This is a genomic window from Ottowia cancrivicina (assembly GCF_029813755.1).
Classification (GTDB): Bacteria; Pseudomonadota; Gammaproteobacteria; order Burkholderiales; family Burkholderiaceae_C; genus Ottowia; species Ottowia massiliensis.
Map to the genome: position 1 here is coordinate 57,452 of NZ_JARVII010000007.1, position 46,548 is coordinate 103,999.

The following is a 46,548-nucleotide window of genomic DNA, read 5'->3' on the forward strand; positions in this document are numbered from 1 at the left end:
AACCGATTCCGCCGTGCGCGTGGTCCACCTGCCCACGGGCCTGGTGGCCGAATGCCAGGACAGCCGCAGCCAGCACAGCAACAAGGCGCGCGCGCTGCAAGTGCTGCAAGCGCGCCTGCAGGAAAAAGAGCGCAGCGAGCGCGCCGCCAAAGAAGCGGCCACGCGCAAGGGCCTGATTGGCAGCGGCGACCGCAGCGACCGCATCCGCACCTACAACTTTCCGCAAGGCCGCGTGAGCGACCACCGCATCAACCTCACGCTCTACAAACTGGCCGCCGTGATGGAAGGCGACCTGGACGAAGTGCTGCACGCCCTGCAAGCGGCCCGCGAGGCCGAGCAGCTGGCAGCGCTCATGCCATGAGCGGCCAGCGCATTTATTTGCTCTTTCTTTGATAGTGGGCTGCGCAGGTTCCACTAGGACTCCACGGCTTTTCGGCCCCTTGAATTTGCTCCTGTTTCTGATGTGAAAGCGCCCGCTTGCCACGGCTTGCCGCCTGCTGCTGCGCCAAGGGTGCGGCGGCCTGCGCCCCGGATAATGGCCGGTTGCTTTTTTGCCGCCGATGACTCCGAAATCTCCTGCTTTTGCCGCCGCCGGTGACGGCCTGCCGCTGGCTGCCGCCTTGCGCCAGCGGGCCATGCACGTGCGCGGCGCGCGCACGCACAACCTGAAAAACATCGATCTGGACATTCCGCGCGATCAGCTCGTGGTCATCACGGGGCTGAGCGGCTCGGGCAAGTCCAGCCTGGCCTTTGACACGCTCTACGCCGAAGGGCAGCGGCGCTATGTGGAAAGCCTTTCGGCCTACGCGCGGCAGTTCTTGCAGCGCATGGACAAGCCGGATGTGGACTTGATCGAGGGCCTGGCGCCGGCCATTGCCATCGAGCAAAAGGCCACCAGCCACAACCCGCGCTCCACCGTGGGCACGGTGACGGAAATTCACGACTACCTGCGCCTGCTCTACGCCCGCGCGGGCGTGCCGCACTGCCCGCAGCACGGCACGCCCTTGCAGGCGCAAACCGTCAGCCAGATGGTGGATGCCGTGCTGGCCCTGCCCGAAGGCACGAAGCTGATGGTGCTGGCGCCCGTGGCGCGCGGCAAAAAAGGCGAGTTCGCCGATTTGCTGGCGCAGATGCAGGCGGCGGGCTACGTGCGCTTTCGCGTGGGCGGCCAGGTGCTGGAGGCGGCGGACGTGCCCGCGCTGAAAAAGACCGAAAAGCACGACATCGACGTGGTGATCGACCGCATCAAGGTGCGCGGCGCGGGTGATGACGAAGCGCTGGCCCAGCAGCGCCAGCGCCTGGCCGAGAGTTTCGAGGCCGCGCTGCGCCTGGCCGATGGCCGCGCCATTGCGCTGGAGATGGACGGCGGCCGCGAGCATCTGTTCAACACCCGCTTTGCCTGCCCGCGCTGCAACTGGGCGCTGGCGGAGCTGGAGCCGCGCCTGTTTTCCTTCAACTCGCCCACGGGCGCCTGCCCGGCGTGCGACGGGCTGGGCTGCACGGATTTTTTTGACCCGCAGCGCGTGGTGGCCTTTCCTTCGCTGAGCCTGGCCGGCGGCGCCATCAAGGGCTGGGACCGGCGCAACGCCTTTTACTTCGCCATGCTGGAGGGCCTGGCGCGGCATTACGGCTTCAGTGTGGACACGCCGTTTGAGGCGCTGCCTGCGCGCGTGCAGCAGGTGGTGCTGCACGGCTCGGGCGAAGAAGCCATCAACTTCAGCTACACCTTCGCTTCCGGAGAGCAGGCGCAGCGCACGGCGCGCAAAAAGCACCCGTTTGAAGGCGTGATTCCAAACATGGCCCGCCGCTGGCGCGAGACCGACTCTGCCGTGGTGCGCGAGGAGCTGGCCCGCTTGCGCAGCCGCCAGACGTGCCCCGAATGCGGCGGCGCGCGCCTGCGCGCCGAGGCGCGCTGCGTGACGGTGGGCGAGGGGGCGGACGCCCGCGCCATTCACGAAATCAGCCGCGCCACGCTGGCCGGCGCGCAGGCGTGGTTTGCCGCGCTGCGCCTGCAAGGCGCGCGCGCGGACATTGCAGACAAGGTGGTGCGGGAAATCGGCAGCCGCCTGAAATTTCTCAACGACGTAGGCCTGGGCTATCTGAGCCTGGAGCGCAGCGCCGAAACGCTCTCTGGCGGCGAAGCGCAGCGCATTCGCCTGGCTTCGCAAATCGGCAGTGGCCTGACGGGCGTGATGTATGTGCTCGATGAGCCTTCCATCGGACTGCACCAGCGCGACAACGACCGCCTCATCGCCACGCTCCAGCATTTGCGCGATCTGGGCAACAGCGTGCTGGTGGTCGAACACGACGAAGACATGATCCGCGCCGCCGATTGCGTGATTGACATGGGGCCGGGCGCGGGCGTGCACGGCGGCCGCGTGATGGCGCAAGGCACGGCGCAAGAAGTGGCGCGGCAGCCGCAGTCCGTGACCGGCCAGTTCTTGAGCGGCGCGCGCCGCATCGCCGTGCCCCGGCGGCGCGCCCTGCCGGCCTGCCTGCGCGACGAGGCGGGCGAAGAAGCAAGCCCGCAGGCGGACGGCCAGGCCGCAAAAGCTGCAAAAGCCGCAAAAGCCGACCGGGGCGCGCTGCGCATCGTCGGCGCGCGCGGCAACAACCTCAAAGGCGTGAACGTCAGCATTCCCATTGGGCTGCTCACTTGCGTGACCGGCGTTTCAGGCTCGGGCAAAAGCACTCTGGTCAATGAAACGCTGCTGGCCGTTGCCGCGCACCAGCTCAACCACGCGCAGACCGAAGCCGCCCCGCACGAGGCCATCGAGGGGCTGGAGCACTTTGACAAAGTGATTGCCGTGGACCAAAGCCCCATTGGCCGCACCCCGCGCAGCAACCCGGCCACCTACACCGGCCTGATGACGCCCATGCGCGAGCTGATGGCCGAAACGGCCACCGCCCGCGAGCGCGGCTACGGCCCCGGGCGCTTTTCCTTCAACGTGCCGCAAGCCAGCGGCGGCGGCCGCTGCGAAGCCTGCCAGGGCGACGGCGTGGTGAAAGTGGAAATGCACTTTCTGCCCGATGTGTATGTGCCTTGCGACATCTGCCACGGCCAGCGCTACAACCGCGAAACCCTGCAAGTGCAGTGGAAGGGCCGCCACATCGCGCAGATTCTGGACATGACCGTGGAAGAGGCGCACGCCTTTTTCAAGGACCAGCCCGCCATCGCCCGCAAGCTGCAAACCCTGCTGGAAGTGGGCCTGGGCTACATCACCCTGGGCCAAAGCGCCACCACGCTATCGGGCGGCGAGGCGCAGCGCGTCAAGCTCGCGCTGGAACTCTCGCGCCGGGGCACGGGCAAAACCCTGTATGTGCTGGACGAACCCACCACCGGCCTGCACTTTGCCGATATCGACATGCTGCTCAAAGTGCTCCAGCAGCTGTGCGACGCGGGCAATACCGTCGTCGTCATCGAGCACAACCTGGATGTGATCAAGACCGCCGACTGGCTCATTGACCTCGGCCCCGAAGGCGGCGCGCTCGGCGGCAGCCTGGTCATTCAGGGCAGGCCCGAAGCCGTGGCCGCCTGCTGCGCCAGCCACACGGGCCGCTATCTGGCGCGAACGCTGGCGGCGGCTGGAGCGCCCGCCCAGGCCAAAGCAAAAACAGGAGCAAATACAGAAGGCTGAAATGCCGCTTTGCGCCCGTTCTACTAGGACATCACGCTATTGATTCGGGAGCTAATTTGCGGCTTTGGCGGCCTGTTCTGCTTCTGCATTTCCGCTCCTGCGCTCCTACGCGCCTGCGGCCGGGCTTTGAGCGGCTTCATGGCGCGGCTTCGAGCGCCTTGAGGCCGGCCAGAATTTCATCGACGCCAATGACTTCGCTGAACACCTGGGGCGCACGGCCCTTGGCTTGCAGCACGTAGGTGGGCACGCCGCTGCGGCCCAGGCTTTGCAGGTGGGCGCTGATGACGGGGTCGCGCCGCGTCCAGTCGGCGCGGAAGGTGCGCACGCCAGCGGCGTCAAAGGCATCGAGCACCTGCTGGCTGGCGAGGGTGGTTTTCTTGTTGTATTGGCACGTCACGCACCAGGCGGCGGTGTAGTCGATGAAAACGGGGTGGCCTTCGCTGAGCGCGGCCTGCACGGCAGCGTCAGACCAGGGCTGCCAGCGGCTGCCCGCACTGGCCGCGTTGCCTGTTGCAGCGGCGCTTTCCTCAAGGTGGGTGACGTTGGGGCCAATGCCTGCCAGCAGCCCGATCAGGGCCGCCGCCGCAAAAGCGGCCAGGCCGATGCGCGCGCGCCCTTGCAGGCCCAGCGCCCACAGCAGCATGGCCAGCGCCACCAGAATCATCAGCAGTGCGGCTGCGCCGTTGATGCCGCTTTGCTGGCCCAGCACCCACAGCAGCCACGTGGCCGTGGCGAACATGGGAAAGGCCATGAATTTCTTGAACACCTCCATCCACGCGCCGGGGCGCGGCAGGCAGCGCGCCAGCGCGGGCAGCCAGCTGGCGGCCAGATACGGCAGCGCCATGCCCAGCCCCAGCGCGGCGAAGATGGCCAGCGCTTGCGCCGCAGGCAGGCCAATGGCCAGCCCCAGCGAGGCGCCCATGAAAGGCGCCGTGCAGGGCGAGGCCACCGCCACGGCCAGCACGCCGGAGAGAAAGCTGTCGATCACGGGGTTTTCGGCTTGCAAACTAGCCACGCGGCTGGGCAGAAACTGGCCGAACTCGAAAACGCCCGCCAGGTTCAGCCCCAGCACGGCAAACAGCGCCGCCAGCAGCGCGATGACCAGCGGCGACTGCAACTGAAAGCCCCAGCCCAGCTGCGCCCCGGCCGCGCGCAGCGCCAGCATCAGTCCGCCAAGCAGCACGAAAGAAAGCACCACGCCCGCCGTGTAGGCCAGCCCGCCGGCGCGCTGGGCGCGCAAGTTGTCGCCATGCCGGGCAAAGCCAATCACCTTGATGGCCAGCACGGGAAACACGCAGGGCATGAGATTGAGCACCATGCCCCCCAGCAGCGCGCCCAGCAGGGCAAAGAAAAACACGCTGGCCGGCACGGCGGCTGCGCCAGCAGGCGAAGGAGCGGGCGAAAGGGCGGACGCGGCCGCGCCTTCTTGCAGCGCGGCAGCCATTTGCGGCGACACGCCGTCCGGCGGCTGCACGGCGGGCCACTGGCCCTGCACTTCGGCATGGGCGCGCCAGCTTTGCCCATCGGCGGCGGCCAGCAGCAGCGGCAGCGCAGCCGGGCTTTCAAGGCGGGTGTCGGCCACGGGCAGGCTGGCCGTCCAGACATCGCCTTCCCACTTTTGCGACCAGGTGGCGGGCGTCAAAGCCGCGCCCTCGCGCGCGGGCGACACGGCCGCCGCGACGATGTCGCCCGTTTCAGGAAACCACTGCAAAGGCTGGCCCTGCACGCTGGCGGGCAGGCCGCTGATGCGCATTTGCAGGCGCTGGCCGTCGCTGCTGAGCGTGGCGGTTTGCCCGCCAGACGGCAAATCGGCCGGCAGGCGGCCCAGCGCCTGCTCGAACGCCGCGCCATTGAGCGCCGAAGAGCCGCGCAGCGGCAGGCGAATGGCGAAATCGCCCTCTTGCGGAATGCATTCTTGCTTGCACACCAGCCAGGAGGCATGCAGGCGCACTTCCATCGCCTCGGCGGCCGGGCCTGGCTCGAATTCAGGCGTGATGGTCAGCGGCACGGGCAGCAGCACCGTGCCCTCATAGCCATAGTTCACCAGCGGCCCCAGCGGAAGGCGCTGCGGCAGCGGCCACTGGATTTCGCCCGCGCGCACGCCGGGCGGCAGCGTCCACTCCAGCTTGGTGGGCAGGCCCGAATCGCCCGGGTTCTTCCAGTAGGTATGCCAATGCGGCTGATGCTCCAGCCGCAAGCCCAGCCACACGGGGCGGCGGGCGGCGTTCGCTGCTTCCGCCGCCTCCGCGCCCACGGGCACGCCCTGCGGCGCGTAAGCCAGCAGCTGCGCGCGCACCTGCGGCGTGGCCACCTCATCGCCAGGCGCGCCGCTGGCCAGCACATTCAGCCCCGCCACCTGCGCGGGCGCGGCCGCCGAAAAAGCCGCCGCCAGCAGGGCGGGCAGCAGATGGCGCATGAAACGAAGGCGAGACAAAAGCGGCGCAGCAAAAGACATGGCGAAAAAAGAAACAGTCGAATACAAAAAGCGGCGTTCTGAGCGAAAACCGGCGGGCAGGTTCCATCCGACAGGCCCATTTTGCAAGCAGCAGCCTGTGGCTTTGCTCCAGGTAAAGAACGCGGCAGGCTGGCGGCGCGGGCCTGATGCGAAACCGCCGCCTCGCCGCGCCATGCGGGCGGGCGGGCGGGTTGAATAGCATTCGCGCTTTCCCGCATCTGTTTTCCATACCGGCCTTTGCCATGCCCGCACTCTTTCGCCACGCCCTGATGGCCGCCGCCCTGGCGCTGCCTGCCGCCTCGTTCGTCGCCCCGTTTGCCGCCCAGCCTGCCGCCGCCCAATCACTCATGGCCCTGCACGATGCCGCGCGCCAGCACGATGCCGCCTTGCAGGCCGCCCAGGCGCAGCTGCAAGCGGCGCGCGCCCGGGCGGGGCAGGCGCGCGCGGGGCTGCTGCCGCAGGCGGGGCTGAGCGGCAACGTTACGCGCTCGCATCTGGATGTGCACCTGGGCTCCATCGACAACGCCCGCAGCATCACCCAGCGCAGCCTCAACCTCAATGCCAGCCAGCCGCTGTACCGCCCGGCCAACCGCATTACCGCCACGCAAGGCGAACGGCAAGTGGCGCTGGCCGAGATGCAATGGCAGGCCGCCGCCCAGGAGCTGATCACGCGCCTGGCGCAGGCGTATTTCGACGTGCTGGCCGCGCACGACAGCCTGGAGCTGGCGCGCGCCTTCAAGGCCGCCGTGGGCCAGCAGCTGGAATCGGCGCGCCAGAACTTTGAAGTGGGCAACGCCACCATCACCGACAGCCGCGAGGCGCAAGCCCGGTTCGACCTGGCCCACGCGCAGGAAATCGCCGCCGAGAACGAATGGCGCGTGGCCCGCCTGGCGCTGGAGCAAGTCACCGGCCTGCCCGCGCCCGCGCCGCGCCCGCTGGCGCAACCCGTGCAGCTGCCGGAGGGCCTGCTCAAAACCCCGCTCACCGGCGCCGAAAGCCATGAAAGCGCCGAAGCCTGGGCGCAACTGGCGCAAGAGCGCAGCCCTGCCATCGCCCAGGCCCGCCTGGCGCTGGAAATGGCCGAGCTGGAAACCCGCAAAGCCAAAACCGGCCACCTGCCCACCGTGGACCTGCAAGCGGCCTACGGCTGGCAGCAATACCCCAATGGCAACCCCAGCGTCTCCACCATGCCCTACGCCCCCTACCGCCACCGCGCCGCCAGCGTGGGCGTGGCCGTGAACGTGCCCCTGTTCGCCGGCTTTGCCGTGCAAGAGCGCGTGCGCGAAACCCTTTCCCTGCAAGACAAGGCCCGCGCCGAGCTGGAAGGCGCGCGCCGCAACGTCACCCAGGCCGTGCGCAGCGCCTTCTACGGCCTGCAATCGGGCCTGGCGCAAGTTGCGGCGCTGCAAGCGGCAGAAAAAAGCAGCCTCACCGCGCTGCAAGCCAGCCAGACGGGGCTGGAAGCGGGCGTGCGCATCAGCCTGGACGTGCTCAACGCCCAGACCCAGCTCTACCAAACCCGGCGCGACCTGGCCCGCGCCCGCTACGCCGTGCTCACCGGCGCCCTGCGGCTGCGGCAAGCCAGCGGCACGCTGCAAGAAGAAGACTTGCAGCCCATCAACGCCCTGCTGGAGCCGCAGCAAAAAGAAGAACCAGAAGAACCCGCTGCGCCTGGCCAGCCCTGAACCCTTTCAAAAGCGGCAGGCCCTTCAATGGCAGGACGCCGCGAAACATGGCCAGCCCCGATGCGAATCATGAAACCGTCGGCAAAGCGCCCAGCGGCCGCCCGCCCCATGCCAGCGCGGCCAGCGCCGCGAAAGCGCCATGCGGGCTTCATCGCTCCCCCGCGCCTTGCTTTCACGCTCTGCCTCCATGCCCCGCATGCAAAGCCTGAATCAGCTCCTGAATTCATAGCGTGATATCCTAGTGAAAATTGCGCTAAAGCCGTTTTGACACCCATCAAATTTGCTCCTGTTTTTGGTAATTCAACGCCCTTGCCTTTAAAAGGGCGGGCGCATCTCCAACCGGCTATCAGCAGAAAAAACGGGCGCAAAAACCTCCAGAAAAAGCAGACGCGCCGCAGGCGGCCTATGCAATGATGAAAAATTAGGTAACGCCGCCCCTGCTTGCGGCCGCCGGGCTGGCGCGGCTTTGCGCCGCTGCGGCGTTTTCGCAAAACCATTGCAGCGCGCGCATGGCGAAATCTCGCCCCACAGGTTTTTTCAAGGAGAGCAGTTCATGACCGACAAAACCATTTCGCTGGACCTGTACAAGGCCAACGCCGCGCTGCAATTGCGCCTGACCCGGCTGCTGCAAGAAAGCGGCCATCACTGGCTGCAATCCATGCAGCAAACCAGCGCCGAGGGCCTGGCGGAAACATCCGCCAAGATTGAAGGGCTGTTGCAGTCAGCCAGCTGGCAGACGCTGGCCACCCTGCCTACGGAGAGCTTCTGGCGGCTGCTCCGCGCCAGCGACGCCAAAACAGCGCAGCAAATCGCCTTGCAAAACCAGGCCGCCTTCACCCAGGGAGTTCAGCAGGCGCTGCAAGCGTGGCAGGAAGAAATCACCCGCATCATGGCGGCGGCGTCTGACTCATCGCGCGCAGGCCTGCCCGAGTCATGGGCCGCCTGGCTGCCCCGCCTTGCGCCCCACGCCAAAAACGGTGATGAAAAGTAAAGCGCCAAAGGCAGCGCGGCGCGCAGCCGGGTCTTGCGGCCGGGCAAGGATTCACAAGGCCGCTCCGCCTGCTGGATTGCATCAGAAAGAGGAGCGAATTCAAAGGGTAGAAAATGCCGCTCTGCGCAGTTTCCATTAGGACATCATGCTATGGATCAAGGAGCAAATAAGCCTGCTCCCTGATCTGCCCGCGATCCGCCGTGGCCACGCCTTCCGGCCAGGCGGCGAACACGCTCTCAGTGGTTCAGGATCTTGCCCAGAAACTCTTTGGTGCGCGGCTGGCGGCCTTCGGGGTTGCCGAAGAACTCGTCCTTCGAGCAGTCTTCCAGAATGCGCCCGCCCACGTCAATGAAGATGACGCGGCTGGCCACCTTGCGGGCAAAGCCCATTTCGTGGGTGACCACCATCATGGTCATGCCCTCGGCGGCCAGTTTCACCATCACGTCCAGCACTTCGCCCACCATTTCGGGGTCCAGCGCCGAGGTTGGTTCGTCAAACAGCATCACCACCGGGTCCATGCTCAGGGCGCGCGCGATGGCCACGCGCTGCTGCTGGCCGCCCGAGAGCTGGCCGGGGAACTTGTCCTTGTGCGCCATCAGGCCCACGCGGTCCAGCATCTTCAGGCCGCGCGCGCGCGCTTCGTCCTGGCTGCGGCCCAGCACTTTCACTTGCGCCAGGGTCAGGTTCTCCGTCACGTCCAGATGCGGAAACAGCTCGAAATGCTGAAACACCATGCCCACACGGCTGCGCAGCCGGGGCAGGTTGGTCATGGGGCTGGTCACTTCGGTGCCATCCACGGTGATGCGGCCTTTTTGCACCGGCTCCAGGCCATTGACGGTTTTGATCAGCGTGGACTTGCCTGATCCGGACGGCCCGCACACCACCGCCACGTCGCCTTTGTCGATATTCACCGAGCAGTCGCGCAGCACTTGCACCGGCCCATACCATTTGGAGACGTTTTCAATTTTGATCATGGGTTCGCTCATTGCATATTCCTCATCGAATGATGGTTATTTTCGCGTGCAGGCGCCTGACCAGCCATGACAGGCAAAAGCAAATCACGAAATAAACCGCCGCCGCCAGCAGGTAGGCCTCCACCGTGCGGCCATAGGTTTTGCCCGCCACATCCAGCCCCTTGAGCAGGTCATAGGCTCCGATGGCGTAAACCAGCGAAGTATCCTGAAAAAGAATAATGGTCTGCGTGAGCAGCACCGGCAGCATGTTGCGCAGGGCCTGCGGCAATATCACCAGCCGCATGTTCTGCAAATAAGTCATGCCCAGCGCTTCGGCCGCGAAAACCTGCCCGCGCGGAATGGACTGAATGCCCGCGCGCATGATTTCACTGAAATAGGCCGCCTCGAACGCCACGAAAGTCAGCGCCGCCGAATATTCCGCGCCAATCGGCCTGCCAATAATGAAGGGCGCCAGCAGGTAAAACCACAGAATCACCATCACCAGCGGAATGCTGCGCATGCCGCTGATATAGATGGCGGCGGGCCATTGCAGCCATTTCTGGCCCGAAAGGCGCATCAGCGCCAGCAGTGTGCCCAGCGCCAGGCCGCCCAGCGTAGCCACCAGCGTCAGCATCACGCTAAAGCGCAGGCCCTTCCACACGAAGCCTTGCAGCAAGGCCATGTCCACGAAGGAAAAATCCAGATTCATCATGGCTTTTTCCCTTTCAGCGGCCCGCGCCTGCGGCAATCAGCCCCGGCACGCGCGTCTTTTTCTCGATGAAAACCATGACCGCATTCACCGCCAGCGCCGAAATGACGTAAAGCGCCGTCACTGCCAGATAAACCTCCACGGGCCGGGCGGTTTCTTCGCCCGCCTGCATGGCGAACTGCGTCAGCTCCGGCACGGAAACCGCGAAAGCCACCGCCGAATTCTTGAAAATGTTCATTGATTCATTGGCCAGCGGCGGAATGATGATGCGGCCAGCCTGCGGCAGAAGAACCAGGCGGTAATACTGGGCGGTCGTCAGCCCCAGCGCCATGCCCGCCAGGCGCTGCCCGCGCGGCAGCGCCTGAAGGCCCGCCCGCACCTGCTCCGCAATGCGCGCCGAAGTAAACAGCCCCAGCGCCAATACCGCCAGCGCAAATGAAGGCGCGCCCTTGAGCGCCGGAAACAGCGCGGGAAATACGTAATACCAGATGAAAATCTGCACGAGCAGCGGAATATTGCGGAAAACCTCCACCCACGCATGCGCCAGCCGCACCAGCCAGGGGCTGTGCGGCAGCGTGCGCGCCATGCCGACGGCTGCGCCCGCCAGCAGCGCCAGCAGCAGCGCCGTCAGCGAGATGGACACCGTCCAGCCCCAGGCACTGAACATCCAGTCCAGATACGTGACATCGCCATTTTTGCCAAGGCAGCCCGGCACGGCCTCATTGGTGAGCGTGTCCTGGCAGAAAACCGACCATTCCATATTCATGGCCCTGATACCTTTTGTCTTGCTTTCCGGTTTCGCGCATGAAAAAGCCCGCCGCCATGGAGGGCGGCGGGCGCTCGCCAAAATGCGCGGGGGGATTATTTCTTCGCGTAATCTTCCATGGGCTTGCTATTGGGATGCGCCCAGGCTTGTTTGGTGCTTTCTGAAACAGGCATGTTCAGCGAAACATTCGTGGGCGGAATGGGCTGCATGAACCATTTGTCGTAGAGTTTTTGCAGCGAGCCGTCGTTAATTTGCCGCTTGATGGAAGCGTCGATGGCTGCGCGGAATTTGTCGTCGCCCTTGCGCAGCATGCAGGCGATGGGTTCTACCGACAGCACTTCGCCGACAATTTTGAAATCCTGCGGATTTTTGGACGTGGCGATATTCTTGGCCAAAATGGAGCCATCCATCACGAAGGCATCGGCGCGGCCTGATTCCAGCAGCAGAAAACTGTCGGCGTGGTCCTTGCCCATGATTTCCTTGAATTCAAGCTTGGAGCCGCGTTCATGGCGGCGCAAATGCTGCACGCTGGTGGTGCCCGTGGTCACGGCCACGGTCTTGCCATTGAGGTCGGCCACGCTCTGGATGCCGGAATCGGCCTTGACGGCAATGCGCACTTCTTCCACGTAGGTCGTCACGGCAAAATCCACGTCTTTTTGCCGCGCCTTGCTATTCGTGGTGGAGCCGCATTCAAAATCAATCGTGCCGTTTTGCATCAGCGGAATGCGGTTTTGCGAAGTGATGACCTGGTAATTGATTTTCAGCGGCTTGCCCACCTGTTTTGCCAGATCATCCACGATGCGTTCGGCCATTTCGGTGTGAAAGCCCACGTATTTGCCGTTGCCCAGCGTATAGCCCAGCCCGGAAGAATCGCGCACGCCTAGATTTACCGTGCCGCTGGATTTGATTTTTTCCAGCGTGTCAGCATTCTGCGCCAGGGCCGCGCCCGCCAGCATGGAAAAAGCCGCCAGGGCCAACAGTTTCTTTTTCATCATTCAATCCTTCGCTTGAAATCGGCAACGCTGGCCAGCTGGCCAGCACGTGAAAGAGATGCTATATGAAATTGGAGCGCGCTGCGACCGGGATTACCCTTGCGGCGGTTTTCCAATAATGCCGGTATTTTCCCTGAAGGGTTTTCCCTTGATTTTCCCTGGCGCGGGCCGCTTTGTCCGCGCCTGCGCCAGCGTGTTTCTGTGCATTTCTGGCAGGCCGTAATGGCAGGCTGGCGTTGAATTGCGACGGCTTTCCCGCTCAACCCGCCCGGGCGCAGTGTTTTGCCGCAGCAAGGTATGCTGCAAGGCTTTCAACCCCCAAGCCAAAGGAGGCTTTGCATGTCCAAAATCATCGTTGTCTATCACTCCGGCTATGGTCACACGCAGCGCATGGCCCAGGCCGTGGCCGATGGTGCGGGCGCCGAGCTGGTGGCCATTGATGCCGAGGGCAACCTGCCCGAAGGCGCGTGGGAGCGGCTCAATGCCGCTGGCGCCATCATTTTTGGCACGCCTACCTACATGGGCGGCCCCAGCTGGCAGTTCAAGAAGTTTGCCGATGCTTCGAGCAAAGCCTGGTTCACCCGCGCCTGGCAAGACAAGGTGTTTGGCGGTTTCACCAACAGCGCCAGCCTCAACGGCGACAAGCAGGTGACGGTGCAATACCTGCAAACGCTGGCCTCGCAGCACGGCGGCCTGTGGGTGAGCCTGGGGCTGCTGCCTTCCAACAAGAAAGACGCTTCCCGCGCCGATCTGAACGCCCTGGGCGGCTCCGTGGGCGCGCTGGCCGCCACGCCGGCTGACGTCAGCGCGCAAGAGATGCTGCAAGGCGATCTGGACACCGCCCGCGCCTACGGCGAGCGCGTTGCCAAGACGCTCGCGCGCCTCAAGTAAGCGCCGTTTCTCGGAGCCAGTGCCTGCAGGGCGGGCGCTGGCTTTTCTTTTGCCTTTCGCCCCGCTTTCCTTGCCGCCCATTTCGCGCTTCTCATGCTCCAGCATCCCCAGATTGATCCCGTGGCCCTGCATCTGGGGCCGCTTTCCGTGCACTGGTACGGCCTGACTTACCTGGCCGCTTTCGCCCTTTTTTATGTGCTGGCCAGGCTGCGGCTGAAACACCAGCCTTTCGCCAGCGTCACCCAGCCCGCGCCGTGGACGATGCGCGATGTGGAAGACCTGCTGTTTTGGGGCGTGCTGGGCGTCATCCTCGGCGGGCGGCTGGGCTACGTGCTGTTTTACAAGCCGGCCTGGTATGCCAGCCACCCGCTGGAAATCTTTGCCATCTGGCAAGGCGGCATGAGCTTTCACGGCGGCATGCTGGGCGTGATTCTTGCCATGATGCTGTGGGCCTGGAAAAAGCAGCGCCCGTGGCTGCAAGTCACTGATTTGGTGGCCCCTTGCGTGCCAACGGGCCTGGCGGCCGGGCGCATGGGCAACTTCATCAATGGCGAACTCTGGGGCCGCGTGGCCAGCCCCGATTTGCCCTGGGGCATGGTTTTTCGCGGCGCGGGCGATCTGCCCCGCCATCCTTCGCAGATTTATCAGGCGCTGCTGGAAGGCGTGCTGCTGTTCGTGCTGCTGTGGCTCTACGCCCGCCAGCCGCGCAAGACGGGGCAGGTCAGCGGCGCTTTTCTCGTGGGCTACGGCGTGATGCGCTTTGCCGTGGAGTTTTTCCGCGAGCCGGACGCCCATCTGGGCCTGCTGGGGCTGGGTCTGTCGATGGGCCAGTGGCTGTGCGTGCCCATGATCGCCATTGGCCTGGGAATGTGGGCCTGGGCCAGCCGCCGCTGAAGCCGCTATCGGAACCATAGCTGCCAATCCAGTCTGCACCAGGACCTGCGGCCGGTTTGATGCCTGAACCTGGCTTTTGAAATGCCTTCGCCTTCCTGCGCTTCGCTCATTTGCCACCCGGCCAGCCCTGTGCCGCCGGGCGTGCGCGTGGCGGCCTGCGCCTGGCGCGAAGCGGGCGGGCTGGGGCTGCGCCATGAAGTGCGCGCGCCCGCCGGCTGGCTGGACTGCCCGCCGCCTGCCCGCCATCTGGCCGCACGCGCTGATGGCCTGTGGCAGCGCACCTGTCTGGAAGCCTTCGTGGCCGCCGAACAACCGGGCAACGAGGGCGCAGATGAAGGCGAGGGCGGCGAAGGCGGCGGCGAATACTGCGAGTTCAACCTCTCGCCCGATGGCTGCTGGGCCGCCTACGCCTTTTGCACCGAACGCGTGCGCCACACGGCCAGCGCCTGGCAGACATGGGAAGCGCGCGCGCGCCCCGCGCGCTTTGCCTGCTCGCGGCAAGGCGATGCGGCCTGCCTGACGCTGGAAGCGTTTTGGCCCGATTTGCCGCTGCCCGCCGCTGCCGTCTGGCGCGTGGGCCTGTGCGCCGTGCTGCAAGCCGCTGGCGCCCTGAGCTACTGGGCGCTGCGCCACCCCATGCCGCGCCCCGACTTTCACCACTTTGCAGGCCGCTTGCTGCGCCTGCCGCCGCCATGAAATGGTTGTCTCTTTGTGCTTTCTGCCTTGCCTTGCGCCATGAAAACCGGCCTTGAACGCTTCATTGAATCTCCCGGACTGCGCCGCCCGCTGCACGGCGCGCGCGTGGCGCTGCTGGCGCATCCGGCCTCGGTCACGCGCGGCCTGGCGCACGCGCTGGACGCGCTGGCAGCGCTGCCTGACGTGCGGCTGAGCGCCGCCTTCGGCCCGCAGCACGGCCTGCGCGGCGACAAGCAGGACAACATGGTGGAGTCGGACGACTATGTTGATCCGCGCCTGGGCATTCCCGTCTTCAGCCTCTACGGCCCGGTGCGCCGCCCCACCGACGAAATGATGCAAAGCTTTGACGTGCTGCTGGTGGATTTGCAAGACCTGGGCTGCCGTATCTACACCTTCATCACCACCTTGCGCTACGTGCTGGAAGCCGCTGCGCGCCACGGCAAGGCCGTGTGGGTGCTGGACCGGCCCAACCCCGCCGGCCGCCCTGTGGAAGGCTTGCGCCTGCGCCCGGGCTGGGAGAGCTTTGTGGGCGCGGGGCCGCTGCCCATGCGCCACGGCCTCACGCTGGGCGAGCTGGGGCGCTGGTTTGTGGACTGGCTGGGCCTGCGCGTGGACTACCGCGTGATTGAAATGCAGGGCTGGCAGCCCGAAGCGGCCCCCGGCTTTGGCTGGCCCGAAGGGCCGTGGGTCAATCCCAGCCCCAACGCCGCCAGCCTGAACATGGCGCGCGCCTACGCGGGCACCGTCATGCTCGAAGGCTGCACGCTGTCTGAAGGCCGGGGCACCACCCGCCCGCTGGAGCTGCTGGGCGCGCCCGGCCTGGACGCCGCCCGCCTGCTGGCCGACATGCGCGAAATGGCCCCTGACTGGCTGGCCGGCTGCCTGCTGCGCCCGTGCTGGTTCGAGCCGACTTTTCACAAGCACCATGGGCAGCTGTGCGCGGGCCTGCAAATTCACACCGAAGACCCGGCCAGCTACCGCCACGCGGCCTTTCGCCCCTGGCGGCTGGTGGCCCTGGCCCTGAAAGCCCTGCGCCGCCAGTGGCCCGATGCGCCGCTGTGGCGCGACTTCGCCTACGAATACGAGCATGGCCGCCTGGCCATCGACCTCATCAACGGCAGCAGCCTGCTGCGCGAATGGGTGGACGACGCGCAAGCGCCCTGCGCCGATCTGGACGCGCTGGCCCGCGCCGACGAAACCGCCTGGCAGCAGGAGCGCGCGGCGTATCTGCTGTACTGAAGGCTGGCAGACGCCCCAGAAACAGGAGCAAATCTGGCGGGGTCAAAATGCCGCTTCGCGCAGATTCCACTAGGACGTCTTGCTATGGATAGAGGAGCGAAATAGCGCTCCGCAGCGAACGCCCCTCGGCGCGGCTTTCAGCGCTTTGTGCCTGCCTGGCGCAGGTTGTATTCCATGCCGCCAGCAGGGGCGGCGGGGTCGAGGATGCCCGGGGCCAGCTCCACCTGAACGGTTTGCCCGCCCACGGTCACGGGGCTGTCCGCGCCTTCCTGCGCGCGGGCCTGCCAGTATTCAACGCGCAGGCGGTCTGCGCCTTGCCAGCGGAGGTTGGCGCCCCAGGCCTGTTCGTTGCGGGTGGCGCCCATCAGGCGGGCGGCGGGCCGGCCCTGCGCGGCAGCGCCTTGGGGCAGCACGAACACTTCGTACTGAAAGGCGTCTGTCGCGCCCGTGTTGATTTCCACCAGCACGGCGTCCAGCCGCGCGCCGCCGGGGGCGGGCAGGCGCGCGACTTCATCGCGCGAGGCGGCCGCCGGTGCGGGGTTGCAGCCGCTCAGGGCCAGCCAGGCGGCGGCACAGGCGGCGCTTGCGCGGAGAACACGGCTCATGCGGCTTGCACAGGCAACGCGGCAGGCCACTCAATCGCTCCAGACGCGCCACAGGCCGGAGTTGTAGTACTCGTAGCCTTTTTTAATTTGCGCCTGGTCGGCAGGATCGTCGCCGTAGGGGCCGCCATTCAAATCCCAAGGGCCGCCCCATCCGTCCTGCGATGTGCCTGCCTTTGTCTGGGCATCGCCCGCGCCACGCAGAGCCACCTGCTCCGGGATGCCTGTAGCGGCGGCGGTCAGGCCAAAGTTGAAGTTGCCGAAGTCCTGGTACTGCGCGCCCTGCTGCTTGTAGTCCCACGGCCCCTTGTTCTGCACCTGGGATTTGAACCAGCCCGTCGTATCCAGAACGGAGTGGGCATGGGACTGCTGGATGTTCTGGTCCATTGAAACGCCGGGCGGCATGGTCTGCTTGTCCACGATGCCAGCGGCCTCGGCCTGCTCGCGCGTCAGGACTTTGCCCAGCGCCGTGCCCGTGCGCTGCGCGGCTTCGCCATTGGGGTCATTGGCCAGGCCCCGCGCGGCGGATTGCTGCATGCGGGCCAGCGGCTGGGCGCCCGCCTTGAACAGGCTCGTGCGGGTGGCAAGGTCTGAAGGCGGCAAAGCGGCCGCGCCCGCGAGAATGTCCTGCAACTGCTTGTCGTCAAATGAAGTCGTTGTCGTTGCGCCGCCGGGTTGCCCCGATGTGACGGTGGTGAGCCGCTCGCCTGAAGCGGCCTTCATCACGTCATCAAGCTTGCCCGCCTGCTCCAGGCCCTGCGCGGCGCTGGCGAACTGGGCGGGCGAGTCTTTCAGGCTGCCCAGCACCTGCGCGATGGCGCGGGCATTGTCATTGCCCGCCGTGGCGGTGGAGACGCCAAAGCCCGCTTCGATTTTTGCCGCGCCGTCGGCATCGCCTTGCAGGGCCTGGATGTACTCGGCCTTGCGGTCGGCGGGCGTGTGGCTGGCAACGGAAGCGGCCACGTCCGTTGCGCCGAAAGCCTTGGACACGCGGGCAAGCTGCGAGGCATCCAGGTCTTTGGCGAAAACGTTGAGCAGGTCGCGCCGGTCATCGGCGTTCAGCGGGCTGTTCAGCCCCTTGGTTTCAGCGGCCCAGTGCTTGAGTTCGTCATCAGAGAGCTTGCCAATGGCCTCGTTGCGCTCAGAAGGCGACAACTCCTTGAGCGCCTGCGTGCTGTCCTTGAGTTCGGACTGCGTAACGTCCCAGTCCAGCCAGTTTTCATTCAGATTGTTTCTGACGCGGTTCAGTGCGGCATCCACGCTCATGTGAGATCTCCTGTTATCGGTTGAACACGCCGCGATTGGAGCGCTCTGCCGCTGGCAACACAAGCCCGGGCGTTTGCCTGGGCCGCCAGCGCAGGCAGGGTTTGCCCCTAGGGAGATGCCCGCCCGGCGGCAAGCGTCTGCAACCGGCGCGAGCCATGCCCTAACAATGGCTTACAGCCTGCCTGCATCCGGTTTCAAGCACTTGGTTGCAATCAAGGCTTTCTTCTTTCAAAGCACAGGATTTCAAGCCGCCTCTGCGGGAACCCGTTCGCGGCCCGGGCACGAGCGAAGCAAGCGCCAGCTGGCGTTGGCGGCGCTGAAAGCACTGCACCAATTCAGCTCTTTTATTCATAGCATGAGGTCTTAGTAGAGATTGCGCGAATCAGTGTTTTGCCCCCTTTAATTCGCTCCTCTTTTTGAAACCATCTGGCGGGCGGGGCCAGCCCGATGGCAGCGCTTGCCTGCGCGAGCGCAGCAGAATGCGGCGCCCGCTCAAACGGAGCCTGCCGCTTTCGCTACGTGGGCCGCCCGCAGAACTTTCCCCAAGCGCCATGCAAGACGATCTTTTCCCCAACGCCTCGCCTGCTTCCCGCCCCTGCCGCGTGCTCATGGTCTGCACTGGCAACATCTGCCGCAGCCCTACGGCGCATGGCGTGCTGCGGAAAATGGCCGATGAGGCTGGGCTGGGCGCGCGCGTTCAGGTCGATTCGGCTGGCACGCATGGCTACCACACGGGTGAGCCGCCGGATGCGCGCTCGCAACGCCATGCCCTCTGGCGCGGCTATGACCTCAGCCAGCAGCGCGCCCGCCAGCTGACGGCGCAGGATTTTGAAAACTTCGATCTCATTTTGGTGATGGATGCCGCCAATGAGCGCGCCGCCCGCGCCCTGTGCCCGCCCGCGCTGCGCCACAAGCTGCGGCGCTTGACGGACTTTTGCACGCGCCACAGATCGGCGCAGGAGGTGCCCGACCCCTACTACGGCGGCGCCGCCGGCTTTGAGAAGGTGCTTGATCTGGCTGAAGACGCCTGCGCGGGCGTGCTTCGCAGCATTTGCCCCTGACTGAATTCACGGCCCGCCCGCGCCGCCTGCCTGCGGGGCGGCTGATGAAGGCGGCCAGCCCGGCGGCCCCTCACCTGTCAGGATGCACAAAAGAGGAGCAAATTTGAGGGCAGAAAATACCGCCTTGCGCAATATCCACTAGGACATCCTGCTATGGATAAATGAGCAAATTTCCACCATGCGGCAACTGCCCCCGCCCTTGCTCATGCCGGGCGGCCTTGGCTCTCTGGCAGAAGATTCAGTCTGGCCGCCAGAGGCCGCCGCTTGCGCCTGCCGGCAGGGCGCGGCGGCGGCGGGAAAAGGCAAGCGGGCGCGGCCTGCCTTACTTGGCGTAGCTGTAAACGCCCTGCCCCGTTTTGCGGCCCAGGCGGCCAGCGGCCACGTATTCGCGCAGCAGGGGGCTGGGGCGGTATTTGCCGTCGCCAAACTGCTGATGGAGAACTTCCATGATGGCCAGACACACATCCAGCCCGATCATGTCGGCCAGGGCCAGGGGGCCAATGGGGTGGTTGCAGCCCAGCTTCATGCCCGCATCGATGTCTTCCGCCGAAGCGACGCCCTCGGAGAGGACAAAGAAGGCTTCGTTGATCATGGGCAGCAGGATGCGATTGACGACGAAGCCGGACGAGTTGCGGACGGTGATGGGTGTTTTGCCCAGCGCCGTGGCCAGCTCGGTGACGGCGGCGTGAGTGGCGTCGCTGGTTTGCAGGCCGCGAATGATTTCGACCAGCGCCATCATGGGCACCGGGTTGAAAAAGTGCATGCCGACAAAGCGGTCGGGGCGGCTGGTGGCGGCGGCCAGCTGGGTGATGGAAATGGAAGAGGTGTTGGTGGCCAGCAAGGTTTCGGGCGCGAGCAGGGCATCCAGCTGGGCCAGGATTTTGTTTTTGATTTCGTGGTTTTCCGTGGCGGCTTCGATCACGAGCTGGGCGGGCTTGAGCGCGGCGTAGTCGGTGCTGGTCTGGATGCAGGCCAGGGCGGCGTCTTTCTGGGCGGCGGTGATTTTTTCCTTGGTCAGCAGGCGGTCCAGGCTTTTGCTGATGCCAGCCAGCCCTTTGTCCACGGCAGCCTGCGAGATGTCGATGAGGATGACGCGGATGCCCTTGACAGCGCATGCCTGGGCGATGCCGCTGCCCATGGTGCCTGCGCCAACGACGCCAACTGTTTGAATGCTCATTTTGATTTCTCCGTTTTTTGATGAAAAAGAAAGCAGGCCTGATGGTCTGTTTCAGGAAACCTTGTTCAGCCTCGCGCGCGAATGTTTCAAGGCGAACCTCAGACGCTGTGAATGCATGGCGCAGCCTTGCTCTTTCGCTGACGGGCAGGCGGTGAACAAAAGCTTGCAAGGCATGGTAGCGAAGGGCGGCGGCCGCCGCCTTGATCCGGTCGGCTATTTCGCCAAACTGTTCATGCGCCAGCTGGCGCGCATGTGGCTGGCCTGGTTGATCAGGCGCTCCAGATCGTCCGCCTGGCTGTTGGTGACGGCATGCTCCAGCTTGGCCAAGGCATGCTGGAAGTGGTGGAGCTGGGCGATGAGTTCTTCGCGGTTGGCGATGAGCACGTCGCGCCAGACTTGCGGATCGCTGGCGGCAATGCGGCTGAAATCACGAAAGCCCGGGCCGGCCAGCGACAGGAAGACGGCGGCCTGCTCCTGCTGGCTGGCAATGCCGTTCATCATGGCAAAGGCCAGCATGTGCGGCAGGTGGCTGACGGCGGCAAAGGCGGCATCGTGCGCTTCAGCCGACATCTGCGACACGCTGCAACCCAGCGCCTGCCACATTTCAGTGGCTTTTTCGAGCTTGGCCGTCTGCGTGCGCTCCATGGGCGTGATGATGATTTGCTTGCCCGTAAAGAGCATGGGATCGGCGTTTTCCACGCCGGAGACTTCGCGCCCGGCAATGGGGTGGCAGGGCACGAAGGAGCCGACGTCGTGCTTGAGCACGCGGCGCACGGCATCAATCACGTCGCGCTTGGTGGACCCCATGTCCATCAGCAGCATGGACGGATTGACGAGATGGCGGATGGCCTTGAGCGTGGACTCGGTCGCCGAAACAGGCACGGCCAGCATGACCAGATCGGCGCCCGACACAGCCAGCAGGGCGGAAGGCGCTTCCACGTCGATCACGCCCATTTCACGCGCTTTTTCGGTGGTGGACGGCGATTTGCTGTAGCCCACGATGCGCTTGACCAGCCCCGCCCTTTTCATCGCCAAGGCAAAGGAGCCGCCCATCAGGCCGCAGCCGATTAATCCCAGTTGTTCAAACATCTTGCCCCAGGGGATAGGCCCCCAGCACTTTGTAAAAGGACGACAGGGCCTGAAGCTCGGCCAGCGCGGCGGCCAGGTGCGGTTGCTCAATGTGGCCCGCGATGTCGATATAAAAATAGTATTCCCACTGGCCGGATTTGGCGGGGCGGGATTCGAAGCGCGTCATGGACACGCCATGCTTTTTCAGCGGCGTGAGCAAGTCATGAACCGACCCTGGACGGTTGGGCACGCTGACGACGATGCTGGTGCAGTCGCGCCCCGTAGGCCGGGGCATGCCCATGGTCTGCGGCAGGCAGATGATGGCAAAGCGCGTGCGGTTGCTGGCCTGGTCTTGCACGGCATGGGCCACGATGTGCAGGCCGAACTGTGCGGCGGCGCGCTCGCTGGCCAATGCAGCCCAGGCCGGTTTTTCCGCCGCCAGGCGCGCGCCTTCGGCATTGCTGGAGACGGCGCGGCGCTCGGCCAGCGGCAGGTGCTGCGCAAGCCAGTCCTGGCATTGCATGAGTGCCTGAGGGTGTGCCAGAACGACTTCGATGCCGTCCAAGTCGTTGCGTTGGCGCAGCAGGTTGTGGCGCACGGCCAGGCTGACTTCGCCCACCACATGCACTGGCGAGCGCAAAAACAGATCGAACGAACGGGCCACCACGCCTTCGGTGGAATTTTCCATGCCGACCACGCCGAACTGCGCCGTGCCAGCCGCCGTGGCATGGAAGACTTCATCAAAGCTGTTGCAGTACACCAGATTGACGGCGCTGCCAAAGTATTCAATGGCCGCCTGCTCGCAAAACGTGCCCTGCGGGCCTAGCACGGCCACGCGCGGCGGCACTTCCAGCGCAAGGCAGGCGGACATGATCTCGCGCCAGATGCTGGCGACATGGTCGTTGAGTAGCGGCCCCGTGTTGCTGGCCTGAACTTTGTGAATGACTTGGGCCACCCGGTCGGGCCGGAAAAAGGGGGTGCCTTCCTGGCGCTTGAGCTCTCCCACCTGTTCGGCCACCCGCGCGCGCTGATTGAGCAGCGCAAGCAATTGGGCATCCAACTCGTCAATTTGCGCGCGCAACACACCCAAGGCATCAGACTGAACAGGCTGCGCCAAGGAGGCGGAGTGCGCGGGTGGCGGCAAGGAAGAGCTTGCGCTCATGGCTTATTGCTTCTGTTCGACGCGCTCGACTTTGGTCTTGATGCCGCCGGATGCGCCATCAGACGCAGAGGCGGGCGCTGCTTTTGTCTCGGCCTTGGTTTCAGCCTTGGTTTCCGGCTTGGCTGCCGCAGCAGGCTTGGCGCCTGTGGCCGCTTTCACAATCTTGGCTGCGGCTTCATCAAATTTCTTGAGATGCCCTTCCACGGTGGATTCAGTGGCCTTGATGATTTGCGCGGCCCAAGCGTTGGCAGCCTGACCGCCCGCCTCCTGGAATTTGGCGCTGGCGGGCGACTCCAGATAGGCGACGATGGTTTTCAGCTCGTCGGCTGACAATTTCTCCATATAGACAGGCACAAGAGCGGATTCAGCCGTTTTGGCGGCTTGCGCCTCTACGGTTTTACCCGTGGCGTCCAGCAGCTTTTTCAGTTCGACATCCAGTTTCTCGCGCACATCCTTTTGCTTGTCGGCAGGCACGTTCTGATCAATGTTCTGTGACCAGGTGGCGATGACGGGCTGCGCAACGGCATTCACCAGCTGGTGGGCAAGCTGGACGGAGTCGTTTTTTTGCTGGATTTGGGCCAGTTTCACGGCTAGGGCCTTTTTGGCGTCGTCCGCTTTTGCGTCCTGGGCATGCGCCGCGAAAGGCAGGGCGCAAACGGCCAGAGTGAGGGCGGCCAGGGTTTTGTTGAGCATGGGTTTCACTGATTTACTCCGTGGTGGGGGATGGTTGAGGGGTATCGCCGCTTCCGGCGTTGTCTGCGTTGCCGTCTTCGCCGTCGGCTGGCGCGTCATTGGCATCGTTTTCCACGATGCGTTGCAGGCCGCTCAGGCGGGCGCCGTCGTCAAGCGCGATAAGGGTTACGCCTTGCGTGGCGCGGCCCATCTCGCGGATTTCAGCCACGCGGGTGCGCACGAGCACGCCCTTGTCGGTGATGAGCATGATTTCATCATCGGCATTGACCAGCGTGGCGGCCACAACTTTGCCGTTGCGCTCGCTTTGCTGGATGGCGATCATGCCTTTGGTGCCGCGCCCGTGCCGCGTGTATTCGCTGATATGAGTGCGTTTGCCGTAGCCGTTTTCGGTAGCGGTGAGCACGCTGTTGCGCGCGCCGGGGGCAGACTCGGCTTCGCTGGCCTCGGCTTCCGCCACGAGCATGGCAATCACGCGCTGGCCTTCTTCCAGGTTCATGCCGCGCACGCCACGGGCCTGGCGGCCCATGTGGCGCACGTCGTTTTCATCAAAGCGCACGGCCTTGCCGCCGTCAGAAAACAGCATGACGTCGTGCTTGCCGTCCGTCAGGGCTGCGCCAATGAGGTAGTCGCCCTCATCCAGCCCCACGGCGATGATGCCGGCCTTGCGCGGGTTGCTGAATTCATTCAGCGCGGTTTTCTTCACGGTGCCGCCCGCCGTGGCCATGAACACATAGCGGTCGGCCGGGAAGGCGCGCATTTCGCCCGTGAGCGGCAGCACCACCGTGATTTTTTCGCCTTCTTCCAGCGGGAACATGTTGACGATGGGCCGCCCGCGCGAACCGCGCGAGCCGGATGGCGCTTCCCATACCTTGAGCCAATAAAGCCGCCCGCGATTGGAAAAGCACAGGATGTAGTCGTGCGTGTTGGCAATGAAGATCTGGTCAATCCAGTCATCTTCCTTGGTGGTCGTGGCCTGCTTGCCCCGGCCGCCGCGCTTTTGAGCGCGGTATTCATTCAGCGGCTGGCTCTTGATGTAACCCGTGTGGCTGAGCGTGACCACCATGTCGGTGGGGGTGATGAGGTCTTCCGTGGCCAGGTCCTGCGCATTGGGTTCGATGGTGGAGCGGCGCACGCCTTCCGCCGTCTGGCCGAATTCGGCTTTCAGCGCCGCCAGCTCGTCACCAATGATGGCCGTGACGCGCGCCGGGCGGGCCAGGATGTCCAGCAAGTCTTCAATCTGCGCCATGACCTCCTTGTATTCGGCCACGATCTTGTCTTGCTCAAGGCCCGTGAGACGTTGCAGGCGCATTTGCAGAATTTCCTGCGCTTGCGTGTCCGAAAGGCGATACAGACCATCTTGTTGCAGACCGAATTCGCGTGGAAGAGCTTCCGGGCGGTAGTCATCAGCGCGCACTTCCGTGCCGTCCTCGCGCGTGCGGGTCAGCATTTCACGGACCAGATGACTGTCCCAAGTGCGCGCCATCAGCTCGGTCTTGGCCACAGGCGGCGTGGGCGATTCACGGATGATGCGGATGAATTCGTCAATATTGGCCAGCGCCACAGCCAAACCTTCCAGCACATGGCCGCGATCACGCGCCTTGCGCAAGTCAAAAATGGTGCGGCGCGTCACCACTTCGCGGCGGTGCTGCAAGAAGACTTCCAGCAGGTCTTTCAGGTTGCACAGGCGCGGCTGACCATCTACCAGCGCCACCATGTTGATGCCGAAAGTGTCCTGCAGCTGCGTTTGCTTGTAGAGGTTGTTGAGCACCACCTCCGGCACTTCGCCGCGCTTGAGTTCAATGACCAGACGCATGCCGGACTTGTCCGACTCGTCTTGAATGTGGCTGATGCCTTCGAGCTTCTTCTCGTGCACCAGCTCGGCCATGCGCTCCTGCAAGGTCTTTTTGTTAACCTGATAAGGCAGCTCGTCCACCACGATGGCCTGGCGCTGGCCCTTGTCAATATCCTCAAAATGACACTTGGCCCGCATGACCACGCGGCCGCGCCCCGTGCGGTAGCCTTCCCGCACGCCCTGAATGCCATAGATGATGCCCGCCGTCGGGAAATCGGGCGCGGGCACGATTTCCATTAGGTCTTCGACCGTGGATTCCGGGTTGTGCAGCAGGTGCAGGCAGGCATCCACCACTTCATTGAGGTTGTGCGGCGGAATGTTGGTGGCCATGCCCACAGCAATGCCGCCGGAACCGTTGACAAGCAGATTGGGCAGCCGCGTGGGCAGCACCGTTGGCTCCATTTCCTTGCCGTCATAGTTGGGCGCCATATCGACAGTCTGCTTGTCGATTTCGCCCAGGATTTCGCCAGAAATGCGCTCCAGCCGGCATTCCGTGTACCGGTAGGCAGCTGCCGGATCACCATCCACCGAACCGAAGTTGCCCTGCCCGTCAATCAGCGGATAGCGCATGGAAAAATCCTGCGCCATGCGCACCAGCGCCTCATAAGTGGCCAAGTCGCCGTGCGGGTGGAAACGTCCCAGCACATCACCCACCACGCGCGCGCATTTCACATAAGGCCGGTTCCAGACGTTGTTGGCTTCGTGCATGGAATACAGCACACGCCGGTGCACGGGCTTGAGACCGTCGCGCGCATCCGGCAAGGCGCGGCCTACGATCACGCTCATGGCGTAATCCAGATAGCTGCGCCGCATTTCCTCTTCCAGGCTAATCGGCAGGGTTTCCTTGGCAAATTCAGTCATATATATGGAGGCAGCAACAAGCCTTCGCCGGGACGGGAAAAGGGGTCAATTTTAGAGGCACTTAGAGGCACGGCCATCATGAACGCCCGTTGCCTGCAAGCAACAAATTCTGCCGTTTCAGGAACATATCAGCTTTGTTCAACGGGGGAAACACCCATTTTTTGCAAGGCATATGGCACAATGAAAAAAGCGTTTTGGTGGTGGTCACTCGAAGCGTTTGATTCTGTCGCAGCCGTTTGCTGCGGATTTTTTCCCCAAGAGGAGAACCATGAAGAAACTGAACAAATTTGCACTTGCACTGGCTGCTTTGACCGTGGCTGGCTCCGCCTTTGCCGCTGCTGGCGACATTGATAACTGGCGTAATGCCAACAATGAACTGGTCTGGAAAAACGGCACGAACGAACTGTGCTGGCGTGATGCCTACTGGACGCCTGCGACAGCCGCAGCCACCTGCGATGGCGCTCTGGCTCCCGCCGCTCCTGCAGCTGAACCGGCTTCTCCGGCTGAACCAGTTCCCACGCCCGAACCCACTCCGGCGCCTGTGGCTGTCGAGAAAATCACTTATTCCGCCGAAGCTCTGTTTGACTTTGACAAATCTGTCCTGAAACCTGAAGGCCGCCGCATTCTGGACGAGCTGGTTGAAAAGGTGCAAGGCATCAACCTTGAAGTAATGGTTGCCATCGGTCACACCGACTCCATCGGCACCGAAGCCTATAACCAACGCCTGTCTGAGCGCCGCGCCAATGCCGTGAAGGCTTATCTGGTGTCCAAGGGCATCGAGAGCGATCGCGTTGCTACTGAAGGCAAGGGTGAGTTGCAGCCTGTGGCCAGCAACAAGACCAAAGCGGGCCGTGCGCAGAACCGCCGCGTGGAAATCGAAGTGGTGGGCACCCGCAACGCTCCCCAGCAGTAATTGCTAATCGCAGCGTAAGTTACGCCAAAAGCCCCGGATTTATTCCGGGGCTTTTTTATTGCCCAAATTAAAATATTAATCGCCGTCTTGATCCATCGGTAATAGCTGCCATCAACCGTCTAAACGTTCTATACCTTCCATAAAACATAAACAATATTTACAAGACCGATCGATTCACGGCCGCATCGTTTACAATAAAGCGCCTTCATCAATCTTGCCTATTCGCTTAATTTGGACAGGAGCAGAAGGCGAGGTTTTCTGTCAGGCGGCAATGACCAGATAACAAGCCATTGTGTTTTGTGAAACATTGAATATTCAGATCCATTTAGACATCTGCCATGTCTCTCTGACCGGTTGGTGATTCCAGATTCGCTACAGGCATAAAAAAACCGGACAGGCATGAAAGCCTGTCCGGCACTGGTCGCGGCCGTTTCAGCGCTGCATCTGCTGCCGCGCTTGCAAGGCGGCAATGCGCTCCTCAATAGGCGGGTGCGAAGAAAACAGCTTTCCAATCTGACCCGTGATCCCCATGGCCTGCATGTTTTCTGGCAAAGCGCCAGCGTGCATGCCGCCCAGGCGCTGCAAGGCGCGAGTCATGGATTGCGACTGGCCCATGAGTTCGGCGGAACCGGCATCGGCGCGGAATTCACGCTGCCGGGAAAACCAGGCAACAATAATGCCTGCCAGAAAGCCGAAAAGAACATCAAGCACCACTGTGCTGACGTAATAACCAATGCCGGGAGCGCTGCTGCTGTCGTCATTGCGGCGCAGCGCGCTATCGATCAGGGTTCCGATCAGGCGGCTGAGAAACACCACAAAGGTATTCATCACGCCTTGAATCAGCGTCATGGTCACCATGTCGCCATTGGCCACGTGAGCAATTTCGTGGCCAATGACGGCCTCGATTTCTTCGCGCGTCATGCCCTGCAAAAGACCTGTGGAAACGGCCACCAGCGCGCTGTTTTTGAAGGCCCCCGTGGCAAACGCGTTAGGCTCGCCTTGGTAAATGCCCACTTCTGGCATATCAATGCCTGCTTTATCAGCAAACCGGCGCACGGTTTCCACAATCCAGGCTTCGTCTGCATTTTGCGGCTGGTTGATGATTTTCACGCCCATGCTGGTTTTCGCCACTGTCTTGCTCATCAGAAGTGAAATCGTGGCTCCAGCAAATCCCACCACCAGCGAATATCCCATCAGAGTGGCGACATCGACCCCGTTGGGGCCTATGAAACGGTTCAGGCCAAATATGCTCGTGATCAGGCCGATTACTACCATGACTGCAATATTGGTAGCCAGAAAGAGGGCAATGCGTTTCATGAGTTCCATTTCAAAAAATATGCGACACCTGATGATGATGGCCAAAGAGCCGATTTCAAGCGGCGCTCACAATTCTTCATATTCCCTTTCAGAGGAGTTCTCATGGATACCCATTCCTGGCTGCGCACGCTGATTTCGCTGGACACCACCAGCCGCCTCTCCAATCTGGGGCTGATTGAAACCGTGCGCGATGCGCTACGCCGCCTCGGCATTGACCCTTGGCTCAACGCCAGCGCCACTCAGCCCAAAGCCAACCTTTTCGCCACGCTGCCCGCGCGAGATGGCAGCACCCAGGGCGGCATCATTCTGTCGGGCCATACCGACGTTGTCCCCGTTGATGGCCAGCCGTGGCGCAGCGATCCTTTCACCCTCACCGAACGCGAGGGCCGCCTGTACGGCCGGGGCAGCGCGGACATGAAAGGCTTTATCGCCGCCGTCCTCGCCTGGGCGCCCAGCTACGTGGCCAAGCCGGGCTGCAAACCCGTGCATCTGGCCCTTTCATACGATGAAGAAGTGGGCTGTTTGGGCGCGCGCGCCTTGCTGCATGAAGTGGTCCAGCGCGGCATTCGGGCCGATGGCTGCATCGTGGGCGAACCCACTTCCATGCAGCCCGTCATCGCGCACAAGGGCATCAGCCTGTATCACTGCCGCGTGCATGGCCGCGCTGCCCACTCTTCGCTCACGCCACAGGGCTGCAACGCCATTGAATACGCCGCCCGTCTCATCAGCCATATTCGCGATGTGGCTGATGCCTGCAAAGCCCACGGCCCGTTTGACGAGGGCTATGACGTCCCCTTTTCCACCCTCTCCACCAACCTTGCCAGCGGCGGCATGGCGCTCAACGTCATCCCCGCCGAATGCGAATTCAGCTACGAAATCCGCAACCTGCCCGGCTCGCCTGCCGCTGGCATTCAGGCCCGCGTCAGCCACTATGTGGAAAGCACGCTGCTGCCCCGCATGCGGGCCGAATGCCCTGATGCCCGCATCGATATCACGCCCGGCGTCAGCGTTCCTGCGCTGGATGGCTGCGCGCAAACAGACATTGCCAAGCTCGTGCTCTCCCTGGCCGCGCGCCAGCCGCGCAAGGTGGCCTACGTAACGGAAGCAGGGCTGTTCCAGCAAGCAGGCATCCCGGCCATTGTTTGCGGCCCCGGCAGCATCGAGCAGGCTCACAAGGCTGATGAGTACGTCACCCTTGAGCAACTAGAACAGTGCGACCGCTTTCTGCAACGCCTGGGCCTGGCTCTGGGACAAAGGCGGCAAGGCAGCTTTGAATAGGTCTTCAAGCCGCATCAGGCCGCAGGCAGATTCCTGTAGCCCTCCGGCAAGGCTTCAGCCCTCATCCGCCACGGCGGGCACGCGCGGAGCCAGGGCGCTCATCAGCACGTAGCCCACGGTGCCAGCGGCGTGGGCCACTTCATCAATGGACAGCCCCTGCCCCCAAAGGGTGACAGGCGAGCCAAAAGCGGCCTGCGGCACGGGGGTGAGATCAACGGCCAGCATGTCCATGCTCACGCGGCCCAGAGTGCGGGTGCGCACGCCCTCCACCAGCACGGGGGTGCCGGTGGGCGCTTCGCGCGGGTAGCCATCGGCGTAGCCGCAGGCCACCACGCCAACGCGCATGGGGCCTTGTGCCGTGAACAGGCCGCCGTAGCCCACGCGCTCCCCGGCCTGCACGTGAGTCACGCCGATCAGGCGCGAGGTCAGCGACATGGCGGGCTGCAGGCCCCAATCGCTGGCGCTATGCGCAGGGTAGTCGGGCGAGCTGCCGTAAAGGGCAATGCCCGGGCGCACCCAGTCAGAAGACGCATCGCCCGCGTGGCGCAGCAAGGCGGCGCTGTTGCACAGCGTGCGCTCGCCGGGCAGGCCCTGCGTGGCTTGCGTGAAAACAGCCTGCTGCAGCGCAATGCCGCGCGCGCCATCGGCATCGGCAAAGTGGGTGGCGTGCGAAATTTCCTCCACCTGGGGCAGCGCCGCCAGCCGGGCGTAGGCGGCGCGGTAGCGGCCAGGCGCGAAGCCCAGGCGGTTCATGCCGCTGTTGAGCTTGAGAAAAACGCGATGCGGCTGGTGCGTCTTGTGCATGGCCAGCCAGTCGATCTGCTCGTCGCAGTGCACGGCGTGCCACAAGTTCAGGCGCGAGCAGGTTTCCAGATCGCGCGGCTCAAACACGCCTTCCAGCAGCAAGATGGGGCCGCGCCAGCCCAAGGCGCGCAGGCGCTCGGCTTCATCCAGCTCCAGCAGCGCAAAGCCATCGGCGCCGCGCAATGCCTCGAACACGCGCTCAATGCCATGTCCGTAGGCGTTGGCCTTGACCACGGCCCACACCCGCGCCTCCGGCGCCGCCTGCCGCACGCGCGCCAGGTTGTGCCGCAGCGCGGCGTGATGAACGGTAGCCAAAAGAGGGCGGGGCATGGCGAAGCGGCAGGGGGGCGGAAAGCGAAGGCGGCGATTGTGTCACCGGGGTTCACGGCGGCTTGGCGCGCGCCAGCCCCGCCCCGCAGCCCTGCCAAGCGCCCAGACGGCCTGAAAGCCCGTTTTCTCATCAAAAAAAGGAGCAAATTGGCACCCATGAAAACACCCTCTTGCGCCCGTCCATGCGGACATCACGCTATTGATACAAGAGCAAATCAACACCTGTGCGGCTGGCCGCTCCAATGCTTGCCCGCGCCCAGACAAAGACAATCACCCGCTTCTTCCACCCCCTTGCCGCACATGCAACTGCCCCTCACGCAACTGCCCGCCCACCTGACCCAAGGGCTGCGCCCGCTGTATGTGCTGCACGGCGATGAACCGCTGCTGGCGCAGGAAGCGCAAGACGCCATCCGCGCCGCCGCACGCGCCGCCGGGCATGCCGAGCGCAGCGTGCACACCGTGATGGGCGCGCACTTCGACTGGAGCGCTCCGCTGGCCGCCGGGCAGTCGCTCAGCCTCTTTGCGCAAAAGCAAATCGTGGAAATCCGCATCCCGTCCGGCAAGCCCGGCAAGGAAGGCAGCGCGGCCTTGCAGCAACTGGCCGCGCAGATTGCCGGGCAGGCCGCACAAGCCACTCCCAACGCGCCAGGCCCGGGCGTGCTCACCCTCATCACCCTGCCCCGGCTGGACAAAGCCGCCAAAACCAGCCCGTGGTTCACGGCGCTGGAAGCGGCGGGCGTGTGCGTGCAGACCGACCCCATCGACCGCGCCCGCCTGCCCGCGTGGATAGCCGAACGCATGGCGCGCCAGGGCCAGCGCGTGCCCGCAGGCGAAGAAGGCCAGCAGGCCCTGCGCTTTTTCGCTGACCGCGTGGAAGGCAACCTGCTGGCCGCGCATCAGGAAATCAGCAAGCTCGCCCTGCTCTACCCGCCAGGCGAAGTCAGCCGCGCGCAAATTGAAGCCGCCGTGCTCAACGTGGCCCGCTACGACGTCTTCAAACTCTCCGAAGCCATGCTGGCCGGCCAGCGCGCCCGCACGCAAAAAATGCTCGACGGCCTGCGAGCCGAAGGCGAAGCCGAAGTGCTGGTGCACTACGCCATTGCCGAAGACATCCGCACCCTCAAGCGCGTGAAAGACGCCACCGCCGCTGGCCGCCCCCTGCCCCTGGCCCTGCGCGAAGCGCGCGTGTGGGGCCAGCGCGAGCGCCTCATCGAACGCGCCCTGCCCGGCCTGCCCGCCGCGCAACTGGCCAGCCTGCTGCAAGCCGCGCACTTCGTGGACGGCATCTGCAAGGGCCTGCCAGCCCCCGGCTGGCCAGCCGCCCCCTGGCCCGCGCTGCACCGCCTGGCCCAAGGCCTGACGGCCGCCTGCGCCGCCGCCTACAGGCGCTAAAAGCCTGCGCTCCCAGCCCGCCCAGTCCTATTCGCTCCTTTATAGATAGCAATATGTCCTAGTGTAATCTGCGCTGAATGGCATTTCTTGCCACTCAAATTTGCTCCTTTTATTGATTCAACCAGATGGACAAAGCTCGCTCAAAGGCGTCCGCGCTCGTCTTGGGCTTGCAGCGCGGCAGCGCACGGCGATGCTGCGCCATGACCTCAAATGCAGCGTGCAGCTGAATGCGAAGCCATATCATCTGGCAGTTTGTAACGACAGGCTTTTGGATAACTTGCCATGAATCACGGGGCGAAATGGCGCTGTGCGTTCCCTGTTCATGCCTTTCCTGATCCGATGCGCTTCTTGGCTTTTCGCGGCCTGGCCGTGAACAGGCTCTGGCAAATGTCCATCGCGCGCCTGCCGCGTGCTGATGAGCCGGTTCGGGAGCGGGCATGACGCGGCGTTTTTCTTCCATGCGCCGCAATCTGCGCGTGGCGCTGCCGCTGGCGGCGCTGGTTCTGCTGTGAGAGCTGGCGGCGCGCAGCGGCTGGGTTTCGGCCTATTTGCTGCCGGGGCCGCTGGCGGTGCTGGCCACGGGCGCGCGGCTGCTTCAGAGCGGGGTGCTGGCGGCGCATGCCGCAGCTTCGCTGGCGCGCATTGGGGTGGGGTTTCTGATCAGTTGCGCGGCGGGCATTGCGCTGGCGGGGGCGGTGGCGCGGTTCCGGCTGGTGGAAGACCTGACGGCCGCGCCGCTGGCGCTGCTGCGCATGATTCCGCCGCTGGCGCTGACGCCGCTGCTGGTGTTGTGGCTGGGCATAGGCAATGCCACGCAAATCAGCATCATCGTGCTGGCTTCGTTTTTTTCCGGTGTTTCTGAATGCGCTGGGCGGCTTTCGCTGCGTGACGGCGCAAGACGACGAGCTGGCGCGCAGCCTGGATTTGCCGCGCTGGGCGTATGTGGCTTGCATTGCGGCGCCGGCGGCCGTGCCTTCGCTGGTGACGGGAGTGCGCCTGGGTTTTGGCTACAGCTGGCGGGCGCTGATTGCGGCGGAGCTGATTGCGGCGGGCAGCGGGCTGGGTTATCTGATTCTTGACGCGCAGGAGTTGCAGCGCACGGACGTGGTGATGGCGGGCATTCTGGTCATCGGCCTGCTGGGCTGGGCGATGGATTGGGCCTTTCAGCGCGCGGCCGCCGCTTTGCTGGGGCGGCGCTTTCCGGAGGCGGCTGCGTGAGCGAAGCGCCTGTTGCCGCACTCGGGGCCGTGCTTGAGGGCGTGAGCCTGCGCCTGGGCGGGCGGCCGGTGCTGCGCGATGCCTCGCTGGCGCTGGAAGCTGGCGCCATCAATTGCCTGCTGGGGGCTTCGGGCTGCGGCAAGTCCACGCTGCTGCGCGTGGCGGCCGGTCTGCTGCCGCCGGATGCAGGCCAGGTGCTGGCGCGGCCGCAGGATTGCGCGATGGTGTTTCAGGCCCCGCGCCTGTTGCGCTGGCTGACGGTGGGCGAGAACCTGGGGCTGGCGCTGGCCCATCGCAGGGGCATGAAGCGGGCGCAGAAGGCGCAGCGCATCGGCCAGGCGCTGGAAGTGGTGCAGCTGGCGGGCGCGCAGGCGCTGTTTCCGCATGAGCTTTCGGGCGGCATGGCCCAGCGGGTGGGCATTGCGCGCGCCCTTCAATCTGCAATTGATGGTGATGAAGGAAAAGGGCATCTCGCAAAAGCACCTGGAACCGCTGGGCCTGCAGGCGCAGTGGCCTGAAATCACCTCCGGCGCCAAGCAGGCGCAGGCGCTGGCCAGCGGCGATCTGGACATAGGCGGCGTGATGAACACCGCCTCCGTGCTGATGGCCAATGGCGAAGGCAACCCTGTGCGCATCATCGCGGGCGTTGCGCGCCCGACGGACGTTTTCGCCATCGTGGCCGCCAAGGGCGGCCCGCGCGCGGTGGCTGATCTGAAGGGCAAGACCGTCGCCGGCCCCAAGGGCACCGTGCTGCACCAGCTGCTGGCCGCCGCGCTGGCGCGCGAGGGCATGAGCGTGCAGCAAGTCAATTTCGTGCAAATGGACCTGCCGCAGGCCTTTGCCGCCGTGCAAAGCGGCAAGGCCGACGCGGCGCTGCTGGCGGCCAATTTCGTGCTCAACGCGCAAAAAGACGGCACCCATGTGCTGGCGCGCGCCACCGGTTTGCTCACGCCCTTGCTGACCATGACCGCCAGCGAAAAATTCCTGAAAGCACACCCCGACCGCGTGCAGGCCGTGGTGGCCGCGCATGACGAAGCCTGGCAGTGGATTCAGGCCCACCGCGAAGAGGCCATTGCCCTGGGCGCGCGCCTGCAAAACGTAAGCGCGCAAGAAGCCCGCCAGCTCTACGACTGGACGCACTTCACCCAGCGCCTGAGAGAAAGCGACTTCCGCGCCCTGGAAGCCGACATGCAGTTCATGCTGGACAACGGCATGATGCGCAACCGCGTGGGCGTGCGCGCCCTCGTCGCCCCCGCCGCGCTGGATGGCGCCAGCGCCCAATGAACCCGCCCGCCCCCATCCCCGCCGGCTCGCACATCGTGCGGGTGGCCGATCAGGACGGCGTGATTGAAATCGGCCCCGCCGATTTCATCAAGTACGCATCCCACGCCAACGCCATTGCCGCCGCGCTCATGGTGCGCGTGGCTGGCCTGCGCCTGCTCTCGCCCGAAGAACCCGCGCAGCGGCGCGAGCTGTACTGGCGGCTGGGCTTTCCCGGCCCCGGGATGGTGGATTGCGTGGAAGTGGAAAGCACCTCTGCTTATACCATTCGTACTCCGCATTATTTCCACGTTTGATTAGAGGAATAAATCACAGCCAGTGATTTACGAATCATTTTCCAAGAGAATCTTCCTGTCTGTAAATCTAGCCTTTGCCGGCATTCTTTCCTCAATCCGTTGGCGATTGGTGGCTAGGGCTTGTTCAGTGGGGGTATAATCCAGCCATAATGCGGCATCGGTGCTGAGTTCTTGCGGCCAAATATATGTCACGTTGAAACCACGCGCTCTGCATTCGGCATGAAGCGCATCATAACGTTTCTTCAAGAAGGCCATTTTATTAAAGAAAAACCGCACATGGCCTTCACCCAGTTTATATTCCGCCGGTTGGCCTTTTAGGTGAAATTTCCCTTTGGCAACAGCGTTGGGAATACGGGTAAGTTCGCGGTGTTCGGCAAGCAAATGTTGATCGCACAATTCACTCGGCGGGACAAGATTAATGCGGGTCATAAATCATCACAAAATCAATAAAGAGGCGTAATACTAGAAGAAATACAGGATGCCGTCCAGCTTATTTGTGTGGCGCTAACATTACTTACATGCCAACAAGCTCAGAAGTCGTCATTTCAGCGTTGTGCTACGGCTACATAAATTTTGTTTTTTGACCGCACTTTGAGGTCTGTTTCATCACGGTGATCGTCCATTTGGCGTCATCAATTTGTTCATAATTTGTCACTTCATAGCCTTCCTCGGCAGCCCATGCAGGGATAGCTTCTGTAGCTTGAGTACAATCAAACTCAATTTCTAAGCAATCTCCTTTATTTATTTTTGCCATAGTTTCTTTCGCTTCAACTAAAGGAAAGGGGCAAACAAGCCCCAATGCAGGTAATTTAACGCTGCTCTCGCGCGCCGTGCGCGAAAACCGCTGCCTGTGCCAGCCCGTCACCTGCCACCCGTACGCGTCGTCTTCGGTGGGCGGACAGTTCGTCTTTGAAATCAGCTACCGGGGCCGCGCCGTGCAAATCTGGCCCAGCCCGCAGGTGTTCGACGACGAATTCCGCCAGCAAGTGCGCGCCTGGCAAGACGCGCCCGACAGCCCCGGCCGCCAGGCCTACCTGGCCTGGAAAGCCCGCAAGGTGGCGCAGATATTGGGTCTGCCCGAAGAAAAGCTGCTGCGCGCCGTGATGCTGCCCAGCCAGCAGGCATGAAAAAAAGGAGCGTGCAAGCCCCCTTTTGCCCGGCCCCTGCCGCACGCAGCGCCGTCAAGGCGCGTCTTCCTGGGCATGCCAGATGTTTTTCAGCCGCGCCAGCTCGTCATCAAAGCGGGCGTTGAGCAGCCTGCGCTCCTCCTGCTCGTTGGCCATCGCGCGCTCCTGCGCCTCCAGATTCTTCTGGTTGGTTTCCGCATTGCGCTTGATATAGGCCGGAATCTTCTGCGGGTCGGCAAAGCTGTCCAGACGCTTTTGCAGCTCGTCGCGCTCTTGCTGCAAGGCTTGCAGGCGCTTTTCTATCAGGCCCATGCGCAGCTGGGAAGGCTCAAGCGCGTCGCGCCGCGCCTTGGCGTGCGCTTCCAGATTGGGATAGCGGATGGCCAGGGCGATATCGCGCTGGCGCTGGTTTTCCTGCTCTTGAAGCCGCTGCTTGGCCTGCTCGGCCTTGGCCTTTTGCTCCTTGAGCTGGCTCACCGTCGGCTCCGGGCGCAGCACGCGGCGCGTCACGCCGCTGGAAGACAGCTGGCGCTGCTCGCGATCCATGCATTCGGGAATGGGCCGGTCGGAAGTGATGCGGCGGCCATAGGCATCCACACAGGTATAGATGCCGCCCGCGCTCTTGCCCGGATCGGCGGCCAGCGCCGTCCCAGCCAGGCCCGCAGCCAGCCACGCGGCGGCAATCGCGCCAGCGGCGCGGCCCAGGCGGAAGATGGAAAACGCGGGTTCAGGCATCAAGCAATCGCGCAAGGCGGCAGGTTTTGGCATCAGAAAAAGGAGCGAATTCAAGGGGTTGAAATTCCGTTTTGCGCACATTCCACTAGGACTTCACGCTATGAAGACAGGAGCAAAATACGGCTTCTCCCTTGGGGCGGCTCTCAGAACAGCGGTTCAGGCCGCGCCATAGCGTTCGCGGTAGGCCGCCACGGCCTTGAAGTATGGCAGGGACTGCGGATCTTGCTCCAGGTACTGCAAAAGCTGTGCCAGGCTGGCGATGGCGCACACCTTCAGCCCCAGTTTCTCGCGCACATATTGCACGGCGCTCCAGGGGGCGTCCTGCCCGTTTTCCGTGGCTTTTTCCTGCCGGTCCAGCGCAATGGCCACCGCATGCGGCGTGGCCCCCGCGCTGCGGATGAGGGCGATGGATTCGCGCACGGCGGTGCCGGCCGACATCACGTCATCCACGATGAGCACGCGCCCCTTGAGCGGCGCGCCCACCAGCGAGCCGCCCTCGCCGTGGTCCTTGGCCTCCTTGCGGTTGTAGGCAAAAGGCTTGTTGTGCCCGGCAGCGGCCAGCGCCACGGCCACGGCGCTGCCCAGCGGAATGCCCTTGTAGGCGGGGCCGAAAATCATGTCGAATTCAATGCCGCTGGCCAAAATGGCCCGTGCGTAAAATTGCGCCAGCCGCCCCAGGCGCGCGCCATCATCAAACAGCCCGGCATTGAAAAAATAAGGCGAAAGCCGCCCGGCCTTGGTTTTGAATTCGCCAAAACGCAGCACGCCGCAATCAATGGCAAATTGCACGAATTCCTTCGCCAGCGCATTTTCTTCGCATTCAGTCTTGTTCAACAGGGCATTCATGGAGTGATTCACTTTGTTCAAACTCACCAGCCTCAATCTCAATGGCATACGCTCGGCCGCCGGCAAGGGGCTGGGCGAATGGCTGCTGGCGCAAAGGCCCGATTGTATTTGCGTGCAGGAAGTCAAGGCGCAAATGCCCGACGTGGCGGGCCGCTTTGAAACGCTGGCGGGCATGCGCGGGTATTTCCATCTGGCCAGCGTGAAAAAGGGCTATTCCGGCGTGGGCATCTATACGCGCCACGAACCCAGCGAGGTATTGGCAGGCTACGGCAGCGAGGAATTTGATGCGGAAGGCCGTTATGTGGAATTGCGGTTTGATACGCCCGCACGCAAATTCTCTATTATCAGCAGCTATTTTCCCAGCGGCTCTTCCGGTGAAGAGCGGCAGGCGGCCAAATTCCGTTTTCTGGAAGGTTTCCTGCCTTTTTTGAAGCGGCTCAAGAGCGGGCGCGAATTCATTTTGTGCGGCGATTTGAATATCGCGCACCAGGAAATTGACCTGAAAAACTGGAAAGGCAACCAGAAAAACAGCGGTTTTCTGCCCGAAGAGCGCGCCTGGATGAGCCGCGCGCTGGCCGAAGTGCCATTGACGGACGTGTACCGCCGCCTGCACCCGCAGGCCACTGGCGAGGCCTACACCTGGTGGAGCAACCGGGGCCAGGCCTGGGCCAACAACGTGGGCTGGCGCATTGATTACCACCTGGCCACCGAGGCCGCCGGCCAGCTGGCCCGCCGCAGCGCCATTTACAAGGAGCAGCGCTTTTCCGACCACGCGCCGCTGACGATTGAATATGAAATGGCGCTGTGATATTCCCATGCAGGCTTGATTTTTTGGCGTGCGATATTCTGAAACAAGGCCCATTGCCATGTCCGTTTTGCATTATCAAATCATTCCCGTAACGGCTTTTGCGCAAAACTGTTCGCTGCTGTGGTGCGATGCAACGCGCGAGGCGGCCGTGATTGACCCCGGCGGCGATTTGCCGCGCATCGAGCAGGCCGCGCAGGCGCTGGGCTTGAAGCCCGGGCAAATCTGGCTCACGCACGGCCACATCGACCACGCGGGCGGCGCGGCGGAGCTGGCCGAGCGCTGGCAAATTCCCATCGTCGGCCCGCATCCGTCCGACCAGTTCTGGATCGACGCGCTGGCCGAGCAAAGCCGCCTGTTCGGCCTGCCGCCCGCGCGCGCCTTCACGCCCACGCGCTGGTTGCATGACGGCGACACCGTGCAGCTGGGCCGCTGCGAGCTGGCGGTGCGGCACTGCCCGGGGCACACGCCGGGCCACGTCATCTTTCACTCGCCCGAAGCCCGGCTGGCCTTTGTGGGCGACGTGCTGTTTGCGGGCAGCGTGGGCCGCACGGACTTTCCGCAAAGCAGCCACGCGCAGCTGATGGACAGCATCACCCGCCAGCTCTGGCCCCTGGGCGATGACACCGCCTTTGTGCCCGGCCACGGCCCCGGCAGCACTTTCGGCCACGAGCGGCGGCACAACCCCTTCGTGCGGGGCACATGAAAGGCTATGAGCAGGGCAAAGATTTCGCTCCTCGTTCAATAGCAAGATGTCCTAGTGGAAATTGCGCAAGGCGGCATTTCCACCCCCCTTCAATTTGCTCCTTTTATTGATGAATTCCGCCCCAAGTCATTGCCATGAATGAACCGAAAACGCCGCTTTGGCAGCAGTTGCAGGCCACGGCCGCCGCCTTGCAGGCGGTGCGGCAGGGCCAGTCGCTGACGGCCTGGCTGGCGGCGCTGCCTGCCGCGCAGCGCCCGGGCGTGCAGGCGCTGGCTTCGCAGGCGCTGCGGCAGTGGGGGCGGGCGCAGGCGCTGCGCCAGCAGCTGGCGCGCCGCGCGCCGCCGCCACCGCTGGATGCACTGCTGTGCTGCGCGCTGGCGCTGGCCTGCTGCGAGCCGCCGCCGTATAGCGATTTCACGCTGGCCGATCAGGCCGTGGAAGCCGCCCGCCGCCAGCGCGGTTTGCGGGCGCAAGCCGGTTTTCTCAATGCCTGCCTGCGCCGCTTTGGCCGCGAGCGGGCGGCGCTGCTGGCCGCCGTGCAGGCTGACCCTGTGGCGCGCTGGAATCACCCGCTGTGGTGGGTGCAGCGCTTGCAGCGCGATCACCCGGCGCACTGGCAGGCGCTGCTGGAGCAGGCGCAAGAGATGCCACCAATGGCGCTGCGCGTGAATCTGCGCCAGGGCAGCCGCGAGGCGTATTTGCAGCAACTGGCGCAGGCGCAGCTGGCGGCGCGCGCGCTGGGGCCGGCGCATCCGGCGGGCATCGTGCTGGCGCGCCCCGCGCCGGTGCAGGCGCTGCCGGGCTTCGCACAGGGCCGCGTTTCCGTGCAGGACGGCGCGGCGCAGCGGGCCGCGCCGCTGTTGCTCCAGGGGCTGGCCCCCGCTGGCGGCGCGCCCGCTTTGCGCGTGCTGGACGCTTGCGCTGCGCCTGGCGGCAAGACGGCGCATTTGCTGGAGCTGCGGCCCGGCGCTGAAGTGCTGGCGCTGGATGTGGACGCTGCGCGCTGCGCGCGCATTCGCGGCAATCTGGCGCGCCTGGGGCTGGCCGCCGAGGTGCGCGCCGCCGATGCCGCCCGGCCCGCGCAGTGGTGGGACGGGCGGCCGTTTGATGCCATCTTGCTGGATGCGCCGTGCAGCGCCTCGGGCATCAGCCGCCGCCACCCGGACGCGCGCTGGCTGCGGCGCGAATCCGACCTTGCCGCGCTGGCGGCTACGCAGCGCCGGCTGCTGGCGGCGCTGTGGCCGCTGCTGCGCCCGGGCGGGCGGCTGCTGTATGCCACCTGCTCGGTGTTCCGCGCCGAGGGGCAGGAGCAGGCCGATCACTTTCGCGCCGCCCACCCTGACGCGCTGGCGCTGCCCGCGCCGGGCCACTTGCTGCCCGCGCTGGCGCCCGGCGGAAATCCGGCTGAAAAATGCGGTGAAGATACGGACGCACACGAACCTTGCACGGAAGATGGCTTTTTCTATGCCCTGTTTGAAAAAAGCGCCGCCTGAATTCACGGGCCTTGCCGCCGCGCGCCGCCGCGCCTTGCTGCGCACGGGCGCGGCCCTGGCCTGCCTGTCTGCGCTGCCCGCTTGGGCGCAGGCGGATGAAGCGCAGCCGGAAACAAGCCCGGAGATGGGCGTTGAGACGGGGGCAGGAATGAAAGCGGAGATGAGCGTGGAAACGGGGCCGGATCGCCCGCCCGCCGCGCCTGCCGCAGAAATGGCCGGGCGGGCGGAAGCTGGCGCTTCAACCCCAGAGAGCACGGAAAACAGGCCCTCTGATGCCGGGCAATCCGAAAGCCAGGAATCCGAAAGCGCCTTGCCCGAAAGCGCCTTGCCCGAAAGCCCGGCGCAGCCTGCCAGCGCCGCCACGCTGGCCGAGCTGCGCACCCGGCGCGAAGCCGATGGCAGCCTGCTTTTGACGGCGCGCGTGCGCTTTGCGCTGGCACCCGCGCTGGAGCAGGCGCTGCTCAAAGGCGTGCCCCTGCACTTCATGGCCGAAGCCGTGGTGCTGCGCAGCCGCTGGTACTGGCGCGACCGCCGCCTGGCCGCGCGCCAGTGCTACTGGCGGCTGGCCTATCTGCCCCTGATGCGCCGCTGGCGCGTGCTGATCAGCAGCCAGCCGCTGGCGAGCGTGGAAGCGCCCAGATCCGAGACCACCACGGCCCGCCTGTTTGACACGCTGGATGAGGCGCTGGATGCCGTGCAGCGCGTGAGCCACTGGCGCATCATGAATGCCGCGCACTTCGAGCCGGGCCGCCGCCACACGCTGCGCTTTCACTACCTGCTGCAAGACGAGGGCCTGCCGCGCCCGCTGCAAGCGGCCGAGCGCATCGAGGTGCAGCGCGACATGGATCTGACGCCGGAGGGCGCGGCATGAACGGCAGGCCAGACGCTTCTTCGCCCGCCACGCCATTGAACACCCCCTCAGCCACGCGCTTTGCCCGGCTGTGGAACCGCGTGCAGCGCCGCGCGCTGCTGGCCGCCGCCGCCGTCATGCTGTCCGTGGGGCTGATGCTGCTGTTTTTGCTGGCGCAGGCCGCCAACAATCTGCTGCTCTATCAGAACTACTACGCGCCGCTGGTGGTCATGAATGCACTGGTAGCGCTCATGCTGGCGCTGGGCATTGGCTGGGGCGTGAGCTGGCTGTGGCGGCAGTGGCGGCGCGGGCGCTTTGGCAGCCGGCTGCTGACCAAGCTGGCGGCCATCTTCGCGCTGGTAGGCGTGCTGCCGGGGCTGCTGATTTACGTGGTGTCGTATCAGTTCGTCTCGCGCTCTATCGAATCGTGGTTTGACGTGAAGGTGGAAGGCGCGCTGGAAGCCGGGCTGAACCTGGCCCGCACCTCGCTGGACACGCAGGCGCGTGATTTTGGCAACCAGCTGCGCGCCGCCGCCACGCAACTGGCGCAAACGCCAGACGGGCTGACGGCCCTGCCGCTGGAGCGCATTCAGGAGCAGACCGGCGCGACCGACATCTCCCTGTGGGGCGGCAGCCCGCTGCGCATGGTGGGCAGCGCAGGCGGCGCGCACTTTGAAATCAACCCCGAACGCCCCGCCGCCCAGCAGCTGCGCACGGCCCGCGCGCAAGGCGTGGCCACGCAGGTGGAGGGGCTGGACGAGCCTGGCGGCAGCGCCCGCATCAAGGCGCTGGTGCTGGTGAGCGCGCCCGGCGTGAGTCTGGTGGACGAGCAGCGCTTCGTGCAGGCCGTGCAGCCGCTGCCCAGCGCGCTGGTGGCCGACGCGCTGGCCGTGCAGGAAGCCAACCGCGAATATCAGGAGCGCGCGCTCGGCCAGGGGGCGCTGCGCCGCATGTACATCGGCACGCTCACGCTCAGCCTGTTTCTGGCCGTGTTCGGCGCGGTGCTGCTGGCCGTGCTGCTGGGCAAACAGCTGGCCACGCCGCTGCTGATGCTGGCCAAGGGCATGCGCCAGGTGGCAGCGGGCGATCTCACGCCCAAGCTGGTGCTGGCGGGCAAAGACGAGCTGGTGGGCCTGACCCGCTCTTTTTCAGACATGACGCAGCAGCTGGCCGACGCCCGCCGCGCTGCCGACCAGCACCGCACGCGCCTGCAAACCATTCTGGACAACCTCACCGCCGGCGTCATCGTGCTGGACGCCGCTGGCGCCGTGCAGTCGGGCAACCCCGGCGCCGACCGCATCCTCGGCCTGCCGCTGGCCGACTACTGCCTGGGCAAGCCTCTTTCCACGCTGCCCGCGCTGCAAGAGCTGGCGCAAGGCGTGCAGGCGCAGTTCGCCGAATTCGAGGCCGCCCGCGCCGAGCACAGCAGCCTCAAGCACTGGCAGCACACCTTCGAGCTGCACGCTGCCGAAGGCGACGTGGCGGATAACGCCATCACCCTGGTGGCGCGCGGCGCGCTCCTGCCCGGCGGGCTGCGGCTGCTGGTGTTTGACGACATCTCCGAAGTCGTCTCCGCCCAGCGCGCCCGCGCCTGGGGCGAAGTGGCGCGGCGGCTGGCGCACGAAATCAAAAACCCGCTCACGCCCATTCAGCTCTCGGCCGAGCGGCTGGCGCACAAGCTGGCCGGCAAGCTGCCCGAGGCCGAAAGCCAGATGCTGGACAAAGCCGTGGCCACCATCGTCGATCAGGTGCAAGCCATGAAGCGGCTGGTCAATGAATTCCGCGACTACGCCCGCCTGCCCCGCGCCGATTTGAAGCCGCTGGATCTGAACGCGCTCATCACCGACGTGCTGGCGCTTTACGAATCCGGCGAAGGCGCGCGCAGCGTGCCCGTGCGCGCCGAGCTGGACGCGGCCAGCCCCCGCATCCTGGGCGACGCGCAGCAGCTGCGCCAGGTCATCCACAACCTGCTGCAAAACGCGCAGGACGCCACGGAAGCGGCCGGGCGCAGCGCCCCCGTCATCATCCGCACCCAAACCCTGCAAGCCGAAGACGGCCTGCACCGCGTGCGCATGACCATCGCCGACAGCGGCCACGGCTTTGCCGACGCCATTCTCCAGCGCGCCTTCGAGCCTTACGTCACCACCAAGGCCAAAGGCACCGGGCTGGGGCTGGCTGTCGTCAAGAAAATCGCCGACGAACACGGCGCGCGCATCGACCTGTCCAACCGCTGCGAAAACGGCGCGGCGTGCGGCGCACTGGTGTCGTTATCATTCAAAAGCGACGTTTGATATCTGAGAAAACACGAATAACCATGGCAAATATTCTGGTGGTTGATGACGAGCTGGGCATCCGGGATCTCCTCTCCGAAATCCTCAATGACGAAGGCCACACCGTGCAGCTGGCCGAAAACGCCGCCAGCGCCCGCGCCGCCCGCCTGGAATCCCAGCCTGACCTGGTGCTGCTTGACATCTGGATGCCTGACACCGACGGCGTGACCCTGCTCAAAGAGTGGCGCGCCGCCGGCCTGCTCACCATGCCCGTCATCATGATGAGCGGCCATGCCACCCTGAACACTGCCAGCGAAGCCGCCCGCATCGGCGCACAGGACTTCCTGGAAAAACCCATCACCCTGCAAAAACTGCTCAAGGCCGTGCAGCAGGCCCTGCACCGTGACCCGCCCCCTGCGCCCAAGCTCGCCAGCGCCCCGCGTCCGGTCACGCCCGCGCTGACCGCCGTCACCATGCCTCTGGCAGGGCACCCGCAAGCGCCCGCTGTTCAGCCCGACCCTGCGCCCACAGGCCCTCAAAGCCGCCAGAGCTTCGATCTGGACCGCCCCCTGCGCGAGGCCCGCGATCACTTTGAAAAAACCTATTTTGAATACCATCTGGCCATGGAAAACGGCTCCATGACCCGGGTGGCCGAAAAAACCGGCCTGGAGCGCACACACCTGTACCGCAAGCTCAAGCAGCTGGGTATCGACCTTTCCCGCAACCGCAAGCACAGCCAGGCCGCCTGAAAGCCGTGCTAGAATTCGTCTTCTTTATGGCCCGGTAGCTCAGTTGGTAGAGCAGAGGACTGAAAATCCTTGTGTCGGTGGTTCGATCCCGCCCCAGGCCACCAAACACAAACGCCCTGCCGGTTTTCCGGCAGGGCGTTTTCTTTTAAGCCTGTTCAAAATCCTGCGACACACAGAAAAGCGTTTCGAAAGCTCGCTTCCCAATCAAAAACAGGAGCACATATAGGAAACGGAAATACCGTTTCGCGCTGTCTCCACCAAGACATCATGCTATGAATACAGGAGTGAACAACCCATGCATTCAGCCCTGCTTCATGCCGATACGCCTATTGCACGTCAAACCGTTGACAAGCTCTTGACGTCTTAAAGCGGCGAACCCGATCTCTTTCACCCGGCTCGCCGGAGGCAGGACAATGCAGGCCCTGCGGCCGCCTGCTTGCTTCACTCCTTCTTGACATGACCTGGACTCATCCCCTGCTGGTCGGCATAGCCTGTGCCGTGCTGCTTTTCTGGGCCGTTGGCGCCTACAACCGGCTCATGCGGCTGCGCGCCAAGGTCAAAAAGCAGTTTGCCGCGTTGGATGCGTTCATGCTGCGCGAACTGGTATGGGTGCAAGGCTGTCTGCCCGATACCATGCGCGGCGGCACAATGCCTGCGCCGCTGACACTCCAAGATGAAAGCCATGCCGCCTTGGTGCGCCTGTGGGCAGCCTGCGAGCAACTGGCAGCCGCGCTGGCTGAAACCCGCCACAACCCCTATACCCCTGAGCTGATGGAAGGACTGGCCACCGCTCATGACACTTTGGGCGCTGCCTGGCAGCGGGCGCTTGAACACCTAGCAGCAGATACGCCCGGCGTTGACGCCACGCGCCTGGCCAACCGCCGCACACACCTGCTGCACCAAAGCCTGCCCCTGCGCGAGTCTTTCAACGCCTCCGTGCTGACCTACAACCGCGCCATCGGTCAGTTTCCGGCCAGCCTGCTGGCCCGGCTATGCGGTTTCCGCCCGGCCGCCATCTTGCGTGCACTGCCACTGTCTTCGGCATAGGCCAACCTCTTCAAAAGGCATAGCGAGATATCTTGATGGAAGGGCGCGAACGCCGCTTTTCATGGGTCTCGAAATGCGTGCGGCGTCAGCTCTGGGCTTTTGTGATGCAATCCGCCGCTTCCGGCGAACAGCCTTCCTTATTTCCCCTGATGAAACACTTGGCATCCGTTTTCCGCGCCCAGCAACAGCAAAACGCCCTGCTGTGGCGCGAACTGGTGCGGCGGCCCGGCTCCGTGGGGGCCATCTGCGCCAGCTCCCGCCGACTGGCCGCCTGCATGGCTTCGCACATTGACCCGCATCCGGACGCCCCTTCCGTCGTCGTCGAGCTGGGCGGCGGCACGGGCGCCATCACCGCCGCTTTGCGCGCCAGCGGGCTGCCCGCCAGCCGCCTGGTCGTCGTTGAGCATTCGGCCAGCCTGGCGCAACACCTGCGCCAGCGCTTTGAAGGCGTGTGCGTCATCCACGGTGACGCCGCAGACCTGCCCCGCATGCTGCGCGGCGGCGATTGGCCCGCTGACGAAGCGGGGCGGCCCCTGCCCATCGCGCAAATCGTCTCCGGCCTGCCCCTGCTGTCCATTCCTTTACCCGCGCGCCGCCGCATTCTTGCCGCAGGCATACAGGCGCTGCCTGCGCAGGGGCGGCTCATTCAGTTCACCTACGCCCTGCGCGCGCCTTCGCCCTGGCAGCAGGCGGGGCTGCAATTGCTGTCAAGAGAGCGCGTTGTGTTCAATCTGCCCCCCGCCCGGGTGGATGTGCTGGCGCATCCCGTGCAAAGCTCGCGCTGAAAAGCCGCTTGAGACCCGCCCGCAAACAGGCCCCCGGGCGAGCGGCCAATGAGTGGATCAGCGCCTTCAGCATGGCCCTTCGCTGACCAGATACCCCCAGAAACAGGAGCAAATTCAAGGGGCCTGAAATGCCTATCTGCGCTTTGTCCACTAGGACCTCATGCTATGGATAAGGGAGCTAAATATTGCCATCCATTCCTCGCGCATGTCTGACCTGCGCCCTGCCCTGCTCTTTCGCCTCACGGCCAAACTGTGAGCAGGCTTTGAGGAGCCTTGCTTTTTCCGCCTTCCGTCAGGCAAAACCGGGGGCAGGCGCATGTTCCGCTCCCAACGCAATCGGCTCTCACTCATGAAAAAGGGCCGGTACAAACCGGCCCTTTCGGCATGGACGCAAACAGCTGCGTCAGGCGCCTGCGCGGCGGCGGCGCCAGCCGCCCACGCCTGCCATCAGCGCTGACAACGCCGCCAGCATGGGCCAGCCCAGCGTGGGCACGGAAACCGGAGCGCCCGGAGTTGGCGGGCCGCTTTGGGTTTCAGCAAAGTTGTTGCCAGTCGATCCCGTGGCGGGCACCGTGAGCGTGATGGTGCTGTTGCCCGTGCCGCTGCCGCCGGTGTCAGCCGTGCCGCCCGCGCCGCGCGTGTTGTAGGCGTTGGT

At 64.4% G+C, this 46,548-nt stretch carries 46 protein-coding genes, 1 tRNA gene and 1 pseudogene (1 of these 48 running past the window's edge); 26 read left to right on the plus strand and 22 right to left on the minus strand.

Translation table 11 applies throughout. The features are described from left to right. Positions 1–361 carry the end of a peptide chain release factor 1 gene (gene prfA / locus QB898_RS04935; protein ID WP_279524078.1) on the plus strand. It extends 728 nt beyond the left edge of the window, so the window shows 361 of its 1,089 coding nt (coding positions 729–1,089); the start codon falls outside the window, past its left edge; it ends in the stop codon at positions 359–361. Positions 362–560: 199 nt separating this feature from the next. Beyond that, positions 561–3,638, plus strand: a complete 3,078-nt coding sequence (gene uvrA, locus QB898_RS04940; RefSeq protein WP_279524041.1) for an excinuclease ABC subunit UvrA — start codon at positions 561–563, stop codon at positions 3,636–3,638. A gap of 136 nt (positions 3,639–3,774) precedes the next feature. Here uvrA and QB898_RS04945 read toward each other — a convergent pair whose 3' ends face one another. Then, positions 3,775–6,054 carry a protein-disulfide reductase DsbD family protein gene (locus QB898_RS04945; RefSeq protein WP_279524042.1) on the minus strand — a complete coding sequence of 760 codons (2,280 nt, stop codon included), beginning with the start codon at positions 6,052–6,054 and terminating at the stop codon, positions 3,775–3,777. A 281-nt stretch (positions 6,055–6,335) separates the two neighbouring features. Here QB898_RS04945 and QB898_RS04950 point away from each other — a divergent pair, with 281 nt between their 5' ends. Both QB898_RS04950 and QB898_RS04955 read left to right on the plus strand, forming a co-directional pair. Then, positions 6,336–7,778, plus strand: coding sequence for a TolC family outer membrane protein (locus QB898_RS04950; protein ID WP_279524043.1), 1,443 nt, complete (start codon positions 6,336–6,338; stop codon positions 7,776–7,778). Positions 7,779–8,331: 553 nt separating this feature from the next. Further along, positions 8,332–8,769, plus strand: a complete 438-nt coding sequence (locus QB898_RS04955) for a hypothetical protein (RefSeq protein WP_050714970.1) — start codon at positions 8,332–8,334, stop codon at positions 8,767–8,769. 236 nt (positions 8,770–9,005) lie between these two features. On the opposite strand, the gene QB898_RS04960 is transcribed toward QB898_RS04955, so the two are convergent. The 5 genes from QB898_RS04960 to QB898_RS04980 form a co-directional block, all read right to left on the minus strand. After that, entirely contained in the window at positions 9,006–9,743 is a 738-nt protein-coding gene (locus QB898_RS04960) for an amino acid ABC transporter ATP-binding protein (RefSeq protein ID WP_050716405.1), read from the minus strand. A 22-nt stretch (positions 9,744–9,765) separates the two neighbouring features. After that, positions 9,766–10,431: an amino acid ABC transporter permease gene (locus tag QB898_RS04965; protein ID WP_050714971.1), complete on the minus strand. Its 666-nt coding sequence runs from the start codon at positions 10,429–10,431 to the stop codon at positions 9,766–9,768. A gap of 16 nt (positions 10,432–10,447) precedes the next feature. After that, on the minus strand, positions 10,448–11,197 hold the full coding sequence (locus QB898_RS04970) for an amino acid ABC transporter permease (RefSeq protein WP_279524044.1): 750 nt from the start codon (positions 11,195–11,197) through the stop codon (positions 10,448–10,450). 95 nt (positions 11,198–11,292) lie between these two features. Continuing rightward, positions 11,293–12,189, minus strand: a complete 897-nt coding sequence (locus QB898_RS04975; RefSeq protein WP_050716406.1) for an amino acid ABC transporter substrate-binding protein — start codon at positions 12,187–12,189, stop codon at positions 11,293–11,295. 93 nt (positions 12,190–12,282) lie between these two features. Then, positions 12,283–12,495, minus strand: a complete 213-nt coding sequence (locus QB898_RS04980; protein WP_279524045.1) for a hypothetical protein — start codon at positions 12,493–12,495, stop codon at positions 12,283–12,285. Between the two features lie 33 nt (positions 12,496–12,528). On the opposite strand from QB898_RS04980, the gene QB898_RS04985 reads away from it, so the two are divergent. From QB898_RS04985 to QB898_RS05000, 4 genes are all read left to right on the plus strand, one after another. After that, positions 12,529–13,080, plus strand: coding sequence for a flavodoxin family protein (locus QB898_RS04985; protein ID WP_279524046.1), 552 nt, complete (start codon positions 12,529–12,531; stop codon positions 13,078–13,080). A 93-nt stretch (positions 13,081–13,173) separates the two neighbouring features. Continuing rightward, positions 13,174–13,974, plus strand: a complete 801-nt coding sequence (lgt, locus tag QB898_RS04990) for a prolipoprotein diacylglyceryl transferase (RefSeq protein WP_102283733.1) — start codon at positions 13,174–13,176, stop codon at positions 13,972–13,974. An 81-nt stretch (positions 13,975–14,055) separates the two neighbouring features. Further along, positions 14,056–14,670, plus strand: a complete 615-nt coding sequence (locus QB898_RS04995; protein ID WP_279524047.1) for a DOMON domain-containing protein — start codon at positions 14,056–14,058, stop codon at positions 14,668–14,670. A gap of 39 nt (positions 14,671–14,709) precedes the next feature. Continuing rightward, positions 14,710–15,909 carry an exo-beta-N-acetylmuramidase NamZ family protein gene (locus tag QB898_RS05000; protein WP_279524048.1) on the plus strand — a complete coding sequence of 400 codons (1,200 nt, stop codon included), beginning with the start codon at positions 14,710–14,712 and terminating at the stop codon, positions 15,907–15,909. Between the two features lie 137 nt (positions 15,910–16,046). Here QB898_RS05000 and QB898_RS05005 read toward each other — a convergent pair whose 3' ends face one another. Together QB898_RS05005 and QB898_RS05010 are read right to left on the minus strand one after the other, a co-directional pair. Next, entirely contained in the window at positions 16,047–16,514 is a 468-nt protein-coding gene (locus tag QB898_RS05005) for a hypothetical protein (protein WP_279524049.1), read from the minus strand. A gap of 30 nt (positions 16,515–16,544) precedes the next feature. Continuing rightward, positions 16,545–17,777: a polymorphic toxin type 44 domain-containing protein gene (locus QB898_RS05010; protein WP_279524050.1), complete on the minus strand. Its 1,233-nt coding sequence runs from the start codon at positions 17,775–17,777 to the stop codon at positions 16,545–16,547. Positions 17,778–18,328: 551 nt separating this feature from the next. Here QB898_RS05010 and QB898_RS05015 point away from each other — a divergent pair. After that, positions 18,329–18,838, plus strand: coding sequence for a low molecular weight protein-tyrosine-phosphatase (locus QB898_RS05015; protein ID WP_487345374.1), 510 nt, complete (start codon positions 18,329–18,331; stop codon positions 18,836–18,838). 322 nt (positions 18,839–19,160) lie between these two features. Here QB898_RS05015 and QB898_RS05020 read toward each other — a convergent pair whose 3' ends face one another. From QB898_RS05020 to gyrA, 5 genes are all read right to left on the minus strand, one after another. Next, the gene (locus QB898_RS05020) at positions 19,161–20,015 is read right to left on the minus strand and encodes a 3-hydroxybutyryl-CoA dehydrogenase (protein WP_279524051.1); all 855 of its coding nucleotides are present in this window, start codon (positions 20,013–20,015) and stop codon (positions 19,161–19,163) included. Positions 20,016–20,228: 213 nt separating this feature from the next. Continuing rightward, the gene (locus QB898_RS05025; RefSeq protein ID WP_050714979.1) at positions 20,229–21,104 is read right to left on the minus strand and encodes a prephenate dehydrogenase; all 876 of its coding nucleotides are present in this window, start codon (positions 21,102–21,104) and stop codon (positions 20,229–20,231) included. Then, positions 21,097–22,245, minus strand: coding sequence for a prephenate dehydratase (gene pheA / locus QB898_RS05030; protein ID WP_279524052.1), 1,149 nt, complete (start codon positions 22,243–22,245; stop codon positions 21,097–21,099). Before pheA ends, QB898_RS05025 begins: the two co-directional genes overlap by 8 nt. 3 nt (positions 22,246–22,248) lie before the next feature. After that, positions 22,249–22,938 (minus strand): hypothetical protein, encoded by a 690-nt coding sequence (locus QB898_RS05035; RefSeq protein WP_279524053.1) that lies wholly within the window; start codon positions 22,936–22,938, stop codon positions 22,249–22,251. A 13-nt stretch (positions 22,939–22,951) separates the two neighbouring features. Continuing rightward, on the minus strand, positions 22,952–25,651 hold the full coding sequence (gene gyrA, locus QB898_RS05040; RefSeq protein WP_279524054.1) for a DNA gyrase subunit A: 2,700 nt from the start codon (positions 25,649–25,651) through the stop codon (positions 22,952–22,954). 268 nt (positions 25,652–25,919) lie between these two features. Between gyrA and ompA the strand changes: the two genes are divergently transcribed. Beyond that, positions 25,920–26,564 carry an outer membrane protein OmpA gene (gene ompA, locus QB898_RS05045; protein WP_050714983.1) on the plus strand — a complete coding sequence of 215 codons (645 nt, stop codon included), beginning with the start codon at positions 25,920–25,922 and terminating at the stop codon, positions 26,562–26,564. A gap of 432 nt (positions 26,565–26,996) precedes the next feature. Here the strand turns inward: ompA and htpX are convergent, their stop codons facing one another. After that, positions 26,997–27,881 carry a protease HtpX gene (gene htpX / locus QB898_RS05050; protein WP_279524055.1) on the minus strand — a complete coding sequence of 295 codons (885 nt, stop codon included), beginning with the start codon at positions 27,879–27,881 and terminating at the stop codon, positions 26,997–26,999. A gap of 102 nt (positions 27,882–27,983) precedes the next feature. Here htpX and argE point away from each other — a divergent pair, with 102 nt between their 5' ends. Further along, positions 27,984–29,159 (plus strand): acetylornithine deacetylase, encoded by a 1,176-nt coding sequence (argE, locus tag QB898_RS05055; RefSeq protein WP_279524056.1) that lies wholly within the window; start codon positions 27,984–27,986, stop codon positions 29,157–29,159. Between the two features lie 54 nt (positions 29,160–29,213). Here argE and alr read toward each other — a convergent pair whose 3' ends face one another. Next, entirely contained in the window at positions 29,214–30,293 is a 1,080-nt protein-coding gene (alr, locus tag QB898_RS05060; protein ID WP_279524057.1) for an alanine racemase, read from the minus strand. A gap of 300 nt (positions 30,294–30,593) precedes the next feature. Here alr and holA point away from each other — a divergent pair, with 300 nt between their 5' ends. Beyond that, entirely contained in the window at positions 30,594–31,685 is a 1,092-nt protein-coding gene (gene holA / locus QB898_RS05065) for a DNA polymerase III subunit delta (protein WP_279524058.1), read from the plus strand. 109 nt (positions 31,686–31,794) lie between these two features. Here holA and QB898_RS05070 read toward each other — a convergent pair whose 3' ends face one another. Next, on the minus strand, positions 31,795–32,124 hold the full coding sequence (locus tag QB898_RS05070) for a hypothetical protein (RefSeq protein WP_279524059.1): 330 nt from the start codon (positions 32,122–32,124) through the stop codon (positions 31,795–31,797). Between the two features lie 156 nt (positions 32,125–32,280). Further along, positions 32,281–32,487 carry a hypothetical protein gene (locus QB898_RS05075; RefSeq protein ID WP_279524060.1) on the minus strand — a complete coding sequence of 69 codons (207 nt, stop codon included), beginning with the start codon at positions 32,485–32,487 and terminating at the stop codon, positions 32,281–32,283. A 5-nt stretch (positions 32,488–32,492) separates the two neighbouring features. On the opposite strand from QB898_RS05075, the gene QB898_RS05080 reads away from it, so the two are divergent. From QB898_RS05080 to QB898_RS05095, 4 genes are read left to right on the plus strand one after another with little or no spacing between them, the layout of a single operon-like run. Further along, positions 32,493–32,903, plus strand: a complete 411-nt coding sequence (locus QB898_RS05080; protein ID WP_346429800.1) for an ABC transporter permease — start codon at positions 32,493–32,495, stop codon at positions 32,901–32,903. Beyond that, positions 32,900–33,421: an ATP-binding cassette domain-containing protein gene (locus QB898_RS05085; RefSeq protein WP_279524062.1), complete on the plus strand. Its 522-nt coding sequence runs from the start codon at positions 32,900–32,902 to the stop codon at positions 33,419–33,421. The genes QB898_RS05080 and QB898_RS05085 overlap by 4 nt, the downstream gene beginning before the upstream one ends. After that, on the plus strand, positions 33,351–34,187 hold the full coding sequence (locus QB898_RS05090; RefSeq protein WP_279524063.1) for an ABC transporter substrate-binding protein: 837 nt from the start codon (positions 33,351–33,353) through the stop codon (positions 34,185–34,187). Before QB898_RS05085 ends, QB898_RS05090 begins: the two co-directional genes overlap by 71 nt. Beyond that, positions 34,184–34,480 carry a hypothetical protein gene (locus tag QB898_RS05095; protein WP_279524064.1) on the plus strand — a complete coding sequence of 99 codons (297 nt, stop codon included), beginning with the start codon at positions 34,184–34,186 and terminating at the stop codon, positions 34,478–34,480. The genes QB898_RS05090 and QB898_RS05095 overlap by 4 nt, the downstream gene beginning before the upstream one ends. Before the next feature lie 27 nt (positions 34,481–34,507). Here the strand turns inward: QB898_RS05095 and QB898_RS05100 are convergent, their stop codons facing one another. Beyond that, a complete protein-coding gene (locus tag QB898_RS05100) occupies positions 34,508–34,909 on the minus strand; it encodes a pyrimidine dimer DNA glycosylase/endonuclease V (protein ID WP_082202984.1) in 402 nt (133 codons plus the stop codon). 133 nt (positions 34,910–35,042) lie between these two features. Next, positions 35,043–35,345 (minus strand): sulfurtransferase TusA family protein, encoded by a 303-nt coding sequence (locus tag QB898_RS05105; protein ID WP_279524065.1) that lies wholly within the window; start codon positions 35,343–35,345, stop codon positions 35,043–35,045. Between QB898_RS05105 and QB898_RS05110 the strand changes: the two genes are divergently transcribed. Then, complete coding sequence (locus QB898_RS05110) at positions 35,311–35,607, plus strand: hypothetical protein (protein WP_279524066.1); 297 nt, start codon at positions 35,311–35,313, stop codon at positions 35,605–35,607. The genes QB898_RS05105 and QB898_RS05110 overlap by 35 nt on opposite strands. Positions 35,608–35,661: 54 nt before the next feature. Here the strand turns inward: QB898_RS05110 and QB898_RS05115 are convergent, their stop codons facing one another. Both QB898_RS05115 and pyrE read right to left on the minus strand, forming a co-directional pair. Further along, on the minus strand, positions 35,662–36,375 hold the full coding sequence (locus QB898_RS05115) for a DUF4124 domain-containing protein (RefSeq protein ID WP_279524067.1): 714 nt from the start codon (positions 36,373–36,375) through the stop codon (positions 35,662–35,664). A 123-nt stretch (positions 36,376–36,498) separates the two neighbouring features. Further along, positions 36,499–37,188: an orotate phosphoribosyltransferase gene (gene pyrE / locus QB898_RS05120; protein ID WP_279524068.1), complete on the minus strand. Its 690-nt coding sequence runs from the start codon at positions 37,186–37,188 to the stop codon at positions 36,499–36,501. 13 nt (positions 37,189–37,201) lie between these two features. On the opposite strand from pyrE, the gene QB898_RS05125 reads away from it, so the two are divergent. The 9 genes from QB898_RS05125 to QB898_RS05165 all read left to right on the plus strand — a co-directional run bounded on the left by QB898_RS05125 (position 37,202) and on the right by QB898_RS05165 (position 45,893). Then, positions 37,202–37,996, plus strand: coding sequence for an exodeoxyribonuclease III (locus tag QB898_RS05125; RefSeq protein WP_279524069.1), 795 nt, complete (start codon positions 37,202–37,204; stop codon positions 37,994–37,996). A gap of 58 nt (positions 37,997–38,054) precedes the next feature. Further along, positions 38,055–38,699 carry an MBL fold metallo-hydrolase gene (locus tag QB898_RS05130; protein ID WP_279524070.1) on the plus strand — a complete coding sequence of 215 codons (645 nt, stop codon included), beginning with the start codon at positions 38,055–38,057 and terminating at the stop codon, positions 38,697–38,699. A gap of 134 nt (positions 38,700–38,833) precedes the next feature. Continuing rightward, the gene (gene rsmB / locus QB898_RS05135; protein ID WP_279524071.1) at positions 38,834–40,192 is read left to right on the plus strand and encodes a 16S rRNA (cytosine(967)-C(5))-methyltransferase RsmB; all 1,359 of its coding nucleotides are present in this window, start codon (positions 38,834–38,836) and stop codon (positions 40,190–40,192) included. Continuing rightward, a complete protein-coding gene (locus tag QB898_RS05140) occupies positions 40,164–41,063 on the plus strand; it encodes a DUF4390 domain-containing protein (protein WP_279524072.1) in 900 nt (299 codons plus the stop codon). The genes rsmB and QB898_RS05140 overlap by 29 nt, the downstream gene beginning before the upstream one ends. Next, positions 41,060–43,333, plus strand: a complete 2,274-nt coding sequence (locus tag QB898_RS05145; RefSeq protein ID WP_279524073.1) for a sensor histidine kinase — start codon at positions 41,060–41,062, stop codon at positions 43,331–43,333. Before QB898_RS05140 ends, QB898_RS05145 begins: the two co-directional genes overlap by 4 nt. 23 nt (positions 43,334–43,356) lie before the next feature. After that, entirely contained in the window at positions 43,357–44,061 is a 705-nt protein-coding gene (locus QB898_RS05150; protein ID WP_279524074.1) for a response regulator, read from the plus strand. A 28-nt stretch (positions 44,062–44,089) separates the two neighbouring features. After that, positions 44,090–44,165: transfer RNA gene (locus QB898_RS05155), tRNA-Phe, on the plus strand. Between the two features lie 352 nt (positions 44,166–44,517). Continuing rightward, entirely contained in the window at positions 44,518–45,108 is a 591-nt protein-coding gene (locus QB898_RS05160; protein ID WP_279524075.1) for a LemA family protein, read from the plus strand. Positions 45,109–45,257: 149 nt separating this feature from the next. Continuing rightward, a complete protein-coding gene (locus QB898_RS05165; RefSeq protein ID WP_279524076.1) occupies positions 45,258–45,893 on the plus strand; it encodes a class I SAM-dependent methyltransferase in 636 nt (211 codons plus the stop codon). Between the two features lie 403 nt (positions 45,894–46,296). On the opposite strand, the pseudogene QB898_RS05170 reads toward QB898_RS05165, so the two are convergent. Then, a pseudogene (locus tag QB898_RS05170) lies at positions 46,297–46,548 on the minus strand (hypothetical protein); the annotation flags it as partial.

Excerpts from the sequence above, each read along its gene's own strand:
- QB898_RS05130 (WP_279524070.1), top strand. The coding sequence starts at position 38,055 with ATGTCCGTTTTGCATTATCAAATCATTCCCGTAACGGCTTTTGCGCAA.
- QB898_RS04985 (WP_279524046.1), top strand. The coding sequence starts at position 12,529 with ATGTCCAAAATCATCGTTGTCTATCACTCCGGCTATGGTCACACGCAG.
- QB898_RS05100 (WP_082202984.1), bottom strand. The coding sequence starts at position 34,909 with ATGACCCGCATTAATCTTGTCCCGCCGAGTGAATTGTGCGATCAACAT.
- gyrA (WP_279524054.1), bottom strand. The coding sequence starts at position 25,651 with ATGACTGAATTTGCCAAGGAAACCCTGCCGATTAGCCTGGAAGAGGAA.
- QB898_RS05090 (WP_279524063.1), top strand. The coding sequence starts at position 33,351 with ATGGTGATGAAGGAAAAGGGCATCTCGCAAAAGCACCTGGAACCGCTG.
- QB898_RS05010 (WP_279524050.1), bottom strand. The coding sequence starts at position 17,777 with ATGAGCGTGGATGCCGCACTGAACCGCGTCAGAAACAATCTGAATGAA.
- QB898_RS05095 (WP_279524064.1), top strand. The coding sequence starts at position 34,184 with ATGAACCCGCCCGCCCCCATCCCCGCCGGCTCGCACATCGTGCGGGTG.
- pyrE (WP_279524068.1), bottom strand. The coding sequence starts at position 37,188 with ATGAATGCCCTGTTGAACAAGACTGAATGCGAAGAAAATGCGCTGGCG.
- QB898_RS04970 (WP_279524044.1), bottom strand. The coding sequence starts at position 11,197 with ATGAATATGGAATGGTCGGTTTTCTGCCAGGACACGCTCACCAATGAG.
- QB898_RS05015 (WP_487345374.1), top strand. The coding sequence starts at position 18,329 with ATGCAAGACGATCTTTTCCCCAACGCCTCGCCTGCTTCCCGCCCCTGC.
- QB898_RS05115 (WP_279524067.1), bottom strand. The coding sequence starts at position 36,375 with ATGCCAAAACCTGCCGCCTTGCGCGATTGCTTGATGCCTGAACCCGCG.
- QB898_RS05150 (WP_279524074.1), top strand. The coding sequence starts at position 43,357 with ATGGCAAATATTCTGGTGGTTGATGACGAGCTGGGCATCCGGGATCTC.
- QB898_RS04965 (WP_050714971.1), bottom strand. The coding sequence starts at position 10,431 with ATGAATCTGGATTTTTCCTTCGTGGACATGGCCTTGCTGCAAGGCTTC.
- QB898_RS05165 (WP_279524076.1), top strand. The coding sequence starts at position 45,258 with ATGAAACACTTGGCATCCGTTTTCCGCGCCCAGCAACAGCAAAACGCC.
- QB898_RS05005 (WP_279524049.1), bottom strand. The coding sequence starts at position 16,514 with ATGAGCCGTGTTCTCCGCGCAAGCGCCGCCTGTGCCGCCGCCTGGCTG.
- alr (WP_279524057.1), bottom strand. The coding sequence starts at position 30,293 with ATGCCCCGCCCTCTTTTGGCTACCGTTCATCACGCCGCGCTGCGGCAC.
- QB898_RS05000 (WP_279524048.1), top strand. The coding sequence starts at position 14,710 with ATGAAAACCGGCCTTGAACGCTTCATTGAATCTCCCGGACTGCGCCGC.
- QB898_RS05080 (WP_346429800.1), top strand. The coding sequence starts at position 32,493 with ATGCCACGCAAATCAGCATCATCGTGCTGGCTTCGTTTTTTTCCGGTG.
- QB898_RS05075 (WP_279524060.1), bottom strand. The coding sequence starts at position 32,487 with ATGCCCAGCCACAACACCAGCAGCGGCGTCAGCGCCAGCGGCGGAATC.
- rsmB (WP_279524071.1), top strand. The coding sequence starts at position 38,834 with ATGAATGAACCGAAAACGCCGCTTTGGCAGCAGTTGCAGGCCACGGCC.
- QB898_RS04960 (WP_050716405.1), bottom strand. The coding sequence starts at position 9,743 with ATGATCAAAATTGAAAACGTCTCCAAATGGTATGGGCCGGTGCAAGTG.
- QB898_RS05145 (WP_279524073.1), top strand. The coding sequence starts at position 41,060 with ATGAACGGCAGGCCAGACGCTTCTTCGCCCGCCACGCCATTGAACACC.
- lgt (WP_102283733.1), top strand. The coding sequence starts at position 13,174 with ATGCTCCAGCATCCCCAGATTGATCCCGTGGCCCTGCATCTGGGGCCG.
- QB898_RS05020 (WP_279524051.1), bottom strand. The coding sequence starts at position 20,015 with ATGAGCATTCAAACAGTTGGCGTCGTTGGCGCAGGCACCATGGGCAGC.
- QB898_RS04975 (WP_050716406.1), bottom strand. The coding sequence starts at position 12,189 with ATGAAAAAGAAACTGTTGGCCCTGGCGGCTTTTTCCATGCTGGCGGGC.
- QB898_RS04995 (WP_279524047.1), top strand. The coding sequence starts at position 14,056 with ATGCCTTCGCCTTCCTGCGCTTCGCTCATTTGCCACCCGGCCAGCCCT.
- QB898_RS04950 (WP_279524043.1), top strand. The coding sequence starts at position 6,336 with ATGCCCGCACTCTTTCGCCACGCCCTGATGGCCGCCGCCCTGGCGCTG.
- QB898_RS04955 (WP_050714970.1), top strand. The coding sequence starts at position 8,332 with ATGACCGACAAAACCATTTCGCTGGACCTGTACAAGGCCAACGCCGCG.
- ompA (WP_050714983.1), top strand. The coding sequence starts at position 25,920 with ATGAAGAAACTGAACAAATTTGCACTTGCACTGGCTGCTTTGACCGTG.
- htpX (WP_279524055.1), bottom strand. The coding sequence starts at position 27,881 with ATGAAACGCATTGCCCTCTTTCTGGCTACCAATATTGCAGTCATGGTA.
- QB898_RS05025 (WP_050714979.1), bottom strand. The coding sequence starts at position 21,104 with ATGTTTGAACAACTGGGATTAATCGGCTGCGGCCTGATGGGCGGCTCC.
- QB898_RS05070 (WP_279524059.1), bottom strand. The coding sequence starts at position 32,124 with ATGCCCGCTCCCGAACCGGCTCATCAGCACGCGGCAGGCGCGCGATGG.
- uvrA (WP_279524041.1), top strand. The coding sequence starts at position 561 with ATGACTCCGAAATCTCCTGCTTTTGCCGCCGCCGGTGACGGCCTGCCG.
- pheA (WP_279524052.1), bottom strand. The coding sequence starts at position 22,245 with ATGAGCGCAAGCTCTTCCTTGCCGCCACCCGCGCACTCCGCCTCCTTG.
- QB898_RS05140 (WP_279524072.1), top strand. The coding sequence starts at position 40,164 with ATGCCCTGTTTGAAAAAAGCGCCGCCTGAATTCACGGGCCTTGCCGCC.
- QB898_RS05160 (WP_279524075.1), top strand. The coding sequence starts at position 44,518 with ATGACCTGGACTCATCCCCTGCTGGTCGGCATAGCCTGTGCCGTGCTG.
- QB898_RS05035 (WP_279524053.1), bottom strand. The coding sequence starts at position 22,938 with ATGCTCAACAAAACCCTGGCCGCCCTCACTCTGGCCGTTTGCGCCCTG.
- holA (WP_279524058.1), top strand. The coding sequence starts at position 30,594 with ATGCAACTGCCCCTCACGCAACTGCCCGCCCACCTGACCCAAGGGCTG.
- QB898_RS04945 (WP_279524042.1), bottom strand. The coding sequence starts at position 6,054 with ATGCGCCATCTGCTGCCCGCCCTGCTGGCGGCGGCTTTTTCGGCGGCC.
- argE (WP_279524056.1), top strand. The coding sequence starts at position 27,984 with ATGGATACCCATTCCTGGCTGCGCACGCTGATTTCGCTGGACACCACC.